The following is a 55,151-nucleotide window of genomic DNA, read 5'->3' as shown; positions in this document are numbered from 1 at the left end:
GGCGCGGTCCGCAGCGGGCCGGCCGGGCGGAGCAGCAGCTCGTGCTCGCCGTCGTCGAGCACGGTCCGAGCCGACCGCGCGAGTTGCGCCGGGTCGGTGAGCAGGGCGTGCACCAGCTCCGCCGCGTCGCGGGCCGGCCAGACCGCGTCGCAGAACGCCCGGACCTCGGGGCTGCGCGCGGCCCGGCGGGTCTCGGCGTCCGTCGGGCTGCCCCCGGCCTCCTCGGCCTGCCGGCGGGCGTCCTCGGCCAGGCCCATCGCCAGCCGGTCGCGGCCGGCGGCGTAGTGCACCGCGCGCTGGTCGTCGGCGGCCCGGCCGCGGCGGCGCAGGTCGTCGACGGCGCGCTTGAGCCGCTCGACCGGGACCCGGTACCGGCGCCCGGCCAGTGGCACCGCGACGTCGCCGGCCGGCTTGGCGATCGCGCCCCACAGCGCGCGGTGCAGCACCTCGGCCATGCGGGCGTCGCCCTTGAGGACGGCGGCCGCGGGCGGGTCCGCGGCCCGCACCGGCACCCGCGCGGTGAGCTCGGCGAGCGTCGTCTGGTCGACGTCGACCGCGCCGAGGGTGGGCAGCACCTGCTCGATGTAGCGCAGGAACGCCCGGTTCGGCCCGACGACGAGGACGCCGGTGCGGGCCAGCTGCCCGCCGTGCGTGTAGAGCAGGTACGCGGCCCGGTGCAGGCCGACGGCGGTCTTCCCGGTCCCCGGGGCGCCCTGCACGCAGATCGACTCGGCCAGCGGAGCCCGCACGATCGCGTCCTGGTCCGGCTGGATGGTGGCCACGATGTCGCGCATCGGCCCGCTGCGCGGCCGCTCGATCTCCTCCCGGAGCACCCGGCTCTCGCCGTGCGGCGAGCCCAGCAGCTCGTCCTCGTAGCCGGTGAGCTCGCCGTCGGAGAACCCGAACCGGCGGCGGCGGACCAGCCCCTGCGGATCGGCGGGGCCGGCCTGGTAGAACGGCCGGCTCATCGGTGCCCGCCAGTCGATGACGACCGGCCGGCCGGACTCGTCCCGGACGTGCCGGCGGCCGATGTGGAAGGTCTCCGTGCCGGTGTCGGTGCGGCCGAAGAACGGCGGCACCCCGGGATCGGCGGCCAGCGCGCGCAGCCGCTCCGCGCGGGCGGCGCCGAGTCGCTCGGCGGACCAGGGGTCGACGCCGGCGTCGTCGACCGCGCGGGTGGCGGCGCGCATGGCGGTCAGGCAGTCGGCCGCGTGCGCCAGGTGGGCGCGCTCGGCGGTGAGGACGGGATCGGGGGCGGGAGTCGTCTCGCTCGCTGCGGAGGACACGGTCGGAGGACGTTACGCCGTTCTGTCGCCGGGCTCCACGATGTGCACCTGCACCGCCCGGAACTGCTCGGGGGTGGCCAGGAGCACTGCCTTGGTCGGCTCCCCGACGTCCAGCGCCGGCTCCTGGCGCCGCGTGGCCAGGGCCCGCAACCGGGGGTCGGCAAGGACGGCGTCGACCAGCCCGCGGTCGCCGCCGGTGAACAGCGCCGCCACCTCCGCGGCGTGCGGGAGGAGCACGCGGACCGCGGTCTCGACGGCGGCGGTCACGACGGCATCGGTCTGGTGCCCGCGGCGGCGGGCGAACCGCTGCTGGCTCCACCCGCCCGCGGCGGTGCGGCCCTGGACCAGGCGGGCGTCGACCTTGGAGACGACCAGGTCGGCGCCGTCGAAGACACCGACCGCCCACCGCCCGCGGCGGACGAGCAGGACCGCCGCTCGGCGCGGGTGCCGGGCGGCCGCGGTGAACGACGTGAGCAGCGCCGGACCCGGCCGCCAGTCGAACGGCGCGCGCAGGGTCACCGTGGTGGTGTCCGCGCACACGAGCCGGACGGCGCCGTCGTCGGCCGCGACCCCGGTGAACGCCCCGTGCCGGTCGGCCACGCCGTCCAGCCAGCGGCCGAGCCGCTCGGGCGGCACCCCCAACAGGCGGCCGCCGCCGGCAGCTGGTCGGGGGCGGGTCACCGGCGGATCGTAGGCCGGGCCGGGGGTGGCCCGGGGCCGCCCGGGCCCGGCACGCTGGCGGGGTGACGACGCCCCGCCCGCTGCCCGACGTCCCCACCCGCATCGTCGCCGCCCCCATGGCCGGCGGCCCGTCGACCGTCGCCCTGGCCGAGGCGGTCGGGTCGGCCGGCGGGCTGGGCTTCCTGGCCGCCGGCTACCGCAGCCCCGAGCAGGTGGTCGGGGAGGTCGAGGCGCTGAGGGAGCGCAGCCGGGCGCCGTTCGGCGTCAACGTCTTCGCCCCCGTGCCCGAGCGGCCGGAGGAGGTGGCGCGGCTGGGCGCGTACGCCGAGCGGATCGCGGCCCGCGGCGCGCGGTTCGGCGTCCGGCCGGGCGCCCCCGAGCACTCCGACGACGCCTTCGCCGCGAAGGTGGAGCTGCTCGCCCGGTGGCGCCCGGCCGTCGTCTCCTTCGTCTTCGGCCTGCCTCCGGAGGCCGCGGTCGCCGCGCTGCACGACGCCGGCGTCCCGGTGTGGGTGACGGTCACCTCGCCGGAGGACGCCGCGGCGGCCACGAGCGCCGGTGCCGACGCGCTCGTCGTCCAGGGGTGGGAGGCCGGGGGGCACCGTGGCGGGTTCTCCGACGAGGAGCCGGCGCAGCTCGGCCTGCTGCCGCTGCTCGCGCGGGTCCGGCGGGTGAGCCCGCTGCCGCTGGTGGCGGCCGGCGGCATCGCCGACGGCGCGGGCGTCGCCGCCGTCCTGGCGGCGGGCGCCGCACTGGCCCAGCTCGGCACCGCCTTCCTGCGGACGCCGGAGGCCGGCACGTCGCCGGTGCACTCCGCCGCACTGGCCGAGCAGCGCCCGACCACGGTCACCCGCGCGTTCACCGGCCGCCGGGCCCGGGCCCTGGTGAACGACGCCGTCCGGGAGCTGGAGGGCGACGCGCCCGCCGCCTATCCGGAGGTGCACCTGCTCACCCTGCCGGTGCGGGCGGCGGCCCGCGCCGCCGGCGACCCCGAGGACGTCCACCTCTGGGCCGGCCAGAGCGCCGCCCTCGCCGAGGAGGTGCCGGCCGGCGAGCTGGTGCGGCGGCTGGCCGCCGAGGCCCGGGCGGCGCTGGACGCGGCGCCGCGGCCGCGCTGAGCTCAGTCCCGCGTGGTGGGCAGGCCGGCCGCCCGCCAGGCCTGGTAGCCGCCGACGACGTCGGTGGCGCGGTGCAGGCCGAGGGACCGCAGCGAGTCGGCGGCGAGGCTGGAGGAGTAGCCCTCGTTGCAGAGCACGATCACCTCGACGTCGTAGTCCGTCGCCTCCGGCAGCTTCGCGTCGCTGGCCGGGTCGAACCGCCACTCGATGTGGTTGCGCTCCACGATGAGCGCGCCGGGCACCTCCCCGTCGGCGTCCCGCTGGAACGCCGGGCGGGTGTCGACGAGGACGGCGCCGTCGGCCACGTGCGCGGCGGCCTCGGCCGGCTCCAGCCGGTGCAGGCGGGCGCGGGCCTCGGCGAGGACCTCGTCGATCGTCCTGGCGCCGGGCGGGCGCTCGGTGCTCATCGGGCCATCGCCGGCTCGGCGGCGTGCTCGGCCGGCACGTGCAGCACCCGCTGGTAGGCGCAGACGACGACGGCGGCGACCGCGGCGGCGACCGTGGCCACCAGGAAGGAGGCGTTGGCCCCGACCGAGTCGACGACCTTGCCCGCGATCGAGGTGCCGACCGCCACCCCGACGGCCAGCGAGGTGCCGAGCCAGGTGAACGCCTCCGTGGTCGCCGACCGGGGGACCAGCAGCTCGGCGAGGGTGAACGAGCTGATCAGCGACGGCGAGACGGCGACCCCGGCGATGATCACGAACGGGATCATGACCCACACGTCCTGGACGAGCAGGAGCGGGATGCTCAGCACGGTCATCAGGATCAGCACGACGGCCAGCCGGACCCGCAGCGGCGAGTGCCAGTGCACCGTGCCCCACCCGATGCCGCTGGCCATCGACCCGACGGCGAGGGCGGCGATCAGGACGCCGGACAGCGACTTCGCCCCCACTTCGTCGGCGAACGCGACCAGGGCGATCTCCAGCGTGCCGAGGATGGCGCCGACCGCCGCACCGACGACGAACAGCACCCGGATGCCGGCGGAGCGGATCGCCGAGGGGCCGGTGCGGGCGGCGTGCCCGTGCGGCGGCGGCTCGGTGCGGCCCTGGGCGGCGAACAGCAGGCTGCCGACCACGGCGAGGGTGAAGGCGGTGACCACACCGGACGTGGAGTGCCCGGTGGTCGAGAGGAAGGTGACCAGCACCGGGCCGACGATGAAGACGAACTCGTCGACCACCGACTCCATGGCCAGGGCGGCCGGCAACCGGTGGGTGCCGCGCAGCAGGTGGGTCCAGCGGACGCGGATCATCGAGGAGACCGGCGGGATGCACGCGCCGGCCACCCCGGCCGAGACGAAGACGATCCACAGCGGCCAGTCCTGCTTGACCGCCGGGAGGAACACGCAGCCGGCGGCCACGAACACGGCCACGACCGGGAGCAGCGTGCGGCGCTGCCCGTGGGTGTCGGCCCAGCGCCCGATGAGCGGACCGGAGATGGCGGTGGTCACCGCGCCGGTCGCGGCCACCACGCCGCCGAGGCCGTAGGACCCGGTCTCCGAGGCGATCAGCAGCACCGAGCCCAGGCCGACCATCGACAACGGCAGCCGGCCGACGAACGCGGCCAGCACCATCGGCACCGCGTGCGGGGTGCGCAGCACGTGCAGGTACGGATTGGGCACGGGGAGGGGCCTGTCGTCTCAGGAGGCGGTACGTCCGATCACGCTAACGGACCTGCCGCGCCGCGGCCGGTCGGCGCACGAACGCTCCGCCCGGCGCCGCTTCTGCGCGCCGACGGTGGCCCGGACAGCACGAGGCCCCGCTCCGGTCGCCGTTGACCGGAGCGGGGCCTCGTCAGGCCGGCTCTAGGCGAGCCGGTGCTCCAGGATGGCGAGCTCGTCCCACATCGTGCTGGGGAGCTTGTCGCCGAACTTCTCGAACCACTCGGTGATCTGCGGGACCTCGGCGCGCCACTCGTCCTTGTCGACGGCGAGCGCCTTCTCCACCTGCTCCAGGGTCATGTCCAGGCCGGAGATGTCGAGGGCGTCGGCGGTCGGCACGTGGCCGACCGGCGTCTCGACGGCGGCCGCGGTGCCCTCGAGCCGCTCGACGACCCACTTGAGGACCCGGCTGTTCTCGCCGAAGCCCGGCCACAGGAAGCCGCCGTCGGAGTCCCGGCGGAACCAGTTCACGTAGAAGATCTTCGGCAGCTTGGCGGCGTCGTGCGCCTTGCCGGTCTCCACCCAGTGCCGGAAGTAGTCACCGGCGTTGTAGCCGATGAACGGCAGCATCGCGAACGGGTCGCGGCGGACGACGCCGACCGCACCGGTGGCCGCCGCGGTCGTCTCGGAGGAGAGCGTGGCCCCCATGAAGACGCCGTGGTTCCAGTCGCGGGCCTCGGTGACCAGCGGGATCGTCGTCTTGCGGCGGCCGCCGAAGAGGATCGCCGAGATCGGCACGCCCTTCGGGTCCGGGTACTCCGGCGCCAGGATCGGGCACTGGGTGATCGGGGTGCAGAACCGGCTGTTCGGGTGGCTGGAGGGCTCGTCGCTCTCCGGCGTCCAGTCCCGGCCCTTCCAGTCGGTGAGGTGGGCCGGCGCGTCGTCGGTCATGCCCTCCCACCAGATGTCGCCGTCGTCGGTCAGGGCGACGTTGGTGAAGACCGAGTTGCCCTGCGCGATGGTGCGCATCGCGTTGGGGTTGGTGTCCCAGCCGGTGCCCGGCGCGACGCCGAACAGGCCGTACTCCGGGTTGAGGGCGTAGAGCCGGCCGTCCTCGCCGAAGCGCATCCAGGCGATGTCGTCGCCGAGGGTCTCGACCTTCCAGCCGGGGATGGTCGGCTCGAGCATCGCCAGGTTGGTCTTGCCGCAGGCCGACGGGAAGGCGGCGGCGACGTAGTAGGTCTTCTGCTGGGGGCTGGTCAGCTTGAGGATCAGCATGTGCTCGGCGAGCCAGCCCTCGTCGCGGGCCATGACCGAGGCGATCCGCAGCGAGTAGCACTTCTTGCCCAGCAGGGCGTTGCCGCCGTAGCCCGAGCCGTAGGACCAGATGGCCCGCTCCTCGGGGAAGTGCACGATGTACTTGGTGTCGCTGCAGGGCCAGGGGACGTCCTGCTGCCCCTCGGCGAGCGGGGCGCCCAGGGAGTGCATGGCCGGCACGAACGGGCGGTCGGTGCCCAGGGCCTGGAGGACGGTGCTGCCGATGCGGGCCATGACCCGCATGGAGACGACGACGTACTCCGAGTCGGTGAGCTCGACGCCGAACATCGGGTTCTCGGCCTCGACCGGGCCCATGCAGAACGGGATGACGTACATCGTCCGGCCGCGCATGCACCCGCGGTACAGCTCGGTCATGACCGACTTCATCTCGTCGGGGGCCATCCAGTTGTTGGTCGGCCCGGCGTCGGCCTCGTCGACCGAGCAGATGTAGGTGCGGTCCTCGACCCGGGCGACGTCACTGGGGTCGGAGGCGCACCAGAACGAGTTGGGCTTCTTCTCCAGGCGGGTGAACGTGCCGGCGTCCACGAGCTTCTGGGTGAGGCGCTCCCACTCCTCGTCCGTCCCGTCCACCCAGACGACCTGGTCGGGGGTCGTCAGCTCGGCCATCTCCTGCACCCACGCGAGCAGGCGGGCGTGCGTGGTGGGTGCGGAGTCGAGACCGGGGGTGGCCACGGAAGTCAACGGCGTCTCCATCCTCTGGGGAGCGACGGGCGGGAACCCGACAGGGGGTTGGTGCGGGTGACGGTCGGCCGGTCCGCCACGCCTCGCGCGGCGACCAGGACCTGGTGCGTCGAGGTTAGCGGCGCGACACCGGCCTGTAACCGTGAGAGATGTTACGTATAGGACGTCTACCCGATGGGCCCTAGGTCCCTGGTGTTCGCCCGGTCGTGTTCCCCGGGGCCCTACGGTGGGCGCCATGGCGCACCGGAGGGCGCTCGTCGCCGTCTCAGCGGTCCAGCTCGCGGCCGGCCTCGTCGGCCAGGTCCTCGCCCTGCGGCGGCGCCGCGCGTACGACGTCCCGTTCATGCACGGCGACCCGGCCCACGTCGGCCGGGACTCGCTGTGGTTCGGCACGTCCTACAGCGCGCCCTCGTACATGCTCGCCGCGCAGGCGTGGGCCGTCGCCCGCCTGGCCGCCGGACCGCACGAGCCGGCCCGGCAGGCGCTCCGGGTGCTCGGCACCGGGATGATCTCGGGCTACCTCATGGAGCGGTTCAACCGGCGGCTGCTGACCCCCGCGGGGCTCGACCCGGTCGAGACACCGATCGTGGTGGTCGGGCTGGCGGGCGCGGTCGCGATGGCCGTGCTGGGCCGGCCGGTCAGCCGGTGACGTCCCGACCGTAGCCCGGCCCGACCTCGGCCCAGAACGGCTCCCACGGCCCCGGCCCGTCCGCGCCGGTGATCTCGGCGTCGAGCATGTCGAGGTACCAGTGCCAACCGCCCGCGACGTCGGCGACGTCGGTCTCGGGGGCGAACCGCTGGCGGAACACCAGCACCGTGCGGCCGCCCTCCTCCGCCAGGTCCAGCTCGAGCCGCCAGGTCTCCCCCGGCCCCGCCGTGTCGACGACGAGACGCCGCGGTGGCGCGCACTCGACGATCGTCGCCGGCGAGCCGTCGGGCTCATCGACGCCTTCGTGGGTCATGAAGAAGAGGCCCTGCCCACCGGGCCCGCGCTCGCCCTCGTACCGGCCGATCCACCGGGCGAGCCGCTCGGGCTCGGTGACGGCGGCCCAGACGTCGTCGATCGGATCCGGCCAGGACCTGCGGAACTCCAGCAGCTGGCGGCCGTCGGCCTCCGCCGTCACCGTGCCCCGACGGTCACCGGCGGTCGCGTGCTCGCTCATGGGCGCTCTCCGTTCCTTCGTGCCCGCCGGCCGCGGGCGATCTCGGTGTCCAGTGCGTCCAGCCGCTGGGCCCACAGGTCCCGGTAGGGCTCCAGCCACTCGTCGAGCTCCCGCAGCGGGCTCGGATCGAGCCCGTAGAGGCGGCGGCGACCCTCGACCCGGCTGTGCACCAGCCCCGCCTCCCGCAGCACCCGCAGGTGTCGGCTGATCGCCGGGCGGCTCACCGGGAACCGGTCGGCGAGCTCGCCGGCGGCCAGCTCACCCCGCGCGAGCAGGGCCAGCAGCTCCCGGCGGGTCGGGTCGGCAATGGCCGCCAGCGCCTCCACGGGTTGATGGGTAACACGTTTGTTACGCGTTGGCCAGCGGTTGGCGTGCCGGGCCCTGGGGCACGGGCCGGGCATGACCGTCACCGACCCGGACGTCCCGGACCCGCTCAACGACCCCCGCACCCTGCAGGCCGACCCGGGCGCCTACGGCGAGGGCGAGGACCTCGCCTCCGCCCAGGACGACCCCGTCGCCAGCGGGGAGGAGGAGCTGGCCGCCGGGCGCGCGGACGCCGACGACGCCGGTGGGCGGGACGTTCCCGGCGAAGCCGCGTCGTCCGCCTGAGACGGATCGGTCCGTTTCACACCGCTCGGTCGGGGAATGTGAGCCGCACCACATCCCCTGAGACGAGGAGGTCATGATGGCTACCGGTGAGACCGGGTTCGAGGACGTCGCGTACGACCTGATCTCAGTCCAGTACCACTCGCTCAAGGCAGGGCACGACTACGGCCAGTACGTCCGGGACGCGGACAACGCCGGGCTGAAGGACATCGCGGACTTCTTCCGCGAGGTCATGGAGCAGGACTCGGCGCGCGCGAAGCGGTGCCACGAGTTCCTGCGGAAGATCTCCGGCACCGACCAGGGCGGCCCCGCCACCCGGTAACAGGAGCAGGACCCCTCCAGGGCCCCCTCGGGGTGCCCCTGGAGGGGCGCTACCGGGCGCAGCTGTCGTCGGTGCAGCCGTCGGCGGCGGGCACCGTCTGCAGCGGGTTCGCCTCAGCCCACGCGCGCTCGAGCAGCTGTAGCAGCAGCTCCGCCGGCTGGGCGCCGGCCGCGCCGTACTTCCGGTCGACGACGAAGAAGGGGACGCCGGTCGCGCCGAGGGCCTGCGCCGTCCGGGCGTCCTGGCCGACGGCGTGCCGGTACCGGCGGTCGGCCAGCGCCGCGCGCACCTCGGCCTCGTCCAGGCCCACCTCGACGGCGAGCGGAACGAGCGCGTCGACGTCGAACACCGACCGCCGCTCCTCGAAGTGGGCGTGCAGCAGCCGCTCCTTCATCGCGCCCTGCAGCCCGTGCTCCGCAGCGAGGTGGATGAGCTCGTGCGCGAGCAGGGTGTTCCCGCTCAGCCCCTCGGCCAGGTCGTAGTCGAGGCCCTCCGCGGCGGCGATCTCCTCGACGCGCTGCTGCATGTCCCGCATCTCCTCGACGCTGCGCCCGTACTTGGCGGCCAACGCCGGCAGTGTCGGGTGCGTCTGGCCCTCGGGCACCGTGGGGTCCAGCTGGTAGGAGCGCCAGACGACCTCGACCGCGTCGCGGTGCGGGAACCGCGCCAGGGCGGTCTCCAGCCGGCGCTTGCCGATGAAGCACCACGGGCAGACGACGTCGGACCACACCTCGATGCGCACGGAAGCAGCCAACCCGGCGCCCGCGCGGGTCATTCCGGGCCTGCTCGTCAGCGCACCCCGACGAGGTCGACGACGAAGACCAGCGTCGCGCCGGGCTTGATGACCCCGCCCGCGCCGCGGTCGCCGTAGGCCTTGTGCGCCGGGATGGTCAGCCGCCGGCGGCCGCCCACGCGCATGCCGGCGATGCCCTCGTCCCAGCCCTGGATGACCATGCCGACCCCCAGCCGGAACTCCAGCGGGTCCCCGCGGTCCCAGGAGGCGTCGAACTGCTCGCCGCCCTCGTGGGTGACGCCGACGTAGTGCGCGCTCACCAGGTCACCGGCCTTCGCCTCGGCCCCCTCACCGACGACGAGGTCCTCGATCACCAGGTCGGCGGGCGCGGGGCCGGTCGGCGGCTCGACGTCGGGGCGGGTGAGCTCGGCCATCGGTTCTCTCCTCGGGTGGCGCTCGAACGGACCCGCCCATCCAAACAGCGGTTCCCGCGGGCCGCCGTCCGGGCTACCTTCCGGCGGCGTGATCGACCACCTGGGACTGCAGGTCGCGGACGTCGCCGTCGCCGCGGCGTTCTACACGAGGGTCTTCGGACCGATCGGCCTGCGCGAGGCGATGCGCCACGAGACGCCGAACGGCGCGGTCGTGGGGTTCTGCGGCCCCGACGGGCACCCGCAGCTGTGGCTGAGCCTGCTGGCCGAGGGCGCCGACCGCCCGGTGCACCTCGCGCTGACGGCGCCGTCGCGGGCGGCGGTCGACGAGGTGTTCGCCCTCGCGCGGGAGGCCGGCGCGGAGGTGCTGCACGAGCCGCGGATCTGGCCGGAGTACCACCCCGGCTACTACGGCGCGTTCTTCCGCGACCCGGACGGCAACAACGTCGAGGCGGTGCACCACACCCTGCCGCCGGGACCGCCGCCGCAGGACTGACGGCGTGCGGCACCCCGCCCGCCGTGCTGGGCTGGGGCCGTGCCCGAGCAGCCCCCGTGGTGGACCCGCGCCGTCGTCTACCAGATCTACCCGCGCTCGTTCATGGACTCCGACGGCGACGGGATCGGTGACCTCGGCGGCGTGCTCCAGCGCCTGGACCACCTGGCCGACCTGGGCGTCGACGTGGTCTGGCTCTCCCCGGTCTACCCGTCGCCGCAGGCCGACAACGGCTACGACATCAGCGACTACCAGGACGTCGATCCGCTGTTCGGCAGCCTGGCGCAGCTCGACGAGCTGATCGCCGCGCTGCACGGGCGCGGGATGAAGCTGGTGATGGACCTCGTGGTCAACCACACCAGCGACGCGCACGCCTGGTTCGTCGAGGCGCGGTCGTCGGTGGACTCGCCCAAGCGGGACTGGTACTGGTGGCGGCCGCCGCGCGCCGGCATGGCGGCCGGGGCGCCGGGGGCGGAGCCGACCAACTGGCACTCGTTCTTCTCCGGCCCCACGTGGACGCTCGACGAGGCCAGCGGCGAGTACTACCTGCACCTGTTCGACCGCCGGCAGCCCGACCTCAACTGGGAGAACCCGGAGGTCCGGCAGGCGGTCCACGCGATGATGCGGTGGTGGCTCGACCGCGGGGTCGACGGGTTCCGCATGGACGTCATCAACCTGATCAGCAAGGACGTCGGCCCGGACGGCGAGCTGCACGACGGTCCCCCGCTGCCGGGGCTGCCGTACGGCGACGCGACGGCGTCGGTGGTGTGCGGCCCGCGGATCCACGAGTTCCTGCAGGAGATGCACCGCGAGGTCTTCGCCGGCCATCCCGAGCAGCTGCTGCTGGTCGGCGAGATGCCCGGGGTGACCGTGGAGGAGGCCCGGCTGTTCACCGACCCGGCGCGCGCCGAGGTGGACATGGTCTTCCAGTTCGAGCACGTGGGGCTGGACTTCGACGGCAGCAAGTTCTCCCCCCGGCCGCTGCGGCTGACCGACCTCAAGGCGTCGTTCGGCCGCTGGCAGGCCGGGCTGGCCGACGTCGGCTGGAACTCGCTCTACTGGGACAACCACGACCAACCGCGGGCGGTCTCCCGGTTCGGCGACGACTCGCCCCGGTACCGGCGCGACTCGGCCACCTGCCTGGCCACCCTGCTGCACCTGCACCGGGGGACGCCGTACGTCTACCAGGGCGAGGAGATCGGGATGGCCAACGCCCCGTTCCCCTCGCTGGACGGCTTCCGGGACGTCGAGTCGCTCAACCACTTCGCGCAGGCCGTCGCGCACGGGGCGGACCCGGAGACCGTGCTGGCCGCGATGCGGCGCATGGGCCGGGACAACGCCCGGACCCCGGTGCAGTGGGACGGCACGCCGTCGGCCGGCTTCAGCACCGGCACGCCGTGGATCGCGGTCAACCCCGACCACGCGGAGTGGAACGCGGCGGCGCAGCGCGGCGACCCGCACTCGGTGTTCGCCCACCACCGGCGGCTGATCGAGCTGCGGCACGAGTCGGCGGTGGTCGCGCTCGGCGACTTCACCATGCTGCTGCCGGAGCACGAGTCGGTGTACGCGTTCACCCGCTCCCTGGACGGCGAGACGCTGCTGGTCGCCTGCAACGTGAGCGGGCACGAGCACCGGCTCGCCGAGCTGCTCCCGCAGGCGGTGGACGGGCTCCTGGTGCTGGGCAACCTGCCGGACGACGACCCCGCCGTCCTCCGCCCCTGGGAGGCCCGGGTGCTTCGGGTCAGCTGAAGCGCTGCTGCAGGTGCACGGCGGCGGACGGGTGGCCGTCGATCGTGCCGCCGACCTGCCTCACGCCGGCGGGCCTCGCGCCGGTGGGCCTCGCGCCGGCGGGCTTCATCCCGGCGTGCCGACCTCCTCGGCCGGGCGCCGGTCGAGGGGATGGGCTAGCTCGTCGGCGGGCAGCCGGGCGGCGAGGACCGCGATCGCGGCGAGCACGGGGGGCACGAGCCCGGCGACGAGGAAGGTCGCGGTGAGCTCGATCAGCTCGCTGACCGGCCCGGCCAGCGCCATCGACAGCGGCATGAACGCCGTGCTCACGAAGAAGTCGAGGCTGGAGACGCGGCCGAGCAGCGCCGGCGGCACCCGGCGCTGCAGCAGCGTGCCCCAGATGACCATGCCGGCCTGCATGGTGGCGCCGGTGACCAGCCCGGCGCCGATCATGACGGCCAGCTCGGTGGTGAGGCCGAAGACCACCAGCGGGACGCAGCCGAGGCCCCACAGCAGGTTCATCACCGTGAGGTAGCGCCGCGGCAGCCGCAGCGAGGCGACGGTCAGCGACCCGGCCGCGCCGCCGGCGCCGAACGCCGCCAGCACCAGCGCGTGCTCGAACGGGCCGCCGCCCGCGCGGTCCCGGATCGCGAACGGGGTCAGGACCTCGAACGGGCCGATCATCACCAGCAGCATCAGCGAGGCGAACAGCAGCGTGGCCAGCAGCCAGGGCGTGCGCACCATGTAGCGGAAACCCTCGGCCATGTCGGTGACGAGCCCGCGCACCGGGTGACCGCCTCCCCGTTCGCGGCGAACCTCCGTCGCGGGGAGCAGCGCCACGCACCCGGCCGCGCCGAGCGCCGCCGCCCCGCTGAGGGCGAGGGCGACGCCGGGGCCGGTCGCGGCGATGAGCGCGCCGGCGACGGCCGGGCCGGTGGCCTGGTACAGCACCGGGCGCATCGTGCCCTCGAGCCCGTTGGCCGCGAGCAGCTGGTCCTCGGGCAGCAGCGCCGGGACGAGCGCGGAGTAGGCGGGGTAGTAGACGCCGTTGGCCAGCCCGCAGGCGAGCGCGACAGCGGCCAGCTGCCACAGCGCCAGCAGGCCGGTCAGCGACAGCGTCGCGACCAGGGCGGTGCCGAGGGTCTGGACCAGCGCCACGGCCAGCAGGATGTGCCGCTGGGGAAGGCGGTCGGCGAGCGCGCCGCCGAGCAGCGTGCTGGCCAGCATGCCGCCGGCGCTCAGCGCGCTGACCAGCGAGAGCTCGGCCGGACCGCCGTCCAGCGCGACCACCTGCCAGATGGTCGCGACCGCGAAGGTGCTGTTGGTGAGCAGGCTGAAGCCGAGGGACGCGGCCAGCAGCCGGTACCGGGGGTGGCGCAGCGGGGCGAGCGCGCGGGGCAACCCGGCCATCGCCCTCCCCCGTCGTCCGTGCGTGCCGCCGTCGCGATCGGCTGCTCGATCGCGCTGCTGCCCTCGACCGTCGTCGCCGGCCGGGCGCCCTACCAGTGTGGCCCGGTGGTGCAGCCGTTCCCGCCGTGCGGTTGCGTGCCGACGCGAGCCGCCACCCCTCCCCGGCTCTGCCTGTCCCCATGGCCCGATGCGGCCTACGGTCGACCCGCACGCGCTGGCCGGGCCGGCTCCGGCGCCGGCCGGCACCCCGTCGCGGCGGAGGGCTGGGGGATGGCCACGTTCGTGCTGGTGCACCCCGCCTGGCTCGGGGGCTGGTGCTGGCGGAAGCTCACCCCGCTGCTGCGCGGACGAGGGCACGAGGTGCTCACGCCGACGCTCACCGGGCTCGGCGAGCGGGCGCACCTGCTCGACCACGGGATCGACCTGCTGACCCACGTCGAGGACGTCGTCAGCGTGCTGACCTACGAGGACCTCGACCGGGTCGTGCTGGTCGCCAGCAGCTCCGGGGGCGCGGTGGCCACCGGGGTCGCCGATCGGGTGCCGGAGCGCGTGGCCGAGGTCGTCTACCTGGACGCCTTCGTGCCGGAGGACGGCCAGTGCGTGTTCGACCTGGTCGCTCCGGAGCGGCGCGCGGCGATGGAGGAGCTCGTGGCCACCGAGGGCGACGGCTGGCTGCTGCCCCGGTTCGCGCCGCCGCCGTGGCCGGAGGTCCTGTCCCGGCTCTGGGGGATCACCGCCCCCGAGGACATCGCGTGGGCGGAGCCGCGGCTGCGGGCCACCCCCGTCGGTCACTTCACCCGCCCGCTGCACCTGGGCGACGCCGTCTCGGACCTGCCGCGGTCCTACGTGCGGTGCACCCGCTTCCCGCACGCGGGGTTCGACCGGAGGGCGCAGCGGGCGGCGGGGACGCCGGGGTGGCGGCACCGCAGCCTCGACTGCGGGCACATCGCCTACGTCTCCCGGCCCGACACGGTCGCCGCAGTCCTGCTCGACCTGGTCGGCAGCGACCGGTGACCGCGCCGGGTGCTCAGCGGGGGCCGCGCTCCTGCGCCAGCCGGACGTAGTGCTCGACGGCGGCCGGGTCGTCGACCGCGCCGACGTTGAGCGCCTTCTCCGGGTCGACGCCCTGGAACAGCCGCTTGAGCGGCACCTCCAGCCGCTTGCCGGTGCGGGTGTGCGGGACGCCGGGGGTGGCGATGACCTCGTCGGGCACGTGCCGCGGGCTGGCGTGCGCGCGGATCTCGCCCTTGATCCGGGCGACCAGCTCGTCGGTCAGCTCCGTCCCCGGCGCCAGCTTGACGAACAGCGGCATCCAGTAGCCGCCGTCCCGCTGCTCGACGCCCAGGACGACGCAGTCCACGACCTCGGGGATCGCCTCGACGGCGGCGTAGATGTCCGCCGTCCCCATGCGGACGCCGCCACGGTTGAGGGTGGAGTCCGAGCGGCCGGTGATCAGGCAGGTGCCGCGCTCGGTGATCTCCATCCAGTCGCCGTGCCGCCAGACCCCGGGCCACGGTTCGAAGTAGGACTCGCGGTAGCGGGCACCGCCGGGGTCGTTCCAGAAGTACAGCGGCATCGACGGCATGGGCTCGGTGATCACGAGCTCACCGAGCTCGCCGACGACCGGCTCCCCCTGCTCGTCCCACGCGGCGGCGGCGACCCCGAGCATCGGCCGCTGCAGCTCCCCGGCGGTCACCGGGAGGTGCAGCGTGCTGCCGACGAACCCGGTGGCGACGTCGGTGCCGCCGGAGAGGGAGCCGAGGAAGACGTCCGGGCGGACCGCGTCGTAGACCCAGTGGAACGCGGCGGCCGGCAGGGGCGACCCGGTCGAGCCGATGAACCGCAGCGCGGAGAGGTCGTGCGTCTCCCCCGGCCGGATGCCGGCCTTCTCGCAGGCGGTGAGGTACCCGGCGCTGGTGCCGAGGTAGGTGAGCCCCGTCTGTGCGGCGATGGCGAACTGGGCGTCGACCGACGGATGGGCCGGGGCGCCGTCGTGGACGACCACCGTGGCGCCGCAGAGCAGCGCCGACGTGGCGATGTTCCACATGATCCAGGCGGTGGAGGCGTACCAGTAGAACCGGTCCCCCGGCCCGACGTCGCCGTGCAGGGACAGCTGCTTGCGCTGCTCGAGGGTGATCCCACCGTGGCCGTGCACGATGCCCTTGGGCAGCCCCGTGGTGCCCGACGAGTAGACGATCCAGAGCGGGTGGTCGAAGGGCACCTGCTCGAACTCCGGCTCCCGCTCCTCCGCCACGGCCTCGGCCCACGGCACGGCGCTCATCGGCACCTCGTCGGGGAAGAGCCGGGGGACGGCGATGGTCGTCCGCACGCCGGGCAGGGCGCTGCGGAGCTCGGTGACGACGTCGCGGCGGTCGTACTCCTTGCCGTTGAAGCGGTAGCCGTCGACGGCGACCAGCACGGTGGGCTCGATCTGGGCGAACCGGTCGAGGACGGCGCGGGTGCCGAAATCGGGCGCGCACGAGGACCAGACGGCGCCGACGGCCGCCGTCCCGAGGAAGGCGACGACCGCCTCCGGGACGTTGGGCAGGTACCCGGCGACCCGGTCGCCGCGTTGGACGCCGAGCCGGCGGAGGGTCGCGGCGAAGGCGCCGACCCGGCCGCGCAGCGTCGCCCAGGCGAGCTCGACGGGCTCCCGGTCCTCGGCGACGGCGATCAGCGCCGGGGAGTCGGCGGGCACGGTGCCGTCGTCGCCCGCTCGCAGCGCCTGCTCGGCGTAGTTGAGGGTGACGCCGGGGAACCAGACCGCACCGGGCATCTCGCGGTGGGGGATGACCTGGTCGTCCGGCACGTCGGGCAGCACCCCGGTCCACCCGGCGACGTCGGCCCAGAACTGGTCGAGGTGCTCGACCGACCAGCGCCAGATGGCGTCGTAGTCCGGCGGATCGCCGAAGTCGAGCCCGCGCCGCTGGGCGACCCAGCGGGCGAACTCGGCGAGCCGGGTCGCCCGCATCGACTCCGGCGTCGGGCGCCACAGGACGGCAGGCTCGCCAGGCGTGTTCCCAGTCACACCTGCACCCTGCCATTCCGGTTCTCCGGCGGCCCGTGCGCGCACGCGGGTGCCGCCCTCGAGCAGGGCGGACGGGGACGGGATGCGTTCGATCACGGGTTCGATCATGCGACCGCCGGAACGGCCCTCACCAGCGGAGACGCCACCTGTGGACGACGGGCGGGGGTGTGGAGCGAGCGGGTCCACGACCAGCGGTCACGGCGTGGACACAGCATCATGGGCAGCGATGACCGAACCCGCGCCGGACGAGCACAACGTCCTCGGTGGACCGCTGGAGCCGTGCGGCACCGAGCCGATGACCGGCTTCTACCGGACCGGCGTGTGCAGCAGCGGCCCGGAGGACGTGGGCAGCCACACCGTCTGCACGGTCGTCTCGGCCGAGTTCCTGGAGCTGCAGCAGAGCCTCGGCAACGACCTGATCACCCCCCGCCCGGAGTACGGGTTCCCGGGTCTGCGCCCGGGCGACCGCTGGTGCGTCGTCGCCGTACGGTGGCTGCAGGCCTACCAGGCGGGCGCGGCGGCCGGGGTCGTCCTGGCGGCGACGAACGCGCGGGCCCTGGAGATCGTCCCCATCGAGGCGCTGCGCCAGCACGCGGTCGACGTCCCGGACGACATCAGCGGCCTCGACTGACCGACGGAAAGAGGAGAGACATGAGCGACCTGCTGGACCTGCCCCTCACGACGCTCCAGGGCGAGGAGACGACCGTCGGTGCCCTGACCGGCGGCGGTGCGGCGCTCGTCGTCAACGTGGCCAGCCGCTGCGGTCTCACGCCGCAGTACACGCAGCTCGAGGCGCTGCAGCGGGAGTACGGCCCGCGCGGGTTCACCGTCGTCGGCGTCCCGTGCAACCAGTTCGCCGGGCAGGAGCCGGGCACGAGCGAGGAGATCGCCGGGTTCTGCTCGACCACGTACGGCGTCACCTTCCCGATGACCGAGAAGGTGGAGGTCAACGGGCCGGACGCGCACCCGCTCTTCCAGCGGCTGACCGGAGCCCCGGATCCCGCGGGGACCGCCGGCGACGTGCAGTGGAACTTCGAGAAGTGGCTGCTGGACGGTGACGGGGAGGTGGTCGCCCGGTTCCGGCCGACCACGCAGCCCGACGCCCCGGAGGTGCGGCAGGCGATCGAAGCCGTGCTCGACCGGTGAGCAGCCCGGGCGCCGACCTGCACTTCTGGTTCGACCCCGTGTGTCCCTTCGCGTGGCTGACCAGCAGGTGGGTGCGCACCGTCGCCGCGCGGCGCGACTACACCGTCGAGTGGCGGCTCATCTCGCTGCGGCTGCTCAACCGGCACGTCGACTACACCGCCCGGTTCCCGCCCGAGTACGAGGCCGGGCACACCGCCGGGCTCCGGCTGCTGCGCGTCGCAGCCCGCGCCCGGGCCGAGCACGGACCCGCCGTCCTCGGCCCCCTGTACGCCGCGATGGGTGCGCGGATCTTCGAGTCCGACCACGTCCCGGACGAGGCCGAGCGGGGGCGTGCCGCGCTCGTCGAGCCGGTGCTCGCCGACGCCGGCCTCCCGGCCGACCTGGCCGACGCGCTCGACGACGACCGCTACGACGCGGAGATCCAGGCCGACACCGACGAGGCGCTGCGGCTCACCGGCGAGGACGTCGGGACGCCGATCCTGCACTTCCAGCCCCCCGACGGCGCCGCGTTCTTCGGCCCGGTCATCAGCCGGCTGCCGGACGAGGACGCCGCCGAGGAGCTGTGGGACCACGTCGTGGGCCTGGCCCGCTTCCCCGGGTTCGCCGAGCTGAAGCGGAGCCTGCGCGAACGGCCCCAGCTGCCCGCGTTCGGCGTCCGGCCGGGCGAGGTGGGGATCCAGGAGGACTGGCACGGCGGCAGCCGCCGCCCGCACGGGTAGCCGCCGGCACCGCTGGCGACCACGTCCGGGGCACTCGCCCGACCGTCAGCTCCCGCGCGCGGCCTCCGGCAGCTAAGGTGAGGCTAACCTCGCCGTCTGCCCGTCCCTGGAGCCGCTCGTGTCCTCGACGACCGACGCCGCTCCTCGCAGCGCCGGGACGGCGGCGACCGGCCGGCAGCGCGGTCTCCTGGAGGCCCGCAGCGCCCGGCTGACCGGCGTGCTCCTGCTCGCGGTCCTCGTCGTCGTCGCCGCCGCCCTCAGCATCGCGGTCGGCACCCACGGCATCGGCCTCGGCACGGTGTGGCAGGCCCTCACCGACTCCGGGCTGACCAGCGAGGAGGCGGTGATCGTGCGCGAGCTGCGGATGCCGCGCACCGCGCTCGGGCTCCTCGTCGGGCTCTCCCTCGGCGTCGCGGGCGCCCTCACCCAGGGCCACACCCGCAACCCGCTGGGCGACCCCGGCCTGCTGGGTGTCACCGCGGGCGCCTCCCTCGGCGTCGTCCTCGCCATCTGGCTGTTCGGCGTCGGCACCCCGGCCGGCTACGTCTGGTTCGGCTTCATCGGCGCGCTGCTCGGCACGGTGGCCGTCTTCGCCCTCGGGTCGGTCGGCCGCGGCGGCGGCACCCCGGTCACCCTGGCGCTGGCCGGCGCGGCGCTCACCGCGCTCCTGTACGCCCTGGTCCGCGCCATCCTGGTCACCGACACCAACAGCCTCGACAGCTTCCGCTTCTGGGTGGTCGGCGCGCTCGCCGGCCGCGGCGCTGACGTGGCCTGGCAGGTCGCGCCGTTCATCGCCGCCGGCCTGGTGCTCGCCCTGGTCAACGCCCCCGCGCTCGACCTGCTCGGCCTCGGCGAGGACGTCGCCCGCGGCCTGGGCCAGCGGGTCTGGCTCGCCCGGCTCGTCGGCCTCGGTGCGGTCACCCTGCTGTGCGGCGCGGCCACCGCCGCCTGCGGGCCGATCGCCTTCGTCGGGCTGGTCGTCCCGCACGTCGTCCGCGCCTTCACCGGCCCCTCGCACCGCTGGCTGGTCCCCTGCTCCGGACTGCTGGGCGCCGCCTTCCTGCTGCTCGCCGACGTCGTGGGACGGGTGGTCGTCCGCCCGGGCGAGCTGCAGGTCGGCATCGTGCTGGCCCTGGCCGGTGCGCCGTTCTTCATCGCGCTGATCCGCCGCCGCCGGCTGGCCGGCCCGTGACCGCCACCGCGGAGCGGGTCGCCCAGCCCGGGGAGACCGTCGTCCGCGTCGGACCCGTCTCCGGCCGGGTCCGGTGGCGGCAGCTGGTCGTGCCGGCCGGCGCGGCGGCGGTCGTCGTCGTCCTGGGCGCGACCAGCCTCGGCCGGGGTGACTTCCCGATCGGCGTCGGCGACGTACTCGCGACCCTCGTGGGCCTCGGCGAGGCGAGCCAGCGGTTCATCGTCCTGGAGCTGCGGGCGCCGCGGATCGTCGTCGGGGCGCTGGTCGGCCTGGCCTTCGGGGTCGCCGGCGCCCTCTTCCAGACCTTCGCCCGCAACCCGCTGGCCTCCCCCGACATCCTCGGGATCACCCAGGGCGCGTCGGTCGGCGCGGTGGCGGCGATCGTCCTGGGCGGGACGTCGGGCGCCGCCGGCCTGCTCGGCGGCCTCGGCATCCCGCTGGCCGCCCTGGTCGGCGCGCTGCTCACCGGGCTGCTGCTGTTCGTGCTGGCCTGGCGGCGCGGGGTGGACGGCTACCGGCTCGTGCTCGTCGGCATCGCGCTGTGGGCGGTCGCCTCCGCGCTCACCGACTGGCTGCTCACCCGCGCCGAGATCTACGACGCCGCCTCCGCCTACGTCTGGATCACCGGCTCGCTCAACTCCCGCACCTGGGACCAGGCCCTCCCCCTCGCGCTGTCCCTCGCCGTCCTGCTCCCCCTCGCGCTGGGCTGCAGCCGGGCCCTCGGGGTGTTGCAGTTCGGCGACGACACCGCGCGCGGGCTCGGCGTCCGGCTCGGCCCCACCCAGGCCGCGGTCGTCCTCGTGGCCGTCGGGCTCACCGCCTCCGCCGTCGCCGCCGCGGGACCGATCTCCTACGTCGCGCTCGTCGTCCCGCAGATCGCCGTCCGCCTCACCGGCGGCTCGCGGCCGCCGCTGCTGGCCTCCGGCCTGCTCGGCGCGGCCCTGGTCGTCGGCGCGGACCTGCTGACCCGCACCGTCCTGCCCGAGGCGCTGCCCGTCGGCATCCTGACCGCCGTCGTCGGCGCGCCGTACCTGCTCTGGCTCCTCATCCGCGGAAGGAGGCGATCCACGCTGTGACCAGCACCCTGCCCGAGACGCCGACCACGGGAACCGGGAGGGTCCGTCTCGCCGCCGAGTCGGTCAGCCTCGCCTACGACGAGCGCGTCGTCGTCCACGACCTGGACCTGCAGCTGACCGACGGGTCGTTCACCGCGATCGTCGGCCCCAACGGCTGCGGCAAGTCCACGCTGCTGCGCGCGCTGGGCCGGCTGCTCCGGCCGGCCGGCGGCCAGGTGCTGCTCGACGGCCAGGCCATCCAGAAGACGCCGACCCGCGAGGTGGCCAAGGTGCTCGGGCTGCTCCCGCAGACGCCGGTGGCGCCCGAGGGACTCACCGTCGGCGACCTGGTCGCCCGCGGCCGGCACCCGCACCAGTCGTGGCTCGAGCAGTGGTCGCGGGGGGACGAGGCCGCCGTCGCCGAGGCGCTGGCCTGGACCGACATGTCCGACCTCGCCGACCGCCCCGTCGACGCGCTCTCCGGCGGCCAGCGGCAGCGGGCCTGGATCTCGATGGCGCTGGCCCAGGGCACCGACCTGCTGCTGCTCGACGAGCCGACCACCTACCTGGACCTGTCCCACCAGATCGACGTGCTGGAGCTGGTCGAGCGCCTGCACACCGAGCGGGGCCGGACCGTCGTCGTGGTCCTGCACGACCTCAATCTCGCGGCCCGCTACGCGCAGCGGCTGGTGGCCATGAAGGACGGCGTCCTGGTCGCCTCCGGCACGCCGGGCGAGGTGCTCACCGAGCAGCTGCTGGCCGACGTCTTCGACCTCGAGGCCCGCGTCGTGCCCGACCCGGTCGCCGGGACCCCGATGGTCGTCCCGGTCCGCCGGCTGCGGTGAACGCCGGCGCGCGCCCTAGGAGGCGACGCCCTCTCGCCAGTAGCCCATGAACGCCACCGCGCCGCGGGGCACCCCGAGGTCGCCCACGAGGTGCCGGCGCAGCTGCTTGACCACGCCCGCCTCGCCGGCCAGCCAGGCGTAGCAGCCGGCGGCGGCGTCGCCCTCGGAGACCTCCCAGAGCGGCTCGGTGTCGACGTCGACGTCCTCCGGAGCCGCGGCCGGCGCGGCCACCACCCCCAGCTCGCTCAGCGTGGCCCGCACCGCCGGCACCAGCAGCGACCCGCGCGCGGCGTCCTCCCGGGCGAGCCAGCGCACGCTCACCCCGGGGGGCAGCACGAGGTCCACCGCATCGCCGGTCTCGGGCACCTCGAGCAGCGCGATCACCGCCCGGGGGCCGGCCGCCAGCGACTCGAGGATCGCGCAGACCGCCGGGACGGCGGTCTCGTCGCCGGCCAGGAGCAGGGTCCGCGCCCGGGCGGGCGGGGACCACTCGACGCCCCACATCCGCCCGCGGCCGGGCCGGTCGGGGCCCAGCACGACGACGCGGTCGCCCGGGACCGCCGTCGCCGCCCACCGGGCCGCCGGCCCGGCGTGCCCGTCCGCCACCCCGTGCAGGACCAGGTCGACGTCGATCTCGGCCAGGTCGGGGCGGGCCGCCCGCACGGTGTAGGTGCGGATGTGCGGTCGCTCGTCCTCGGCCATCGCGCAGTACTCGGGGTACCAGGCCGAGCCGTGCGCGATGAGCCGGCGCAGCGCGGCCGCGTCGCCGCCCAGGACCAGCTTGAACCGCTGGTCGTCACCGGCGAGGCCGAAGCCGGTCAGCTCCGGGCCGGTCAGCGTGACGCGCACGAAGCTCGGGCCCAGCCGGCGGACGGCGGCGACCCTGACGTCGAAGAACTGCCACTCGGGGGCGGTCGCGACCTGCGACTGCGCGGTGAGCGTCACGCGGAGGCTCCGATCTCGCGGCAGGACAGCCCCTTGCGCCATCCAGGTAAGGCAAGGCTAACCTGACACGCCGGTCCAGGGGAACACCCCTGCGCCCCCGACGAGCGAGGAGATCCCGTTGCACCGCATGTCGCGCCGCCTGATCGGCGCCTCCCTCACCCTGGCCGCGGTGCTCGCGGCCGCCGGCTGCGCCGGCGCGGCCGGCACCAGCGCCTCGGGAGAGGGTGGCTGGGAGTTCACCGACGACATGGGCACCACCGTCGAGCTGGACGAGACGCCGACGCGGATCGCCGGGCTCAACGACGTCGTCGCCTCGCTCTGGAACTACGGCATCGAGCCGGTCGCCGCCTTCGGCCAGACCTCGGCGCAGGACGACGTCGCCTTCGAGGGCAGGGACCTCGGCGACCTGGAGATCCTCGGCGAGAACTATGGCCAGATCGACCTCGAGCAGCTGGCCGCGGCCGACCCCGACATCATCGTCACCTCGGTCTACCCGACCGACGCCTCCGGCACCCTGGACGAGACCCAGCCGCTCTACGGCTTCGAGTCCCTCGAGCAGCAGGAGCAGGTCGCCCGGATCGCCCCGGTCGTCGCGATCGCCTACCGCGGCTCGGCGGCCGACGTGATCGAGCGGACCGTCGAGTTCGCCGAGTCCCTCGGCGCCGACGGCGGGGTGATCGACGCGGCCCGGGAGGACTTCGACGCGGCGTCGCAGACCCTCACCGAGGCGGCCGCGAGCGGGGTGACCGTGCTGCCGGTGTACGCCACCGTCGCCGACGGCTGGTGGATGAACAAGGCCGCCGACGACCCCTCGCTGCACCTCTACCAGGACCTCGGTGTCCAGTTCGTCGACCCGGGCGGCGACGGCTACTTCTGGGAGTCGGTCGGCTGGGAGGAGGTCCCCCGGTACCCGAGCGACGTCCTGCTCTACTCGCTGCGGTTCAGCATGACGCCGGAGGAGATCGCGGCGCAGCCGACCGCGACCCTGCTCCCGGCGGTGCAGGCCGGCCAGCTGTACCCGTGGAAGTACATCGGGATGGACCACGTCGCCCAGGCCGCCTACATGGAGGATCTGGCCGGCTACCTCACCGAGGCGCAGAAGGTCACCTGAGCGACGGGACGGCGTCGCGCGGGGAGGCTGCCCCTCCCCGCGCGGCGCCGCTCAGGAGGGCGCGACGGCCTGGGGCACCGCCGCCCGGACGGCCGTCGCCCGCGCGGTCTGGGCCAGCCCGATCCCCACGAGGACGACGAAGCCGCCGAGCACCTGCCAGCCACTGAGCACCTGCTCGACCCACAGCCAGGCCACGACCGACGCGAGCACCGGCTCCACGGTCGCCACCAGGCCGGCCGTCGTCGGCGACAGGTGCCGCAGCGCCGCGATCGACAGCCAGAACGGCACCATCGCCCCGAGGACGACGATCCAGGCGACCAGCGCCCACAGCGGCAGCTCGAGCGCGCCGATCGACAGCGGCACCGGCTCCGCCAGCAGCCCGGCGTCGAACTCCCACCACGGTGCCGCGATCGACCAGAACAGTCCGGCGGCGACGAAGCTCCAGCAGGTCAGGGCCACGGGGTCGCGGTTCACCGTGCCGCGCTCGCCCATCAGGTAGTACGTGGCCAGGCAGACCGCGGCGGCCAGCGCGGCGACCACGCCGAGCGGGTCCAGCGAGCCGCCGCCCCGCCAGACCTCGGCCACGAAGACCAGCCCGGACAGGGACAGCAGCAGCGCCGCCCACAGCCGGCTGCGCACCCGCTCGCCGCGCACCAGCCACACGTAGAGCGCGATCAGCACCGGCGCGGTCATCTCGAAGACCAGCGCGATGCCGACCGGCAGCCGGCCGATCGACACGTAGTAGAGGAACTGGGTGAGCGCGACGCCGACCACCCCGAAGACGGCGAGGAACGGCACCTCGCGCCGGGTGAGGCGCAGCCGCCGCGGCGCGGCGACCGCCAGGACGACGAGCAGCCCGACCGCCGCCCCGACGCAGCGCAGCGCGGTCAGCCGGGTCGGCGGCAGACCGGCCTGCAGCACCAGCGTCGACACCGTGCCGTTGACGGCGAAGAACCACGCGGCGGCGACGGTGGCGGCGTATCCGAGGGCGGGCCGGGGCACGTGGAGCAAAGTAGTCCCCGTATCCCCTCGTGCCCCCTACCGGCCGTCGGTGGCGCCGCCGCGTGCGTCCGGCCGACGCGGATCAGTCGATGCGCTGGGCCAGGTTCACGATGAACCCCTCGGGTCCGCGCACGGACGCCATGCGCCAGACGCCCTCGTACTGACCGACCCCGCCGACCAGGCGGTAGCCGTCCCCGGCGAGCCGGTCGAGGATCGCCTGGAGGTCGTCCACCTCGAACGTCACGTTGCGCAACCCCAGTTCATTCGGCACGGGGTCCGGCGAACCCGGTTCGGGGTCCGGCCGGATGAAGCTCGACAGTTCCAGCCCGGTTCCTCCGTCGGGCGGCCGCAGCACGACGACCTCGGTACGGGAGTCAGGGATGCCGATGACCGTGTCCAGGAACTCCCCTTCCAGCACCGTCCGGCCCTCGATCTCGAAGCCCAGCCCGACGAAGAAGTCCGTCACCGTGTCGAGATCTCTGACGGTGATGCCGACGTGATCGAAGCTCCGGATGGGCGACATGGGTGCGACCTCCTGTGTTCTTCCGCCAGGTCAGGTTCTCATCGGTGCGCTCGTCCGCGCCCCGCAACGGCCGCTCCCGTCGTCCGGAGGTCCCGGGCGGCCCTCTCGCAGCATGGACGCGGCCGGCGGCCGGAACTCATCGGCGCCCGTGTGCCCCTCCGGGGCACCGGGCACAGTCGGCTCGTGTCCCAGGAGTTCGATGCCCGGCCCCCCTGGTCGACCCGCCGCCGGCGCCTGCTCGCCGGGCTGGCGGGCGGCGTCGTCCTCGGCCTGCTCGGGTCCTGGGCGCTGCCGGGCGAGTACGGGGTGACGGCGCTCTTCCTCGCCGGCCTCTGCGGCTTCCTGCTGGTCGTGGCCCTGGTGGTGTTCGTCGCGATCCCCGGGCCGGACACGCTCGCCGAGCTGCTGCGCACGCCGCCGCTGGCCGGCGCCGTGCTGGTCGTCTCGGTGCTGCTCGTGCTCGCCAACCCCGCCGGCTCGCTGCGCTGGCTGTGGATCGTCGCCGCCGTGGCGGCGGCGGCGTGGACCGCCTTCGCCGTCTGGGCCACCCGCCACTCCTGAGCGGGGCGGCGGCAGACTGCCCGGCATGGACCTCCCCGCGGCGCTCTACGAGCCGGTGGACGGCGGCTACCGGGCCACCGCCCTGACGATCGGTCCCTGGGACCCCGGGCTGCAGCACGCCGGCCCGCCCGCCGCCCTGCTGGCCCGCGAGGCCGAGCGGGTGAGCGGCATCGACGGCGGGCAGACCGTTCGCCTGGCCTACGACATCCTGGGGCCGGTGCCGGTGGGCCCGGTGCAGGTGGCCGCCCGCCTGCTGCGGCCGGGGCGCCGCATCGAGCTGGTCGAGAGCACCCTCACCGCCGGCGGCGACCGGCCGCTCATGCGGCTGACCGCCTGGCGGGTGCGCACCGGGGAGACCGCGGGCACGCCGGAGCCGGGCGTGCCGCTGCCCGGGCCGGAGGGGAGCCGGCCGGAGACGGCGGACTTCTTCACCACCGACGTCGCCTACCACCGGGCGCTGGACTGGCGGTTCGCGCACGGCACCTTCAACGGCCCCGGCCCCGCGGCCGCCTGGACCCGGGCGCGGTGCACCCTGGTGGACGGCGAGCCGATGACCCCGCTGCAGCACCTGCTGGTCATGACCGACGCGGCCAGCGGGATCTCCGCCGTCCTGGACTGGACCCGCGCCACCTTCGCCAACGTCGACCTCTCCGTCGCGCTGGTCCGGCCGCCGTCCGGCGAGTGGGTCGGGATGGACGCCGTCACCACGATCGGGCCGGCCGGCGCCGGCCAGTGCTTCGCCGACCTCTACGACGTGACGGGGCGTGTCGGCCGGTCGAGCCAGTCGCTGTTCGTCGAGACCCGCTGACCGGGGCGGGTTGGCACCGTCGCGGGCGCGCGGGGAGGCTGGGGCGCGATGGAAGCGCTGAGAACACTCCTCGACTGGCTGGCCGGGCGGGGACTGGAGGTCGTCCTCATCGTCCTGGGCTCGGTCCTGCTGGCCCGGTTCGTCGCCTGGACCGGCACCCGGATCACCGATCGGATCGACGCCCAGTCCACCGGCGGGGACGCCCTGGTCCGCTCCGAGGCGGCCAAGCACCGGCACTCGCTGACCCAGGTGATCACCTGGACGCTGATCGTGCTGATCTACGCCATCGCGGTCTTCTTCGTCCTCGACCGCGCCGGCATCCCCATCGGCGGGCTGGTCGCGCCGGCGACCGTGCTCGGCGTCGGCCTCGGCTTCGGCGCGCAGCGGATCGTCGGTGACGTGCTGGCCGGGTTCTTCATCATCACCGAGCGGCAGTACGGCTTCGGTGACGTCGTCGCCATCCAGGTGGTCGGCGGCGGCGACGAGGCCAGCGGGACGATCGAGGACGTCACGCTGCGGGTCACCCGGCTGCGCTCGCCCAACGGCGAGGTGATCACCCTCCCGAACGGGCAGATCGTCAAGGTCACCAACCTCTCCCGCGACTGGGCCCGCGCCGTCGTCGACGTCCCGGTGCCGACGACGATCGACGTCAACCGGGTCAACGAGGTCCTGCGCGAGGTCGGGGCCGAGGCCTTCCGCGACCCGCTCATGCGGCCGTTGCTGCTCGACCCGCCCAGCGTGATGGGCGTGGAGACCCTCGACCTCGAGCAGGTCAACGTCCGCCTGGTGGCCCGCACGCTGCCCGGCAAGCAGTTCGAGGTGGGCCGTGACCTGCGCGCCCGGATCGTCCTGGCGCTGCACCGCGAGGGCATGAACCTGCCGACGCCGACGTCCCCCCTGCCCCCTGAGGACGCCCGGACCGGCTCCGGGGACGGCGCCCGGTGACGCGGCCCGACGACGGCCGGCCGACGCCACCACCCCCGCCCACGTCCACGTCCACGCCGACGCCGACGACCCCGGCGGCGAACACGCCCTCGGTGAGGACCTCGCCACCGGCCGGCGGGACGCGGCGCTGGTGGTCGTTCGTCCCCCACCACCTGGGCCGCGCCCGCACCTCGACCCTCGTGCTGGGCCTGCTCTTCATCGCCTTCCTCGCGCTCTACCTCTCCGTGCGGCCGGAGGTCACCGCCGCCGGCACGAGCGCCCCGGTCGACAGCTCCACGCCGGCGCCGCAGGCCCCGGTCCCGGCCGAGCCCACGGAGCCGGCGGAGACGACCGCTCCCGCCGAGACCACCGAGCCGACGCCGACCCCGACGACCGCACCGACCGGTCCGACGACGACCGAGGCACCGGCGGGCGGGACGACCGAAGTCCCTGCGGAGACGACCGGGCCGGGCACGACCCCGGCCGAGCCGACGACGGCGCCGGCCCCCTCGACCACGCCGCCGGCGGACGCCCCGACCCCGTGACGGTCGCCACCACCGCGCGAGGACCAGGCACCTCGGCGCGCCGGGCCCGCCCTCCGCAGGGCAAGATCAGCACCCCGCGTCTCGATCGTCGAGGTGCACCCGGAGGAGGAACACGCGTGGCCATCCGATCCCTGACCCGGCCCGGGCGGGCCGCCGTCGCGACCGCCGCCGTGCTGACCCTCGTGCTCGCCGGCTGCGGGGACGACTCCGGCGGGGACGGCGGCAGCGGTGGGGACGCCGGCGCCGGCCCCACCGGCGAGCCGCTGCCGAGCGTCGAGGCCGACGACGCGCTCGCCGCGCTCGTGCCGGCGGAGGTGGCCGAGGACGGCGTCCTGACCGTCGGCAGCGACACCAGCTACGCGCCCAGCGAGTTCATCGCCGAGGACGGCGAGACGATCGTCGGCTTCGACGTCGACCTGTTCAGCCTGGTCGCGCAGAAGCTCGGGCTGGAGGCACGGTTCGAGACCGCCGACTTCGGCTCGATCATCGCCGGCGTGGGCTCGGGCCGGTACGAGGTGGGCGTCTCCTCGTTCACGATCAACCCCGAGCGGCTGCAGCAGGCCACCATGATCAGTTACTACTCGGCCGGCACCCAGTGGGCCACCAAGGCCGGCAACCCCGAGGGCGTCGACCCCGACAACGCCTGCGGGCTGACCATCGCGGTGCAGCGGGCCACCGTGCAGGTCGACGACATCACCGCCCGCTCGGAGGCGTGCGAGGCGGCCGGCGAGGAGCCGATCACGATCAACCAGTACGACCTGCAGAGCGACGCCACCGCGGCGATCGTCTCCGGTGCCGCCGTCGCCGGGCTGGCCGACTCCCCGGTCATGGCCTACGCCGTCCAGCAGACCGGCGGCCAGCTGGAGCTGCTCGGCGACATCTACGAGGCCGCGCCGTACGGGTACGTCGTCCCGCTGGAGGCGACGGAGTTCGCGCAGGCGATCGCCGACGCTCTCAGCGCCCTGATCGAGGACGGCACCTACACCGAGGTCCTCGAGCGCTGGGCCGTGGAGGACGGCGCCATCGACGCCCCGACGGTGAACCCCGCCGTCGGCTGACGAGGGCACCACACCCATGGCCGCCGAGGCCCCCGGCACCACCCGGCCGGCGCCGCCCGGACGCATCGAGGCGGTGCCGGTCCGGCACCCCGGACGGTGGATCGCCACCGCCGTCATCGCGGTGCTGGTGGCGATGTTCGTCCACATGCTGGCCACCAACCCGGTGTTCCAGTGGGACTTCATGCTCGACAACATGTTCAGCCCGCCGGTGCTGCGGGGGGCCCGGACGACGCTGATCATGACCGTCCTGGCGATGGTGCTGGGCGTGCTGCTCGGCATCGTCCTCGCGGTGATGCGGCTGTCGCCCAACCCCGTCGTCTCGGGCGCGGCGTGGACCTACATCTGGCTCTTCCGGGCGGTCCCCCGGATCGTCCTGCTCTTCTTCGTCGCGAACCTCGGCGCCCTCTACGCCACCTACGAGTTCGGGTTCCCCTTCGACCGGCAGCTCATGGACCTGTTCGGGTTCGACGCGGACCTGCGCCTGTTCGGCCTGAACGGCAACCAGATCTTCGCCGGGTTCACCGCGGGCCTGATCGGCCTCGTGCTCTCCGAGGGCGCCTACATGGCCGAGATCGTGCGGGCCGGGATCCAGTCGGTCGACCCGGGCCAGAACGAGGCCGCCTCCGCCCTGGGGATGAGCCGCGGCAAGACCATGCGCCGGATCGTGCTGCCGCAGGCGATGCGCGTCATCATCCCGCCGACCGGCAACGAGACGATCGCGATGCTCAAGGACACCTCGCTGCTCATCGCCGTCCCGGTGACGACGGAGCTCAACTTCCAGCTGCGGGCGATCGGCAGCCGGACCTTCCAGATCATCCCGATGGCCGTGGCCTCGATCCTCTGGTACGTGGCGCTGGCCAGCCTGCTGATGATCGGCCAGTACTTCCTGGAGCGGCGGTTCAACCGGGGCTTCGGCAGCCGGGAGACGCGGGCGCAGCGGGCCGCCCGCGAGGCCCGCGAGGTCGGGGGCCAGAAGTGACCGGGGACGGACAGCCGATGGTCCGGGCCGAGGGCGTGCGCAAGTCCTTCGGTCAGGTCGAGGTGCTCAAGGGCATCGACCTGGAGGTCGCCGCCGGCGAGGTGGTCTGCGTGATCGGCCCCTCCGGCTCGGGGAAGTCGACGTTCCTGCGCTGCATCAACCACCTGGAGAAGATCGACGCCGGCCGGCTGTGGGTGAACGGGCACCTGGTCGGCTACCGCGAGCACGGCGGCAAGCTGCACGAGCTGCCCGACCGGCAGGTCGCTGCCCAGCGCCGCGACATCGGCATGGTCTTCCAGCGGTTCAACCTCTTCCCGCACATGACGGCGCTGGAGAACGTCGTCGAGGCACCCACCCAGGTGAAGGGCGTGCGCAAGGCGGAGGCCCGCCGGCGGGGCGTCGAGCTGCTGGAGCGGGTGGGCCTCGGCGACCGGGTGCACAACTACCCGAACCAGCTCTCCGGCGGCCAGCAGCAGCGGGTGGCGATCGCCCGGGCCCTGGCGATGGAGCCGCAGCTCATGCTCTTCGACGAGCCGACGTCCGCGCTGGACCCGGAGCTCGTCGGCGAGGTCCTCGACGTCATGCGGGGGCTCGCCGGGTCGGGGATGACGATGGTCGTCGTCACCCACGAGATGGGCTTCGCCCGCGAGGTCGGCGACTCCCTGGTCTTCATGGACGACGGCGTGGTCGTCGAGGCCGGCGACCCGCGGCGCGTGCTCGGCGACCCCCAGCACGCCCGCACCCGGGCGTTCCTCTCCAAGGTGCTCTAGGGCCGGCCTCCGCCGCCTGACCGGCCCCGATGCGCCTGGGGCCCCTGTGCCGGGTGTGCTCCCGTCTGCATAAGATCGCGTCTGGCTCACGAGAGGCAGTGCGAAGCACCTGGCTGGCTGCCCGGCAACCTCGACTCCGTCCGAGGTGCTCCAGGGGAAGAGCCGGCCGGTCGGCGCCCGCCGTCCGGCAAGGACGGAGGTCCTCGCGCGCCGCGGGGTCTCCCGATGAGAGGAGACCGGCGCATGCCCGACCCCCAGAGCTGGAGCTTCGAGACCCGGCAGATCCACGCCGGCACGAGCCCCGACCCGACCACCGGGGCCCGTGCCCTGCCGATCTACGCCACCACCGCCTACCAGTTCCGCGACGCCCAGCACGCCGCGGACCTGTTCGCGCTGGCCGAGATGGGCAACATCTACACCCGGATCATGAACCCGACGCAGGACGCGCTGGAGCAGCGCGTGGCCTCGCTGGAGGGCGGCGTCGCGGCGCTGGCGGTGTCGAGCGGGCAGTCCGCCACGACCCTGGCGCTGCTCAACATCGCCGAGTCCGGCGACCACGTCGTCGCGTCCGCCTCGCTCTACGGCGGCACGTACAACCTGCTGCACCACTCGCTGCCCAAGCTCGGCGTCACCGTCTCCTTCGTCGAGGACCCCGACGACCCGGAGAACTGGCAGTCGCTGGTCCAGGAGAACACCAAGGCCTTCTTCGGCGAGACGATCGGCAACCCCAAGGGCGACATCCTCGACATCAGCGCGGTGTCGGAGGTGGCGCACCGCAACGGCGTCCCGCTGATCGTCGACAACACGATCGCCACCCCGTTCCTCATCCGGCCGATCGAGTTCGGTGCCGACGTCGTCGTGCACTCGGCGACCAAGTACCTGGGCGGGCACGGCACGGTGATCGCCGGGCTGATCGTCGACGCCGGCAACTTCACCTGGACCGGCGGGAAGTTCCCCGGCTTCACCGAGCCCGACCCGACCTATCACGGCGTCGTCTACGCCGACCTCGGCGCGCCGGCGTACGCGCTCAAGGCACGGGTGCAGCTGCTGCGGGACCTCGGCCCGGCGATCTCGCCGTTCAACGCCTTCCTCGTCGTGCAGGGGATCGAGACGCTGTCGCTGCGCATGGAGCGGCACGTGGCCAACACCCAGCGGGTCGCGGAGTTCCTCGAGGCGCACGACTCCGTCGACCGGGTCAACTACCCGGGGCTGGCGTCGTCCCCGTGGCACGCCGCGCAGCGGAAGTACGCGCCGCGCGGCGCCGGCGCCGTCCTCACCTTCGAGCTGCACGGCGGGGTCGAGGCCGGCAAGCGGTTCGTCGACGCGCTGGAGCTGCACAGCCACGTGGCCAACATCGGCGACGTGCGCAGCCTGGTCATCCACCCGGCGTCGACGACGCACTCGCAGCTGACCGCCGAGGAGCAGCTGACCACCGGCGTCACCCCCGGCCTGGTGCGGCTGGCGGTCGGCCTGGAGGGGATCGACGACATCCTCGCCGACCTGGAGGCCGGCTTCCGCGCCGCGAAGTCCGCCGAGTGAGAAGGACGTCCTGACGTGAGCGGGGCCCGGGTCGCCCCCTGGGCCCCGCCGCGCCCGGGCGGCTGGCGCGAGGGGGACCCGGTCGGCGACCGGCGCTTCCTCGACCTGCCCGGTCCGCTCGGGCTGGACCGCGGCGGGTCGCTGCCGGCGGTCCGGGTGGCCTACGAGACGTGGGGGACGCTCGCGCCCGGCGGGGGCAACGCCGTCCTGGTCGAGCACGCGCTCACCGGCGACAGCCACGTCGTGGGCCCGCCCGGCCCGGGCCACCCGACGCCGGGCTGGTGGGACGGGCTCGTCGGGCCCGGGGCGCCGCTGGACACCGACCGGCTGTTCGTCGTCTGCGCCAACGTCCTCGGCGGCTGCCAGGGGACGACCGGCCCCTCGTCCCCGGCCCCGGACGGCGCCCCGTGGGGCGCGCGCTTCCCCGCCGTCACCGTGGGCGACCAGGTGCGGGTGGAGGCCGCGCTGGCCGACGCCCTCGGCATCGACCGGTGGACGGCGGTGCTCGGTGGCTCGATGGGTGGCATGCGGGCGCTGGAGTGGGCGGTCGGGCTGCCCGACCGGGTCGGAGCGCTGTTCTTCCTCGCCTCCGGTGCCGCCGCGACCGCCGACCAGATCGGCACCCAGACCACCCAGCAGGCCGCCGTCCGTGCCGACCCGGCCTGGGCCGGCGGGGACTACCTGCCCGGCCCCGGACCGGTCGACGGGCTCGGCGTCGCCCGGCGGATCGCGCACCTGACCTACCGCAGCGGCGGGGAGCTGGAGGAGCGCTTCGGCACCGCGGTGCAGGGCGACGGCCGGTACGCGGTCGCCTCCTACCTGGACCACCACGCCGGCAAGCTCGCCGCCCGGTTCGACGCCGGCAGCTACGTGGTGCTGACCGAGGCGATGAACTCCTGGGACGTCGGCCGCGACCGGGGCGGGGTCGAGGCGGCGCTGTCCCGGGTCACCGCGCGGGCGGTGGTGGCCGGCGTGGACAGCGACCGGCTGTACCCGCTCGCGCTCCAGCAGCTGGTCGCCGACGGCCTCGGCGTCCCGCTGCGGGTGCTCTCCTCGCCGTACGGCCACGACGGGTTCCTCATCGAGATCGACGCCGTGGGTGCGCTGGTGCGGGAGCTGCTGGCCGGCTGAGCTGCGCGGCTCAGTCCATGGCGTCGCCGGGCACCTGGCCGGCCGGGGGCAGCTTGTGGCGGACCACCGGCCGGACCCGCCGCGCCGAGGCCAGCCGCGAGGTGTAGCTCTCGGCGTTGCCCCGGATGTGGGCGAGGTCGTCGTCGGTCGTCTGCCGGAGCACCTTGGCCGGCACGCCGCCGACGAGGGAGCCCGGCGGGACCTCGGTGCCCTGGGTGACGACGGCGCCGGCGGCGACGATCGACCCCGAGCCGATGTGGGCGCCGTTCATCACGACGCTGCCCATGCCGACCAGGACGTCGTCGTCCACCCGGGCGCCGTGCAGCACCACGTTGTGCCCCACGGTGACCCCCCGGCCGAGGACGAGGGGGAAGCCCGGGTCGGAGTGCAGCGTGCAGCCGTCCTGCACGTTGGTCCCCTCGCCGATCTCGATGACCTCGTGGTCGGCGCGGGCGACCGCGCCGTACCAGATGCTCGAGTGCGGCCCCATGGTCACCGCACCGACCACGATCGCCGTCGGCGCGACGAAGGCCTCGTCGTCGATCTTCGGCGCGCCGAACTCCAGTTCCGCGATGTAGTTGTCCGCCACGGTGCACACCCCAGCACAGTGCCGCCCGCAATGCACCTGTCGGGCACACTCGCCGCATGCCCGCACCGCTGCCGCCGCTGCCCACCTCCGTCGTCGGGAGCCTCCCGCAGCCCGGTTGGCTGCTCGACCACGACAAGCTGGCCCACCAGACCCCGCCCCGCGTGCGGGCCCGCGAGCTGTGGCGGGTGGCGCCGGAGCAGCTCGAGGAGGCGCAGGACGACGCCACGCTGCTCGCCGTCCGCGCGCAGGAGGCCGCGGGGTTGGACATCCTCACCGACGGCGAGCAGCGCCGGGAGTCCTACTCCAACCACTTCGCCACCGCGCTGGAGGGCGTGGACATCGACACCCCCGGGTCGGTCATCAACCGCTCGGGCCGGCCGATCCCGGTGCCGCGGGTGGTCGGGGAGATCCGGCGTCCGGCGCCGGTCCAGGCGCGCGACGTGGCGTTCCTCCGGGCCGCCACCGACCGCACCGTGAAGATCACCGTCCCCGGTCCGTTCACGATGGCCCAGCAGTCGCAGGACGAGCACTACGGCGACGACCGCGCCCTCGCCCTGGCGTACGCCGACGTCGTCCGCGCGGAGATCGCCGACCTGTTCGCCGCCGGCGCGGACATCGTGCAGATCGACGAGCCGTGGCTGCAGGCCCGCCCCGAGGTGGCCCGCCGGTACGGGGCCGAGGCGGTGACCCGGGCCGTGGAGGGCGCGGCCGGGCCGGTCCACCTGCACCTGTGCTTCGGCTACGCCGCGATGGTGTCCGAGCGGCCGGAGGGCTACTCCTTCCTGCCGGAGCTGGCCGACACCCCCGTCGCCGCGGTGTCGGTCGAGACGGCGCAGTCGCACCTGGACCCGGCGCAGCTGCGGCCGCTGCGCGGCAAGGGCATCGCGCTGGGCGTGCTGGACCTGTCGACCCCGGAGGTGGAGACGCCCGAGGTGATCGCCGACCGGGTGCGCCGCGCGCTGGACGACGTCGACGTCGAGAAGCTCGTGCTCTCCAGCGACTGCGGCCTCAAGTACCTGCCGCGGGCCGCCGCCGAGGGCAAGATGCGCTCCCTGGCCCTGGCCGCGGAGGTGCTGCGCCGGGAGGTCTAGGCCCGCTCGCGCCACTCCGCGAGGAACGTCCCGGCGTCGCTGGTCTCGAGCTGCTCCCGGACGAAGCGGAGCAGGTCGCCGGGCGTGGTGGTGTCCACCGCCGGCACCCGCACGACCTCGGACCGGTCGCTGCGCCGCCGGACGACGACGTCGAACAGGGCGGGCGCGGGGAGCAGCCCGAGGGCCAGCTCCGCGGTGAAGGCGGCGAGCAGGCGGGCGGCGCGCACGAGCCGACCGCCCGGCCGCGGCTCGAGATCGGCGACGAGGACCTGCACCGCCGGGACGTCGCTGCCGGGTCGGCTCATGCCGGCAGCCTGCCGCACGGTCCCTCAGACCAGGCCGTGCGCGTGCACCGCCTCGGCCACCTCCAGGAAGCCCGCCACGTTGGCCCCGAGCACGAGGTCGCCGGGTGAGCCGTACTCGTCGGCGGTGGCGTGGCAGCGGGCGTGGATGCCGCGCATGATCTCCTCCAGCCGCTCCTCGGTGTGCTCGAACGTCCACCGGTCGCGCGAGGCGTTCTGCTGCATCTCCAGCGCCGAGGTGGCCACCCCGCCGGCGTTGGCCGCCTTGCCGGGGGCGAACGCGATGCCGGCGTCCCGGAAGACCCGCACCGCCTCCGGGGTGGCCGGCATGTTGGCGCCCTCGACGACGTACCGGCAGCCGTTGCGGGCCAGGACGGCGGCCGCGTCGCCGTCCAGCTCGTTCTGCGTGGCGCTGGGGATCGCGACGTCGCAGGGGACGTCCCAGATGCTGCCGCCGGGGACGAAGCTCGCCGTCCCCACGCGGTCGGCGTAGTCGCCGATCCGGCCCCGCTCGACCTCCTTGACCTGCTTGAGGACGTCGAGGTCGATGCCCTTCTCGTCGACGACGTACCCGCTGGAGTCCGAGGCGGCCACCACCGTTCCGCCGAGCCGGTGCACCTTCTCGATGCCGTGGACGGCGACGTTGCCCGAGCCGCTCACGGCGACCCGCTTGCCGTCGAAGGACTCCCCCGCGGCCTCCATCATCGCCTCGGCGAAGAAGGCGGCGCCGTAGCCGGTGGCCTCCGTGCGGACCAGGGCGCCGCCCCAGCCCAGCCCCTTGCCGGTGATGACCCCGGACTCGTAGCGGTTGGTGATCCGCTTGTACTGGCCGAAGAGGTAGCCGATCTCCCGGGCGCCCACGCCGATGTCACCGGCCGGCACGTCGGTGTACTCCCCGAGGTGCCGGTAGAGCTCGGTCATGAACGACTGGCAGAACCGCATGACCTCGGCGTCCGAGCGGCCCTTGGGGTCGAAGTCCGAGCCGCCCTTGCCGCCGCCGATGGGCATGCCGGTCAGGGCGTTCTTGAAGACCTGCTCGAAGCCGAGGAACTTGACGATCCCCAGGTCGACCGAGGGGTGGAAGCGCAGCCCGCCCTTGTAGGGCCCCAGCGCGGAGTTGAACTCGACGCGGAAGCCGCGGTTGATGTGCACCTCGCCGCGGTCGTCCTGCCACGGGACGCGGAAGATGATCTGCCGCTCGGGCTCGCAGATGCGCTGGACGGTCTTCATCTCGGCGTACTCGCTGTGCCGGTCGAGCACGACGGCGAGGGACTCGAGCACCTCGCGCACCGCCTGGTGGAACTCCGTCTCGCCGCGGTTGCGTCGCAGCACCTCGTCGTAGATGCCCTGCACCGTCGCGGGAACCTCGCCGCCCACCCTGGCCCTCCTCCGGTCACGGTCCGACCAGGGAACGCTACGGAACGGCTCCGGCACCCCTGGACGCGGGGCCGACCTCCGGGACACCATGCCCGCCGTGACGCTCCCGACCGACCTGCCGGTGCGAGCCTTCCCCGACCAGGCGGCGCTGGAGGAGTGGCTGGACGCCGAGCACGCCACCGCCCCCGGGTTGTACGTGAAGCTGGCCAAGAAGGGCGCCGGGGTGCCGTCGGTGACCTACGCCGAGCTGGTGGAGTCCGTGCTCTGCTTCGGCTGGATCGACGGCCGGTCCAACCGGCTCGACGATGCCTGGTACCTGCAGCGGATCACCCCGCGCCGGGCCCGCAGCATCTGGTCCCAGAAGAACGTGGCGGCCGTCGAGGCGCTCACCGCGGCCGGCCGGATGCGGCCGGCGGGCCTGGCCGCGGTCGAGGCGGCCCGGGCCGACGGTCGCTGGGAGCGGGCCTACGCGGGGCCGGCGTCCGCCACCGTGCCGGACGACCTGACCGCCGCCCTCGCCGCGGTCCCCGCCGCGCAGCAGCAGTTCGAGGCGCTGGACGGCCGCAACCGCTACGCCGTCCTCCACCGGGTCACGACGGCGGCCACCGCGACGGCGCGCGCGAAGCGGATCGCCGCGCTGGTGCAGCTGCTGGCCGAGGGCGGCCGGCTCTACTGACCGAGGACGCGGCGGGCGCCGGAGTAGTCGCCCTGGTCGACGCTGGTCACCGCGACGGGCTGCCGGAACGTGCGCGCGTGCACCATCATCCCGTTCCCGACGTAGATGCCCACGTGGTACACCGGCGACCCGAAGAACACCAGGTCACCGGGCTGCAGGTCGGCGCGCGAGACGGCCACGCCCATCCGGGACTGGGCCTGGCTCGAGTGCGGCAGCGCGACGCCGGCCGCGGCGTAGGCGAAGCTGGTGAGGCCGGAGCAGTCGAACCCGTCGGGCCCGGTCCCGCCCCAGACGTAGGCGTCGCCGACCTGCGCCAGCGCCTTCTCCAGCACGGCCGCGACCTGGTCGCCCGCGGCCGCGGCCACGACGGCGGCGGTGGACGGCGCGGCCAGCGCCGGCCCGGCGAGCCGGGTGGTGACGGCGGACTGCTCGGCGGCGCTGAGCCGGTCGAAGTCGGCCTCGTAGTCCGCCACCAGGGCGGCCACCTCGGCCTGCTGGCGCTGGAGCTCGGCGAGCCCGGCCGCGGCCTGGGCGGCCGCCGCGTCGGCCGCGGTCCGGGCCTCCTCGGCGGTCCGCTTCGCGACCGACACCTCGGCCAGCAGCCCCTCGGTGTGGCTGGCGATGAGGTCCAGGGTGGTCATCTGCTGGACGATGTCGTCGGCCGAGTCGCCGGTGAGGAAGGCCGCCATCCGGGACTGGGTCGTGTGCGCGCCCTGCGCGATGGCCGCCAGCTGCGGGGCGTACGCGGCGAGCTGGGCCTCGGCGGCGGCGGCGGTCTGCGCGGCGGCGACCGCGGCCTGCTGCTGCTCGGTGACGGTGACCTGCGCCGCGTGCACCTGCTCGTCGAGCGCGGACAGCCGCTGGCCGGACTCGGCGACCAGCCGGGCGGCGTCGGCGGCCGTCGCGGGCTCGGCGCTCGCGGTCGCCGGGGTGAACAGCACGGCGACGGTGGCGGCGACCGCCAGCGTGGCGCCGGACCAGCGTCGGCTCGTCGTCCGGTTCCGCTGCATGGTCGGCCTCCCCTCACCGCGCCCCGCCGGTGTGGGCGGTGTTCCGAGCGCGTCCGTACGCACGGTAGGGAGACGGTGCCGACGAGTAGGCAGCGGCGCGCGGGGCCACGGACGGCGGCGTGACCCCGTCCGTCACAGGAGCCCCACCAGGCTCCGGTGTCCCGACCGGCGGCCGGGAACGTCGTAACCGTCGGACAGGGGGCTGACTGCAACTGGTTGAAGGCTGCTGGCTGCCGACGATGGCGTCGGTGCCGACGGTCTACCCGCGGCGGGGCGGGGCGGACCCGGACGGCGTCCGGTCGGCCGCGAGGGGCACCAGCGCGTCGGCCACCGCGCCGGTGACGAAGGAGTACAGGGCCTTGCCGGCGACGTCGACGACGCGGTCGCGCCGGGACCACGTCCACGGCGGGGCGCCGGTGCCGGTGGCGTTCTCGAGGGTCTGGTCGGTGGCCAGCCGGACCGAGGTGTGCCAGGCCGAGGCGTGCCAGCCGCGCAGCCCGCTGGCGGCCCAGACGCCGCGCAGGGCACCGACGAGCGCGCCGGTGCCCCAGTGCATCAGGTGGTTGCGCACGGGCGGGCGCGCCGACTCGGGCAGCCGGCGGCGGGTCGCCAGCGCCGTCAGGGTGCGCCCGGGGACGTAGGAGTCCGGCCGGTGCGTCACCGACTGCTCGAGTTTCTCGCCGAGCGTCATGGCGGCGGTACCGGCCAGCCCGGCCACGGCACCGCGGAGGGCGGCTCGTCCCAGCATGACCGACCCCTACCCGGGCCGGTCCCGGGAAACCGCGGTTCAGCCGGCGAGCGGTTCCTGCGCCTGGAGGCCGGCGACCATGTCCAGGTCACGGACGATCGCGCTCAGCTCGTCGGCGGTCCACGGCTCGCAGCAGCTGCAGTCGTCGTCGGCGTAGCTGACCAGCCCGAGCAGGCCCCGCGCCTGGTCCTCGGCGATGGAGAGGTTGCCGCCGCCGGGGTGCCGGTGGCAGGTGCAGGCCGCGGCGCACAGCCCCAGCCCCCACCCGGACACCACGACCGCATCCCCGTCGTCCCAGATCTGGCCGATCTGGAAGACCGACGGCTTCGTGTTCCTGGTCATGGGACCTCCCCCTCACCTGCCCCGTGTGTGGTCGGGGCCCCTCTGTGGCCAGGGCGCGAGGTTCCGCCCGGTCCACGTCTCGGCTGTTGCTCGGGGGGGTCCAGGCGGGTGTTGCGTTCCGCGTGGCCATCCCGGCAGAACTCACGGTATTGGCCCGTTCGCAGAACGTCACGGGAAGCAAATGACAACGATGTGACGAACCGGTTGTCACACCGCCACCGACGGTTGGGTTACATCGGCGCGTCGCGCCGCCGACGGCCTCCGATCTGGTCAGCTGGCCGGTGAGACGCTGCTCATGTTGAAGTCCGGCACCCGCACCGCCGGCATCGCCGCCCGGGTGAACCAGTCGTTCCACTCCCGCGGCAGCGTGCGCTCGGTGCGACCGGCCTGGGTGATGCGGGCCAGGAGGTCGACCGGGGACTCGTTGAACCGGAAGTTGTTCACCGCGCCGGTGACCTCGCCGCCCTCCACGAGGAAGACGCCGTCCCGGGTGAGCCCGGTGAGCAGCAGCGTCTGGGGATCGACCTCGCGGATGTACCAGAGCGTGGTGAGCAGCAGGCCGCGGTCGGTGGCGGCCACCATCTCGTCCTGGGTCACCGTCGCGCCGGGCAGCTCGAGCACCAGGTTGTCGACGGCGGCCGTCGCCGGTGCCGTCGTCTTCAGCGCCCAGGCGCGCGGCCGGATGAGGTTGGTCAGGACCCCGCCGGAGATCCAGTCCACCGCCGGCGTCGCCATCCCGTTGTCGAACACCGACGCCGAACCGGAGGAGCCGCTGACCACCTGGAACGGACAGGCCTCCAGGCCGGGCTCGAACGGGTCGCTGCGCAGGGTCAGCGGGAGCGCGGCCAGGCGCTCGCCCACCCGGTTCCCACCGCCGGCCTTGGCGTAGACGTTGCGGCCCTCGTCGGCGTCGCGCGCCTCCATCGTCCAGTAGACGTAGATCATCAGGTCACTGACCGCCGACGGCGGCAGCAGCGTCTCGTACCGCCCGGCGGGGAGCTCCACGCGGCGCCGCGCCCAGCCGAGCTTGCGGGCCACCTCGCCGGCGAGCGCCTCCACCGAGACGTCGGCGAAGTTCCGGGTCCCGGTGCCGGCCCACACCGACCGGCTCATGTCGGTGCTCTTGCCGTTGAGCTCCACCCGGCCGCTGGGCTGGTCGTGCCGCAGCCGCAGGCCGGTCGACGTGCCGAGGTAGGTGGTCTCCATCGAGTGCTCGGCATAGCCGAACAGCAGCTCGTCGCGGCCGCGGGCCTCGCCGAAGGCCTGCCCGAGGGCGGGCGCGAAGTCGGCGAAGACGCCGATCGAGGTCTCCGCGGGGTCGGCGTCCCAGTCGCCCGAGCCGGACGGCGTCTCGGCGACCAGCGGCATCGCGTCCTCGGCCGGGCCGGCGTCGCGGGCGGCCTGCTCGCTGGCGGCCACCAGCTCGTCGATGTCCGGGCTGCCGGTGCGGGCCACCGTGCCGGCCGCCATCCCGGTGCCGCCGTCGATGAAGGACACCACCACGACCTGCCGGGAGCGCATGGAACCGTTCGTCGTCAGGCTGTTGGAGGCCCAGCGGAGGTTGGCCTCCGAGCTCTCGACGACGAAGGCGACCTGGCCGTCCGCGGTGGAGGCGGCCAGCGCCTTCTCGACGACGTCCTGCGGGGTCGGCTGACTCATCGCTCCGCTCCTCGCTCGCTGGCGCTCGCTGCGATGGTCACGACCCGCTCGCCGGCGCTCGCACCGCTCATCGCCCGCCCTCCTGCACCGTGTTGAGGATGTTGACGTTCTCGAACAGGGCCACCGGGCACCCGTGGCTGACCGGGGCGACCTGACCGGGCTGCCCCTTGCCGCAGTTGAAGGCCCCGCCCAGCACGTAGGTCTGCGGGCCGCCGACGGCCGCGAGCGAGCCCCAGAACTCCGTCGTCGTCGCCTGGTAGGCCACGTCGCGCAGCTGGCCGGCGAGACGACCGCCCTCGATCCGGTAGAACCGCTGCCCGGTGAACTGGAAGTTGTAGCGCTGCATGTCGATCGACCAGCTCTTGTCCCCGACGACGTAGACGCCGTGCTCGACGCCGGCGATGACCTCCTCGGTCGAGGGGCCGTCGGGTGCCGGCCGCAGGGACACGTTGGCCATCCGCTGCACCGGGACGTGCCGGGGCGAGTCCGCGAAGGCGCACCCGTTGGACCGCGCCATCCCGCCCAGCCGGGCGGTGTTCCGGTCGACCTGGTAGCCGACCAGGACGCCTTCCCTGACGATGTCCCACTGCTGCCCGGCGACGCCCTCGTCGTCCCAGCCGATGGTGGACAGTCCGTGCGGGGCGGTGCGGTCACCGGTGACGTCCATCAGCGCCGAGCCGTACCGCAGGGTGCCGAGCTTGTCGACGGTGGCGAAGGAGGTGCCCGCGTAGGCGGCCTCGTAGCCCAGCGCCCGGTCGAGCTCGGTGGCGTGGCCGATCGACTCGTGGATGGTCAGCCACAGGTTCGACGGGTCGACGACGAGGTCGTAGCGGCCGGCCTGCACCGACGGCGCCTTGGTCTTCTCCCGCAGCAGCTCGGGGATCTCGGCCAGCTCGCCGCGCCAGTCCCAGCCCGTGCCGGTGAGGTACTCCCAGCCGCGACCGGCCGGCGGGGCCAGGCTGCGCATGCTCTCGAACGCGCCGGTGGTGCGGTCGACGGTGAGCGCGGTGACGTCGGGGTTGGTGCGGACCCGCTGCTGCCGTGTCCGGGTGCCGGCCGTGTCGGCGTAGTACTTCTGCTCCTTGACCAGCGCACAGCTGGCCTGCACGTGCTCGACGCCGTCGGCGGCCAGCAGCTGCTCGGAGAAGTCGGTGAGCAGGCCGGCCTTCTCCGCGTCGGGCACCGTGAACGGGTCGACGTCGTAGTCGGAGACCCACGCCGCGTCGCGGTACACCGGCTCGGACGCCAGCTGGACGCGGTCGCTGTTCACCGCCGCGGACACCTTCGCGACCGCGACCGCCTCCTCGGCCAGCCGGACCGCCTCGGCCGCGGTGAGGACGACACCAGCGGCGAACCCCCAGGTGCCCTCGTGCACCACACGGACGGCGAGCCCGAGGTCCTCGCCGTCGGCCAGGGCCTCCAGCCGGGCGTCGCGCAGGCTGATCGTCTGGGTGCGGATCCGCTCGACCCGCAGGTCGGCGTGCTCGCAGCCGAGGTCGATCGCGCGGGTGAGCGCCGCGTCGGTCAGCGCGGCGAGCGGGAGGGCGAGGAAGGACGCGTCCACGTCGCGGGAACCGGCCACCCGCCCTGTCTACCAGCCGGGCCCCTACGTCGGTTTCCGCGGAAACCGACGGGACCACGGCGGCGGTCCCCGCGGGGACCGGCGGTCGGCGTGGGCGCGGAGGGCGCCGGGTAGTCGCGGGGCATGGCCTCGCGCGCGCCGTCCGACGACGTCACCCTCACCTTCGGCGGGAACGCCACCACGCTGCTGCGGATCGGCGGCTTCACCCTGCTCACCGACCCCAACTTCCTGCGCCGCGGGCAGCGGGCCTACCTCGGCAAGGGGCTGTGGACCAAGCGGCTCACCGACCCGGCGCTGCTCCCCACCCAGCTGCCGGCGCTCGACGCGATCGTGCTGTCGCACCTGCACGCCGACCACTGGGACCGCATCGCCACCCGCACCCTCGACCGCGGCACCCCGGTGATCACCACCCCGGCAGCGGCCGGCGCGCTCGGCCGGCGCGGCTTCCGGGAGACCCTCGACCTCGCGCCCTGGCAGCGGCACGAGCTGACCCGGCCGGACGAGACGCTGCGGATCACCGCCGTCCCCGGCGTGCACGGCCCCGGCCCGCTGGCGAGGCTGCTGCCGCCGGTGATGGGCAGCGTCCTCGAGCTGCTGCGCGGCGGCGAGGTGAGCTGGCGGGGCTACATCAGCGGCGACACGCTCTACCGGCCCTGGCTCGGCGAGGTGCTGCAGCGCTGCGGTCCGCTGGACGTCCTCATCCCGCACCTCGGCGGCACCAAGGCGCTCGGGGTCACGGTGACCATGGACGGCCGGCAGGGCGCCGACCTCGTCGAGCTGCTGAAGCCGCCGGTGACGGTGCCGGTCCACTACGACGACTACGACCGCTTCGCCTCACCGCTGGGCGACTTCGTCCGGGAGGTGGCCGAGCGCCGGGCCCCCGGGGAGATCCGCGCGGTCGTGCGCGGCGAGACGATCTCGCTGCGCCCCTGACGGAGTGGATCCGCGAGGGTGACGCCCACGGATCCACTCCATCAACCGGTCGCGAGGCGGGCGGCCCGCGACGCGACGTCCGCTCGCAGCGCCTCGACGTCCACGGTGGTGCAGACGCCGTCACGCACCACGGGCCGGCCGCCGACCCAGGTGTCGCGCACCAGCCGCGAGGTCCCCGACCACACGAGGTGGGTGAGCACGTCCGGGGGGCTGAGCACCGGCTCGAACAGCAGGTCGGCCATGTCGACGTGCACCAGGTCCGCACGGCGGCCGACCGCCAGCTGCCCGAGGTCCGGGCGGCCGATCGCGTCGGCGGCACCGCCGGTGGCCAGCCAGAACGCCTCGGCGGCGGTCAGCGCGGTCGCCCGTCCCTCGCGCAGCCGGGCCAGCTGCGCGGCCAGCCGGACGTCGCCGAGCAGGTCCAGCCCGTCGTTGGACGCCGCCCCGTCGGTGCCCAGCCCGACCCGGAGGCCGCGGTCGAGCATCGCCCGTACCGGTGCGATCCCGCTGGCCAGCTTGGCGTTGCTGGCCGGGCAGTGCGCGACCGCGACCTCGTACTCCTGCCACAGCTCCAGGTCGGCGTCGTCGAGGTGCACGCAGTGCGCGGCGAGCACCCGGCCCCCCAGCACGTCGTGGGATGCGAGCAGTGCCGGCACCGACAGCCCGTGCGTGGCCAGGAGGTCGGCGTCCTCGGCGCGGGTCTCGGCCACGTGCAGGTGCAGGAGCAGCCCGTGCTCGCGGGCGGCCGCGGCGGCGTCGCGCAGGAGCGGCAGGGGCAGCGTGTACGCCGCGTGCGGCCCGATCCCGTACTCGACGGTGCCGTCGGCAGGCGCCCGGGTGGCCAAGGCGACCGCGTCGCGCAGCTGCTCGGCCAGCGGCGGCGTCCCCGGCAGCGGGATGAGCGGGGTGGCGATCACCGCCCGCGCGCCGGTCCGCCCGACCGCCGCGGCGACCCGCTCGGGGGCGAAGTACATCTCCACGCTCGTGGTCATCCCGCCGCAGAGCATCTCCGCCGAGGCCGCGGTCATCGCCGCCTCGACGTCGTCGGCGGTCAGCCGCCCCTCGCGCGGCCAGATCACCTCGCGCAGCCAGCGCTCCAGGGGCAGCCCCTCGGCCTGGCCGCGGAACAGCACCATCGGCCCGTGCGCGTGGGTGTTCACCAGCCCGGGCATCAGCAGGCCGGGCAGGGCGGTGACCTCGGCGTCCGCCGCCGGCGGGGCGTCGGCGGCGGCACCGACCCAGGCGATCTCGCCGTCGGCGACGTCGAGCACGGCGTCGGGTAGCACGGTGCCGGCCCGGTCGCCGACGACGACGGCCCGGGCGGTGTAGCGCTGGCGCATGTCCGGCGAAGCTACCCGCACGCCCGCAGAGCGCCGTTTACCGTGGGACGCATGTCGCTCCTCGCCGCCGCCGCATCCGACGAAGGCGGGATCACCGGCTTCCTGCTCGACATGGTGGAGAAGCTGGGGCCGGTGGGCGTGGGGCTGTCCATCCTGCTCGAGACCGTCGTGCCGCCCATCCCCAGCGAGGCCGTGCTCGGCGCCGCCGGCGTCCTCATCAACGAGGGCCGGATGTCGGTCGTCCCGGTGGTGCTCTTCGCCACGCTCGGCTCGATCCTGGGCGCGATCTTCTTCTACTACGTCGGCCGCGCGCTCGGACCCGAGCGCTCGCACGCCTTCCTCGACCGGCTGCCGCTGGTGGAGACCGAGGACGTCGACAGGACCTTCGCCTGGTTCGAGCGGCACGGGCGGTCGGCGGTGTTCTTCGGCCGCATGGTGCCGATCGTGCGCAGCTTCATCTCGGTGCCGGCCGGCGTCGTCCGCATGCCGTTCGGCCAGTTCCTCCTGTTCACCGCCGGTGGCAGCCTGATCTGGAACAGCGTGCTCATCGGGCTGGGCGTCGCCGCCGGTGACTTCGTGCGCGAGAACCTCAAGTACCTGGACTACGCCGTCGTCGCCGCCGCCGTCATCGGGGTCGGCTGGCTGGTCGTCAAGCGCGGCAAGGACGTCCGCCGGCACCGGCGCGAGCGCGCCGCCGAGCGGGGCCGGGGCGACGCCGACGCATGACAGTCGCCCGGCCCGCCGTCGTCGCCTTCGACGTCAACGAGACCCTGCTCGACCTCGCCCCCGTCCGGGCGGCGCTGGTGGAACTCGGGCAGCCGGCCGACCTGCTGCCCACGGTCTTCGTCCGCACCCTCCTGACCGGCTTCGCCACCGCCGCGGCCGGCACCTGGTGCCGGTTCCGGGACGCCTTCGACGCCGCCCTCGCGCAGGCAGTGGACCTCTCCGCCGCCGACCGCGGCCGGGTCGCCGACGCCTTCCTCGAGCTGGCGCCGCACCCGGACGTCGAGCCCGCGCTGCGCCGGCTCGCCGCGGCCGGCGTGCGGGTGGTGACCCTCACCCACGGCACCCCCGGCGTCGCCGAGGCCGGGCTGGAGCGCGGCGGGGTGCGCGCGCTGGTGGAGCGGTCGCTGTCCAGCGAGGTCATCCGCGCCTGGAAGCCGGCCCGCGCGGTGTACCTGTGGGCGGCCGGGGCCTGCGACGTCCCCCCGGAGCGGATGGCGATGGTCGCCGCGCACGCCTGGGACGTGCACGGAGCGGTGCAGGCCGGCCTCACCGGCGCCTGGTTCCCGCGCAGCGAGCGGGCCTACCCGGCCGTCTACGACCCCGCCGCGCTGGTCGCCGGCGACCTGGCCGGCGCGGTGGACGCCCTGCTGGCACGGCCGGCCGCATGACCGAGCTGCCCACCCCCCTGGGCCCGGCGCGGGTCACCAGCACGGAGCCGGCCGACGGCGCCACCGGGACGCTGGTGCTCGGGCACGGCGCGGGCGGCGGGATCGAGTCGGCCGACCTGCTCGCCGTCAGCACCGCGGCCGCCGCCGCGGGCTGGCGGGTGCTGCGCGTGGAGCAGCCCTGGCGGGTGGCGGGGAAGCGGATCGCGCCCGCGCCGCCCCGGCTCGACGAGGGCTGGGCCGCGGTGCTCGACGGGCTGCGGGACGGCGGCCGGCTGACCGGCCCAGTGGTGCTCGGCGGCCGCAGCGCGGGAGCCCGGGTGGCCTGCCGGTCCGCGGCCGCGCAGGGGGCGGCCGGGGTGCTGTGCCTGGCGTTCCCGCTGTACCCGCCGGGCCGGCCGGAGCGGTCGCGGGCACACGAGCTGACCGCGGTGCCCGTGCCGATCGGCGTCGTGCAGGGCGAGCGGGACGCGTTCGGCCGCCCGGAGGAGGTCGCCGCGGTGCTCGCCGGCCGAGCCGGGGCCTCGGTCTACGCCGTCCCCGGCGACCACGCACTCCGCCGCGACCTCGACGTGGTCGCCGCCGCGGCGCTGGACTGGCTGGGCGGGGTCGCCGGGTCGAGCCGGCCCGGCGACCCCGCCCCGGGACTCAGCGGCGGCGGCGCCGGCGCACGATCAGCGTGATCACCAGCAGCACCGCTGCCGCGCCGGCCAGCGGCGTGGCGTAGCGGGCCAGCGCCGCACCGCCGGCCACCTCCAGCAGGTCGATCGGCTCCGACTCGGCCGCCGCCGGCCGGGCCGAGGTGGACGCCGGGGTCGCCGCCGGGCCGGCCGGCGTCGTCGCGGTCGCAGCCGGCACCGGTGCCGGTGCCGGGGTCCCCGGCGCCGCCGGGGTGGACACCGGGGTGGCGGCGGGACCGGCGGGGGTCGTCGTCGACACCGTGTCGGTGGCGCCCGCCGCGGCCTCCTTGGCCGCGGCCGCGGTCGTGCGGGTCTTCGCGGCGGCCGCGCCGTCCCCCGGGACCTGCTCGACGGAGGCGGCGACCTCCTCGACCGCACCGGTGGCGGTGGCCGCCACCTTCTGGGTCGCGGTCTCGGCCGGCACCGGGGCCGCCACCTCCTGGTCACCGGCCCCGAGCTGGCTGGCCAGCTTGTCGGCGAACTGGCCGAGCAGCTTGTTGCCGACGTCGGTCATCACGCCGCGGCCGAACTGGGCCGGCCGGCCGGTGATGTTGAGGTCGGTGAGGACGTCGACCCGCGTGACGGCCCCCTCCTCCTTCAGCTTGGCGGTGACGACGGCGGCGGCGGTGCCGTTGCCCCGCTGGTCCTTGGCGCGGGCGTCGATGACCGCCTTGTGCGCGGCCTCGTCCTTCTCGATGAAGGACGCCTTGCCCGCGTAGGTGAGGTTGATCGGGCCGAGCTTGACCTTCACCTTGCCGGTGAAGTCGTCACCCGTGACCGAGTCGAGGCTGGCGCCGGGCATGCACGGGGCGATCCGCTCGATGTCCATCAGCACCCGCCAGGCCTCGTCGATGGGGACGGGGACGGTGAACGAGTTCTCCAACTGCACGGTGCGACCTCCTGGGAGTACGTGGCTCGGCCGGTCCACCCCCGGAGGGAGGCGGGCCGGCCGAGGGGAACGGGCGCGGTACCGGGGGCTGGTGACCGACGCTACAACCCGGCGGCCGCGGTCACCGCACGGCGAGTCAGCACTTGTGCCAGGTGCCGGCGGTAGTCGGCCTGGCCGTTGAGGTCGCTGCTCGGGCTGGTGCCCTCGGCCGCCGACCGCGCGGCCTGCGCGATCGCCTCGGCGCTGGCGTCGGCACCGGCCAGTGCGGCCTCGGTCGCCCGGGCGCGGATCGGCGTCGGGCCCATGTTGGTGAGCCCGATCCGCGCCTCGGCGATGTGGCCGTCCTCGCGGCGGACCACCGCGGCGACGGCCACGATCGACCAGGCCTGCGCCACCCGGTTGAACTTCTCGTAGTGCATGCCCCACTGGCCGGCCAGCTTGGGAACGCGGATCTCGACGAGCAGCTCCCCCTCCTCCAGCGCGGTGGTGAGGTAGTCGACGAAGAAGTCCGCCGCGGCCACCGTGCGCCGGCCGTTCGGCCCGACCACGACGAACTCGGCATCCAGGGCCAGCGCGACCGCCGGCAGGTCGCCGGCGGGGTCGGCGTGCGCGAGGGCGCCACCGAAGGTGCCCCGGGCGCGCACCTGCCGGTCGGCGACCGTCTCGGTCGCCTCGGCGATGAGCGGGGCGTGCTGCTGGACCAGCGGGTCGGTCATCACGTCGTGGTGCGTGGTCATCGCACCGATGACGATGGCGTCCCCGTCGTCCCGGACCCCGCGCAGCTCGCTGACCCGGCCGAGGTCGACGACGGTCTCCGGTGCCGCCAGGCGCAGGCGCATGACGGGGATCAGCGACTGGCCGCCGGCGAGGATCTTGACGTCCTCCCCGCCCGCGGCGATCGCCTGCAGCGCCTCGTCGATCGTCGTCGGCCGGGCGTACTCGAACGCGGCGGGGATCACCGGTCACCTCCGAGAGACGAGGCGTCGGTCGCCACACCGGCGGTGGACTCGGTCTGCGCCCCGCCGTAGGCGACGGTGCCGGCGGTCGCGCGGTCTCCGCCGTCACCGCCCTCCTGGAGCGCCCGCCAGACCCGTTCCGGTGTCAGGGGCATCCGGATGTCGGACACCCCGAGGTGGCGGACGGCGTCGAGTGCGGCGTTGACCACCGCCGGCGTGCTGGCGATGCAGCCGGCCTCGCCGACGCCCTTCGCGCCGATCGGGTTGCCCGGCGCCTCGTGGACGGTGTTGCCGGTGTCGAAGTGCGGCAGGTCCGCCGCCGAGGGGACCAGGTAGTCGACGAAGCTGCCGGTGGTGAGGTTGCCGTCGGCGTCGTAGACGGCCTCCTCGTACAGCGCCTGGGCGATGCCCTGGGCCAGGCCGCCGTGCACCTGGCCCTCGACGATCAGCGGGTTCACGATCGTGCCGACGTCGTCCACGCAGGCGTACTTGCGGATCTGCACCCTGCCGGTCTCGGTGTCGACCTCCATGGCGCAGATGTGCGTGCCGTGCGGGAAGGAGAAGTTCTCCGGGTCGAAGGTCGCGTCCGCGTCGATCGAGGGCTCCACGCCCTCGGGGAAGTTGTGCGCCGCGAACGTGGCCAGCGCGATCTCCTGGATGCCGACCTCCGAGCCGGGGGTGCCGCGGACGGCGAACTTCCCGCCGGCGAACTCCAGGTCCTCCTCGTTGGCCTCGAGCAGGTGGGCGGCCACCTTCCGGGCCTTCGCGATGACCTTGTCGGCCGCGTGGACCACCGCCGCGCCACCGACCACCAGCGAGCGGGACCCGTACGTGTCCAGCCCGCGGGGCGCGATCGAGGTGTCGCCGTGCAGCACCTCGATGTCCTCGAAGGGGACGCCGAGCCGGTCGGCGACCAGCTGGCTCCACGCCGTCTCGTGGCCCTGCCCGTGCGGCGTGGACCCGGTGACCACCTCGACCTTGCCGGTCGGCAGCATCCGGATCGCCGCGTGCTCCCAGCCGCCCGCGCCGTAGGACAGCGAGCCCAGCACGCGGGACGGCGCCAGGCCGCACATCTCGGTGAACGTGGAGAAGCCGATGCCCAGCTGCACCGGGTCGCCGGACTCCCGGCGGCGGCGCTGCTCCTCGCGCAGCTCGTCGTAGCCGAGCAGCTCCAGGGCCTTCTGCGTCGCGGTCTCGTAGTCGCCGCTGTCGTAGGTCATCCCCGCCACCGTGGTGAACGGGAACTCCTCGGCCTTGATCCAGTTCTTGCGGCGCAGCTCCAGCGGGTCCATGCCGAGCTCGACGGCGAGCTCGTCCATGATCCGCTCGACGGCGAACGTCGCCTCGGGCCGGCCGGCGCCGCGGTAGGCGTCGGTGGGCACCTTGTTGGTGAAGATGCCCTGGCACTCGAAGCGGTAGGCCGGGAACTTGTAGATGCCGTTGAACATGAACGCCCCGAGCACCGGGATACCGGGGCTGACCAGCCGCAGGTAGGCGCCCATGTCGGCGAGGATCCGGCAGCGCAGGCCCTTGACGTTGCCCTCGCGGTCGGCGGCGATGTCGATGTACTGGATCTGGTCGCGGCCGTGGTGCGCGGTCATCAGCGACTCGCTGCGGGTCTCGGTCCACTTGACCGGCTTTCCGATCCGGCGGGCCACCAGGAGGCTGATCACCTCCTCCGGCGTCACCTGGAGCTTGCCGCCGAAGCCGCCCCCGACGTCCGGGGCGATCACACGCAGCTTGTGCTCGGGCACCCCGGTGATCATGGCCAGCATCAGCCGGAGGATGTGCGGCACCTGGGTGGAGGACCACATCGTGTAGTTGTCGCCCTGCGGCTGGACGACGACCGAGCGGGGCTCCATGAACGCCGGGATCAGCCGCTGCTGCACGAACCTGCGGCTGACCACCACCTCGGCGTCCGCGAACGCCCGCTCGGTGTCGGTCCCCGTCTCGGCCTCACCGCCGTCGAACACGAAGTGGAAGCTCTGGTTGGAGTCGAGGTGGTCGTGGCAGAGGCTCGGGTCGGCCGCGATCGCCTGCTCCATGTCGAGCACCGCGGGCAGGGGCTCGTAGTCGACGTCGACGAGCTCGACGGCGTCCTGCGCGGCGGCCTTGCTCCGGGCGACGATCACCGCGACGGCCTCGCCGACGTGGTTCACCTCGTCGACGGCCACCGACGGGTGCCCGGGGTTGACCATGTCGGGGGTCACCGGCCAGGCGCAGGGGATCGAGCCCTGCTCCTCCTTGAAGTCCTGACCGGTGAAGACGGCGACGACGCCCGGCGACTCGGTCGCGGCGGTGACGTCGACGCCGCGGATCTTCGCGTGGGCCAGCGGGCTGCGGACCACGGCGAGGTGCAGCATCCCGGGGAGGACCATGTTGTCGGTCCACGTCGTGCGGCCGGTGATCAGCCGGGCGTCCTCCTTGCGGAGGCGGGCCTGGCCGACCTCGCGGGCCGGCGCCTCGGCGCCGGGTCGGTCCTGGGTGACGGTCATGCCTGCGCTCCCGTCGTCTCGGGGGCGGCGCCGGTGCCGGCCATCTCGCCGGCGGCCTGCTGCACCGCGCGGACGATGTTCTGGTAGCCGGTGCAGCGGCACAGGTTGCCCTCGATGCCCTCGCGGACCTCGGTCTCGCTCGGGTTCGGGTTCTCCTTGAGCAGGTCGATCGACGTCATGATCATCCCGGGGGTGCAGAACCCGCACTGCAGCCCGTGCATCTCGTGGAAGGCCTTCTGCACCGGGTGCAGGGTGCCGTTCTGCGCCAGCCCCTCGATCGTGGTGACCTCGCCGCCGTCGGCCTGGACGGCCAGGACCGTGCAGGACTTCACGGCCGCGCCGTCGAGGTGCACGGTGCAGGCCCCGCAGTTGCTGGTGTCGCAGCCGACGACGGTGCCGACCTTGCCCAGCGTCTCCCGCAGGTAGTGGACCAGCAGGGTCCGGGGCTCGACGTCGTCGCGGTAGGACACCCCGTCCACCCGCACGTTGATCTGTGTCACGGATCCTCCGCTTCGTTGCAGGGGTCGTGTGGCAGAGCCACCTGGCCGGAGTGTGTCAACGGGGGAGTGACTTAGGCCACGCTTACCCGACGCGCCGACCACCTCACCTCCGCACAGGAGGACTCTCCAGCCCTGCGTCTCCGCATCTGCGGAGCGCGCCGGGCTCGGCGCCCCCGGAGCCGCGCCCCCGGGCAACGTTGCAGCGCCGTTGCAGGCTCCGGCTCCGCGACCCCGGTGGCCCTCCGTCGTCCCGAGGGTGTTAGGTGAGCCTCACCTACCTGTCCCCGAGGAGCCCCGATGCGATCCCGTCCTGCCCTCCGCGGCGCCGCCCTGCTGGTCGTCGCCGTCCTCGCCACCGGCTGCGGCTCCGGCTCCGCCGTGGAGGAGGCCGGGGACGCTCCACCGAGCTCGGCCGCGGGCGCCTTCCCGGTGACCGTGGCGACGGCGTTCGGGGACGTCACGGTCGAGGAGGAGCCAGCGCGGGTCGTCGCCCTCGGCTGGTCGGACGCGGAGACGGCGCTGGCCCTCGGCGTCCAGCCGGTCGGGGCCAGCGACTGGCTGGGCTTCGGCGGCGCTGGCGTCGGCCCGTGGGCGGAGGGGCGCTACGACGAGGCGCCGGAGCTGATCGACACCCTCGAGCCCAGCCTGGAGGCGGTCGCCGCGCTGGAGCCCGACCTGATCCTCGACACCCGCTCCGACGGCACGCAGGAGCGCTACGACCTGCTGAGCCAGATCGCGCCCACCATCGGCCAGCCCGAGGGCGTCGGCCCGTACCAGACCACCTGGCAGCAGCAGCTGGAGCTGGTGGGCCAGGCGCTGGGCCGCGAGGACGAGGCGTCCGGGATCGCCGACAGCGTGGAGCAGCAGTTCGCCGACGCCCGGGAGGCCAACCCGCAGTTCGAGGGCACCGAGGTCGCCGTCGGCGCGTACACGTCGGAGGGCTTCGGGGCCTACGTCCGCGGTGACGCCCGGGTCGACTTCACGGAGGCGCTCGGCTTCACCAACAAGCCGGCCATCCAGGACCTCGCCGGCGAGAACTTCTTCGTCCCGGTCAGCGACGAGGAGCTGCGGCTGCTCGACGCCCCGCTGACCGTCGTCTTCCCGATCTTCGTGGAGGCCACCGAGATCACCGGCAACCCGCTCTGGCAGACGCTGCCCTCGGTCCAGCAGGGCCACGCCGTGGTGCTCGAGGACGAGACGCTGGTCAGCGCCTTCTCCAGCGGGTCCTCGCTGGGCATCGGGTACGCGCTGGAGAACGCCGTCCCGCTGTTCGCCGGCGCCCTGTAGCGGCCTCTGCCGACGATCATGAAGCTGCGGAAGCGACACACCTGCGGCAGGCGGCATGTCGCCTCCCGAACTTCATGATCGTCGGGGAGGGCTCAGTGCACGCGCAGCGGCCCGCGGGGGGCCCGGCGCAGATGGTGCAGGTGCGCGGCCACCCCGGGCCGGCTCGGCGCCCCGGGTGGCAGCCACTCCAGGCAGGTCTGCCAGACGGCGACGTCGTCCTGCGCCTCGGGCAGCCGGCTGTAACGCAGCAGCAGCTCCGGACGGCGGCTGGCGAGCACCGCCTGGCGCAGCAGCGCGGTGACCCGCGTGCGGGCCGTGACCACGCCGGGCGCGACCGAGCGCGGCAGCACCGCACCGGGGTAGCACTCGAGCGCCGGCCCCACGGCACCGCGGCCGAGCAGCCGGCGCACCCGGTCGAGGTCGGTGTCGAGCCGGCCGAGCAGCCGGTACGGGCGGGAGCCGACGAGGTCGGTGCCGACCAGCCGGCGCAGCCGGGACAGCTCCGCGCGGACGGTCACCGCGGCGGCATCGCCGGCGTGGCACTCGGCGGCCAGCTGCTCGGCGGTCCGGCCGTGTCCGGTGACGGCGGCCTCGGCGAGGAGCAGCAGCAGCTCGGAGTGCCGCAGCGACAGCTCGACCGGCCCGGCGGGGCGCACCAGGCGGGCCCGGTCGCGGCCCAGCACGTCCAGCCGCGGAGCGACCGGGCGGGGGCCCGGTGCGGCCGGACGCCGCCCGGAGGGCTGCTCGCGGTGCAGCCAGCGCAGCTCGGACTCGACGGCGGCCACGGTGGCCCGCACCAGGGTGAGCACGTGCGGGCTGGCCACGGAGTCGCCGCCGGTGACGTCGATGGCGCCGAGCAGGGCGCCGGTGACCGGGTGGTGGACCGGCGCCGCCGAGCAGCTCCAGTTCTGCACCGGGCGCCGGTAGTGCTCGCTCCCGTAGATCTGGACGGCGTGGTCGACCGCCAGGGCGGTGCCCGGGGCGTTGGTGCCGGCGACCTCCTCCGACCACCGCGCGCCCTCGACGAAGTTCATCGTCTCGGCGCGGGCGCGCAGCCGCCGGTCGCCCTCGACCCAGAGCATCCGGCCGGCCGCGTCCGTGACCGCGACGATCATCTGGTCGGCCTCGGCGTCCTCGACCAGCAGCCGGCGGATCACCGGCAGGACCGGCGCCAGCGGGTGCGCGGCGCGGTAGGCCAGCAGGTCGTCGTCGAGCAGGTCGACCGGCGAAGCGGTGCCGTCGGGGTCCACCCCGCTGCCGAGGCTGCGGCGCCAGGAGTCCCAGACGACCGCCCGCACCGAGTCGCGGCCGGCCGGGCCCCCGCGGGTGACCATCGCCTCGTGGGCGGCCCGCAGCCGGCGGGTGAGCGTGGGGTCGGGGCGCCCCTCGGGCAGCGCGAGCCAGGGGTTGACCGTCGTCATCGCGACGTCCGCGGGCTCGGGCTCATCGTGCGCCATCGTGGCCCCTCCCTCCCGTTTCCACCAGGCAGGCCGCCGCCTGGCCCAGGGGAGGAACGGCGGGAAGGGGAGGACCGATCGGCGGCGGTGCCGCGGGCAGCAGCGCGCGGGGGTCGCGGGCGCGCAGGGCGCCCCACCACAGGCCGGCCCCGTAGGCGACGTCCTCCAGCCGCCGGGCGACGGCGAACCGCAACGGCCCGACCGCGCGGCGGTGCGGCCACCACGCCAGGACGGCGTCGGCGACGGCGGCGACGCCCACCCAGCGGCGGGCCCGGCGGGACGCGGCCGCCGCGGCCAGTGCCAGCGGCCAGTGGTGCCGGGTGGCCGAGCGGGGCAGGGTGCGGCCGGCGGGGGGGCTCCGGCGCAGCACCAGGAGGGC

58 protein-coding genes, 1 pseudogene and 1 riboswitch (1 of these 60 running past the window's edge) are annotated in these 55,151 nt (G+C 74.6%); of the genes and pseudogenes, 30 read left to right on the top strand and 29 right to left on the bottom strand.

The features are described 5' to 3' along the window. A protein-coding gene (locus MY520_RS18815; RefSeq protein ID WP_436694091.1) for a HelD family protein crosses the window boundary here: on the bottom strand, positions 1-1,286 show its 5' portion. It extends 724 nt beyond the left edge of the window; 1,286 of the gene's 2,010 nt are visible here — the first part of the coding sequence; it begins with the start codon at positions 1,284-1,286; the stop codon falls past the left edge of the window. A 12-nt stretch (positions 1,287-1,298) separates the two neighbouring features. Further along, complete coding sequence (locus tag MY520_RS18810; protein WP_436694090.1) at positions 1,299-1,967, bottom strand: acVLRF1 family peptidyl-tRNA hydrolase; 669 nt, start codon at positions 1,965-1,967, stop codon at positions 1,299-1,301. 62 nt (positions 1,968-2,029) lie between these two features. Here MY520_RS18810 and MY520_RS18805 point away from each other — a divergent pair, with 62 nt between their 5' ends. Beyond that, on the top strand, positions 2,030-3,085 hold the full coding sequence (locus MY520_RS18805; RefSeq protein WP_436694089.1) for a nitronate monooxygenase: 1,056 nt from the start codon (positions 2,030-2,032) through the stop codon (positions 3,083-3,085). Positions 3,086-3,087: 2 nt separating this feature from the next. On the opposite strand, the gene MY520_RS18800 is transcribed toward MY520_RS18805, so the two are convergent. The 3 genes from MY520_RS18800 to MY520_RS18790 all read right to left on the bottom strand — a co-directional run bounded on the left by MY520_RS18800 (position 3,088) and on the right by MY520_RS18790 (position 6,692). Then, positions 3,088-3,492, bottom strand: coding sequence for a rhodanese-like domain-containing protein (locus MY520_RS18800; RefSeq protein WP_436694088.1), 405 nt, complete (start codon positions 3,490-3,492; stop codon positions 3,088-3,090). Further along, on the bottom strand, positions 3,489-4,703 hold the full coding sequence (locus tag MY520_RS18795) for an MFS transporter (RefSeq protein WP_436694087.1): 1,215 nt from the start codon (positions 4,701-4,703) through the stop codon (positions 3,489-3,491). Before MY520_RS18795 ends, MY520_RS18800 begins: the two co-directional genes overlap by 4 nt. A 183-nt stretch (positions 4,704-4,886) precedes the next feature. Then, on the bottom strand, positions 4,887-6,692 hold the full coding sequence (locus tag MY520_RS18790; RefSeq protein WP_436694104.1) for a phosphoenolpyruvate carboxykinase (GTP): 1,806 nt from the start codon (positions 6,690-6,692) through the stop codon (positions 4,887-4,889). A gap of 244 nt (positions 6,693-6,936) precedes the next feature. Here MY520_RS18790 and MY520_RS18785 point away from each other — a divergent pair, with 244 nt between their 5' ends. Then, on the top strand, positions 6,937-7,350 hold the full coding sequence (locus tag MY520_RS18785; RefSeq protein ID WP_436694086.1) for a hypothetical protein: 414 nt from the start codon (positions 6,937-6,939) through the stop codon (positions 7,348-7,350). Here the strand turns inward: MY520_RS18785 and MY520_RS18780 are convergent. Further along, the gene (locus MY520_RS18780) at positions 7,340-7,864 is read right to left on the bottom strand and encodes an SRPBCC family protein (protein ID WP_436694085.1); all 525 of its coding nucleotides are present in this window, start codon (positions 7,862-7,864) and stop codon (positions 7,340-7,342) included. The genes MY520_RS18785 and MY520_RS18780 overlap by 11 nt on opposite strands. Beyond that, positions 7,861-8,190 carry an ArsR/SmtB family transcription factor gene (locus tag MY520_RS18775; protein ID WP_436694084.1) on the bottom strand — a complete coding sequence of 110 codons (330 nt, stop codon included), beginning with the start codon at positions 8,188-8,190 and terminating at the stop codon, positions 7,861-7,863. Before MY520_RS18775 ends, MY520_RS18780 begins: the two co-directional genes overlap by 4 nt. Positions 8,191-8,263: 73 nt before the next feature. On the opposite strand from MY520_RS18775, the gene MY520_RS18770 reads away from it, so the two are divergent. Continuing rightward, a complete protein-coding gene (locus MY520_RS18770; RefSeq protein WP_436694083.1) occupies positions 8,264-8,473 on the top strand; it encodes a hypothetical protein in 210 nt (69 codons plus the stop codon). Positions 8,474-8,549: 76 nt separating this feature from the next. After that, positions 8,550-8,792, top strand: coding sequence for an acyl carrier protein (locus MY520_RS18765; protein ID WP_436694082.1), 243 nt, complete (start codon positions 8,550-8,552; stop codon positions 8,790-8,792). A 49-nt stretch (positions 8,793-8,841) separates the two neighbouring features. Here the strand turns inward: MY520_RS18765 and MY520_RS18760 are convergent, their stop codons facing one another. After that, positions 8,842-9,534 (bottom strand): DsbA family oxidoreductase, encoded by a 693-nt coding sequence (locus tag MY520_RS18760; RefSeq protein WP_436694081.1) that lies wholly within the window; start codon positions 9,532-9,534, stop codon positions 8,842-8,844. Between the two features lie 47 nt (positions 9,535-9,581). After that, positions 9,582-9,959 carry an FKBP-type peptidyl-prolyl cis-trans isomerase gene (locus MY520_RS18755; protein WP_436694080.1) on the bottom strand — a complete coding sequence of 126 codons (378 nt, stop codon included), beginning with the start codon at positions 9,957-9,959 and terminating at the stop codon, positions 9,582-9,584. A gap of 88 nt (positions 9,960-10,047) precedes the next feature. Here MY520_RS18755 and MY520_RS18750 point away from each other — a divergent pair, with 88 nt between their 5' ends. Both MY520_RS18750 and MY520_RS18745 read left to right on the top strand, forming a co-directional pair. Continuing rightward, a complete protein-coding gene (locus tag MY520_RS18750; RefSeq protein ID WP_436694079.1) occupies positions 10,048-10,452 on the top strand; it encodes a VOC family protein in 405 nt (134 codons plus the stop codon). A 39-nt stretch (positions 10,453-10,491) separates the two neighbouring features. Beyond that, positions 10,492-12,198 carry a glycoside hydrolase family 13 protein gene (locus tag MY520_RS18745; protein WP_436694078.1) on the top strand — a complete coding sequence of 569 codons (1,707 nt, stop codon included), beginning with the start codon at positions 10,492-10,494 and terminating at the stop codon, positions 12,196-12,198. Between the two features lie 105 nt (positions 12,199-12,303). On the opposite strand, the gene MY520_RS18740 is transcribed toward MY520_RS18745, so the two are convergent. Further along, positions 12,304-13,587 (bottom strand): MFS transporter, encoded by a 1,284-nt coding sequence (locus MY520_RS18740; RefSeq protein ID WP_436694077.1) that lies wholly within the window; start codon positions 13,585-13,587, stop codon positions 12,304-12,306. Between the two features lie 270 nt (positions 13,588-13,857). Here MY520_RS18740 and MY520_RS18735 point away from each other — a divergent pair, with 270 nt between their 5' ends. Further along, positions 13,858-14,601, top strand: a complete 744-nt coding sequence (locus MY520_RS18735) for an alpha/beta fold hydrolase (protein WP_436694076.1) — start codon at positions 13,858-13,860, stop codon at positions 14,599-14,601. Between the two features lie 13 nt (positions 14,602-14,614). Here MY520_RS18735 and MY520_RS18730 read toward each other — a convergent pair whose 3' ends face one another. Then, positions 14,615-16,615 carry an acetoacetate--CoA ligase gene (locus tag MY520_RS18730; RefSeq protein WP_436694075.1) on the bottom strand — a complete coding sequence of 667 codons (2,001 nt, stop codon included), beginning with the start codon at positions 16,613-16,615 and terminating at the stop codon, positions 14,615-14,617. A gap of 226 nt (positions 16,616-16,841) precedes the next feature. On the opposite strand from MY520_RS18730, the gene MY520_RS18725 reads away from it, so the two are divergent. The 6 genes from MY520_RS18725 to MY520_RS18700 all read left to right on the top strand — a co-directional run bounded on the left by MY520_RS18725 (position 16,842) and on the right by MY520_RS18700 (position 21,572). After that, positions 16,842-17,246 (top strand): DUF2237 family protein, encoded by a 405-nt coding sequence (locus MY520_RS18725; protein ID WP_436694074.1) that lies wholly within the window; start codon positions 16,842-16,844, stop codon positions 17,244-17,246. 20 nt (positions 17,247-17,266) lie between these two features. After that, on the top strand, positions 17,267-17,761 hold the full coding sequence (locus tag MY520_RS18720) for a glutathione peroxidase (RefSeq protein WP_436694073.1): 495 nt from the start codon (positions 17,267-17,269) through the stop codon (positions 17,759-17,761). After that, positions 17,758-18,480 carry a mycothiol-dependent nitroreductase Rv2466c family protein gene (locus MY520_RS18715; protein ID WP_436694072.1) on the top strand — a complete coding sequence of 241 codons (723 nt, stop codon included), beginning with the start codon at positions 17,758-17,760 and terminating at the stop codon, positions 18,478-18,480. The genes MY520_RS18720 and MY520_RS18715 overlap by 4 nt, the downstream gene beginning before the upstream one ends. Before the next feature lie 118 nt (positions 18,481-18,598). Continuing rightward, positions 18,599-19,672: a FecCD family ABC transporter permease gene (locus tag MY520_RS18710; protein ID WP_436694071.1), complete on the top strand. Its 1,074-nt coding sequence runs from the start codon at positions 18,599-18,601 to the stop codon at positions 19,670-19,672. Beyond that, positions 19,669-20,748, top strand: a complete 1,080-nt coding sequence (locus MY520_RS18705; RefSeq protein WP_436694070.1) for a FecCD family ABC transporter permease — start codon at positions 19,669-19,671, stop codon at positions 20,746-20,748. Before MY520_RS18710 ends, MY520_RS18705 begins: the two co-directional genes overlap by 4 nt. Continuing rightward, positions 20,745-21,572 (top strand): ABC transporter ATP-binding protein, encoded by an 828-nt coding sequence (locus MY520_RS18700; protein WP_436694069.1) that lies wholly within the window; start codon positions 20,745-20,747, stop codon positions 21,570-21,572. The genes MY520_RS18705 and MY520_RS18700 overlap by 4 nt, the downstream gene beginning before the upstream one ends. Before the next feature lie 15 nt (positions 21,573-21,587). On the opposite strand, the gene MY520_RS18695 is transcribed toward MY520_RS18700, so the two are convergent. Further along, entirely contained in the window at positions 21,588-22,517 is a 930-nt protein-coding gene (locus MY520_RS18695) for a siderophore-interacting protein (protein ID WP_436694068.1), read from the bottom strand. A gap of 127 nt (positions 22,518-22,644) precedes the next feature. Here MY520_RS18695 and MY520_RS18690 point away from each other — a divergent pair, with 127 nt between their 5' ends. Beyond that, positions 22,645-23,628 carry an ABC transporter substrate-binding protein gene (locus MY520_RS18690; protein ID WP_436694067.1) on the top strand — a complete coding sequence of 328 codons (984 nt, stop codon included), beginning with the start codon at positions 22,645-22,647 and terminating at the stop codon, positions 23,626-23,628. A 51-nt stretch (positions 23,629-23,679) separates the two neighbouring features. Here the strand turns inward: MY520_RS18690 and MY520_RS18685 are convergent, their stop codons facing one another. Both MY520_RS18685 and MY520_RS18680 read right to left on the bottom strand, forming a co-directional pair. Continuing rightward, positions 23,680-24,630, bottom strand: a complete 951-nt coding sequence (locus MY520_RS18685; protein ID WP_436694066.1) for an EamA family transporter — start codon at positions 24,628-24,630, stop codon at positions 23,680-23,682. A gap of 82 nt (positions 24,631-24,712) precedes the next feature. Beyond that, positions 24,713-25,153 (bottom strand): VOC family protein, encoded by a 441-nt coding sequence (locus tag MY520_RS18680; protein ID WP_436694065.1) that lies wholly within the window; start codon positions 25,151-25,153, stop codon positions 24,713-24,715. A 183-nt stretch (positions 25,154-25,336) separates the two neighbouring features. Here MY520_RS18680 and MY520_RS18675 point away from each other — a divergent pair, with 183 nt between their 5' ends. The 9 genes from MY520_RS18675 to metX all read left to right on the top strand — a co-directional run bounded on the left by MY520_RS18675 (position 25,337) and on the right by metX (position 33,468). Continuing rightward, positions 25,337-25,714: a hypothetical protein gene (locus MY520_RS18675; RefSeq protein WP_436694064.1), complete on the top strand. Its 378-nt coding sequence runs from the start codon at positions 25,337-25,339 to the stop codon at positions 25,712-25,714. Positions 25,715-25,739: 25 nt separating this feature from the next. Next, complete coding sequence (locus MY520_RS18670) at positions 25,740-26,522, top strand: thioesterase family protein (protein WP_436694063.1); 783 nt, start codon at positions 25,740-25,742, stop codon at positions 26,520-26,522. 48 nt (positions 26,523-26,570) lie between these two features. Next, positions 26,571-27,467 carry a mechanosensitive ion channel family protein gene (locus tag MY520_RS18665; protein WP_436694062.1) on the top strand — a complete coding sequence of 299 codons (897 nt, stop codon included), beginning with the start codon at positions 26,571-26,573 and terminating at the stop codon, positions 27,465-27,467. 92 nt (positions 27,468-27,559) lie between these two features. After that, a complete protein-coding gene (locus tag MY520_RS18660) occupies positions 27,560-27,991 on the top strand; it encodes a hypothetical protein (protein WP_436694061.1) in 432 nt (143 codons plus the stop codon). Positions 27,992-28,107: 116 nt separating this feature from the next. Then, the gene (locus MY520_RS18655) at positions 28,108-29,049 is read left to right on the top strand and encodes an ABC transporter substrate-binding protein (RefSeq protein WP_436694060.1); all 942 of its coding nucleotides are present in this window, start codon (positions 28,108-28,110) and stop codon (positions 29,047-29,049) included. Positions 29,050-29,065: 16 nt separating this feature from the next. Next, complete coding sequence (locus MY520_RS18650; protein WP_436694059.1) at positions 29,066-30,028, top strand: amino acid ABC transporter permease; 963 nt, start codon at positions 29,066-29,068, stop codon at positions 30,026-30,028. Beyond that, positions 30,025-30,798 carry an amino acid ABC transporter ATP-binding protein gene (locus MY520_RS18645; protein ID WP_436694058.1) on the top strand — a complete coding sequence of 258 codons (774 nt, stop codon included), beginning with the start codon at positions 30,025-30,027 and terminating at the stop codon, positions 30,796-30,798. The genes MY520_RS18650 and MY520_RS18645 overlap by 4 nt, the downstream gene beginning before the upstream one ends. An 84-nt stretch (positions 30,799-30,882) precedes the next feature. Continuing rightward, a riboswitch (SAM riboswitch) is annotated at positions 30,883-30,998 on the top strand. Between the two features lie 43 nt (positions 30,999-31,041). Next, positions 31,042-32,337, top strand: coding sequence for a bifunctional o-acetylhomoserine/o-acetylserine sulfhydrylase (locus MY520_RS18640; RefSeq protein ID WP_436694057.1), 1,296 nt, complete (start codon positions 31,042-31,044; stop codon positions 32,335-32,337). A gap of 15 nt (positions 32,338-32,352) precedes the next feature. Further along, on the top strand, positions 32,353-33,468 hold the full coding sequence (gene metX / locus MY520_RS18635; protein ID WP_436694056.1) for a homoserine O-acetyltransferase MetX: 1,116 nt from the start codon (positions 32,353-32,355) through the stop codon (positions 33,466-33,468). Between the two features lie 10 nt (positions 33,469-33,478). Here metX and MY520_RS18630 read toward each other — a convergent pair whose 3' ends face one another. Continuing rightward, positions 33,479-34,066, bottom strand: coding sequence for a gamma carbonic anhydrase family protein (locus MY520_RS18630; protein ID WP_436694055.1), 588 nt, complete (start codon positions 34,064-34,066; stop codon positions 33,479-33,481). Between the two features lie 47 nt (positions 34,067-34,113). Between MY520_RS18630 and MY520_RS18625 the strand changes: the two genes are divergently transcribed. After that, the gene (locus MY520_RS18625; protein WP_436694054.1) at positions 34,114-35,148 is read left to right on the top strand and encodes a uroporphyrinogen decarboxylase family protein; all 1,035 of its coding nucleotides are present in this window, start codon (positions 34,114-34,116) and stop codon (positions 35,146-35,148) included. Here the strand turns inward: MY520_RS18625 and MY520_RS18620 are convergent. Together MY520_RS18620 and gdhA are read right to left on the bottom strand one after the other, a co-directional pair. Next, positions 35,145-35,453: a hypothetical protein gene (locus MY520_RS18620; protein ID WP_436694053.1), complete on the bottom strand. Its 309-nt coding sequence runs from the start codon at positions 35,451-35,453 to the stop codon at positions 35,145-35,147. The two genes, MY520_RS18625 and MY520_RS18620, sit on opposite strands and share 4 nt — an antisense overlap. 24 nt (positions 35,454-35,477) lie before the next feature. Beyond that, on the bottom strand, positions 35,478-36,827 hold the full coding sequence (gdhA, locus tag MY520_RS18615) for an NADP-specific glutamate dehydrogenase (protein WP_436694052.1): 1,350 nt from the start codon (positions 36,825-36,827) through the stop codon (positions 35,478-35,480). Between the two features lie 97 nt (positions 36,828-36,924). Between gdhA and MY520_RS18610 the strand changes: the two genes are divergently transcribed. Beyond that, positions 36,925-37,503, top strand: coding sequence for a YdeI/OmpD-associated family protein (locus MY520_RS18610; protein ID WP_436694051.1), 579 nt, complete (start codon positions 36,925-36,927; stop codon positions 37,501-37,503). On the opposite strand, the gene MY520_RS18605 is transcribed toward MY520_RS18610, so the two are convergent. From MY520_RS18605 to MY520_RS18585, 5 genes are all read right to left on the bottom strand, one after another. Further along, complete coding sequence (locus MY520_RS18605; protein ID WP_436694050.1) at positions 37,497-38,513, bottom strand: C40 family peptidase; 1,017 nt, start codon at positions 38,511-38,513, stop codon at positions 37,497-37,499. The genes MY520_RS18610 and MY520_RS18605 overlap by 7 nt on opposite strands. Positions 38,514-38,772: 259 nt before the next feature. Next, positions 38,773-39,261, bottom strand: coding sequence for a hypothetical protein (locus tag MY520_RS18600; protein WP_436694049.1), 489 nt, complete (start codon positions 39,259-39,261; stop codon positions 38,773-38,775). A gap of 39 nt (positions 39,262-39,300) precedes the next feature. Further along, the gene (locus tag MY520_RS18595; RefSeq protein ID WP_436694048.1) at positions 39,301-39,603 is read right to left on the bottom strand and encodes a hypothetical protein; all 303 of its coding nucleotides are present in this window, start codon (positions 39,601-39,603) and stop codon (positions 39,301-39,303) included. A gap of 270 nt (positions 39,604-39,873) precedes the next feature. After that, positions 39,874-41,262 (bottom strand): metallopeptidase TldD-related protein, encoded by a 1,389-nt coding sequence (locus tag MY520_RS18590; protein ID WP_436694047.1) that lies wholly within the window; start codon positions 41,260-41,262, stop codon positions 39,874-39,876. Positions 41,263-41,329: 67 nt separating this feature from the next. After that, a complete protein-coding gene (locus MY520_RS18585; protein ID WP_436694046.1) occupies positions 41,330-42,844 on the bottom strand; it encodes a TldD/PmbA family protein in 1,515 nt (504 codons plus the stop codon). Between the two features lie 123 nt (positions 42,845-42,967). Between MY520_RS18585 and MY520_RS18580 the strand changes: the two genes are divergently transcribed. Further along, positions 42,968-43,777 (top strand): MBL fold metallo-hydrolase, encoded by an 810-nt coding sequence (locus tag MY520_RS18580; RefSeq protein ID WP_436694045.1) that lies wholly within the window; start codon positions 42,968-42,970, stop codon positions 43,775-43,777. A 41-nt stretch (positions 43,778-43,818) separates the two neighbouring features. Here MY520_RS18580 and MY520_RS18575 read toward each other — a convergent pair whose 3' ends face one another. Next, positions 43,819-45,117 (bottom strand): amidohydrolase family protein, encoded by a 1,299-nt coding sequence (locus MY520_RS18575; RefSeq protein WP_436694044.1) that lies wholly within the window; start codon positions 45,115-45,117, stop codon positions 43,819-43,821. A gap of 51 nt (positions 45,118-45,168) precedes the next feature. On the opposite strand from MY520_RS18575, the gene MY520_RS18570 reads away from it, so the two are divergent. From MY520_RS18570 to MY520_RS18560, 3 genes are read left to right on the top strand one after another with little or no spacing between them, the layout of a single operon-like run. Then, positions 45,169-45,843 (top strand): DedA family protein, encoded by a 675-nt coding sequence (locus MY520_RS18570; protein ID WP_436694043.1) that lies wholly within the window; start codon positions 45,169-45,171, stop codon positions 45,841-45,843. After that, entirely contained in the window at positions 45,840-46,511 is a 672-nt protein-coding gene (locus tag MY520_RS18565; RefSeq protein ID WP_436694042.1) for an HAD-IA family hydrolase, read from the top strand. Before MY520_RS18570 ends, MY520_RS18565 begins: the two co-directional genes overlap by 4 nt. After that, on the top strand, positions 46,508-47,191 hold the full coding sequence (locus tag MY520_RS18560) for an alpha/beta hydrolase family protein (RefSeq protein ID WP_436694041.1): 684 nt from the start codon (positions 46,508-46,510) through the stop codon (positions 47,189-47,191). The genes MY520_RS18565 and MY520_RS18560 overlap by 4 nt, the downstream gene beginning before the upstream one ends. Here the strand turns inward: MY520_RS18560 and MY520_RS18555 are convergent. The 4 genes from MY520_RS18555 to MY520_RS18540 form a co-directional block, all read right to left on the bottom strand. Beyond that, positions 47,157-48,077, bottom strand: coding sequence for an SRPBCC family protein (locus MY520_RS18555; RefSeq protein WP_436694040.1), 921 nt, complete (start codon positions 48,075-48,077; stop codon positions 47,157-47,159). The two genes, MY520_RS18560 and MY520_RS18555, sit on opposite strands and share 35 nt — an antisense overlap. A 101-nt stretch (positions 48,078-48,178) precedes the next feature. Continuing rightward, a complete protein-coding gene (locus MY520_RS18550; RefSeq protein WP_436694039.1) occupies positions 48,179-49,036 on the bottom strand; it encodes an FAD binding domain-containing protein in 858 nt (285 codons plus the stop codon). Then, entirely contained in the window at positions 49,033-51,528 is a 2,496-nt protein-coding gene (locus tag MY520_RS18545; protein ID WP_436694038.1) for a xanthine dehydrogenase family protein molybdopterin-binding subunit, read from the bottom strand. Before MY520_RS18545 ends, MY520_RS18550 begins: the two co-directional genes overlap by 4 nt. Beyond that, entirely contained in the window at positions 51,525-52,028 is a 504-nt protein-coding gene (locus tag MY520_RS18540; protein WP_436694037.1) for a (2Fe-2S)-binding protein, read from the bottom strand. Before MY520_RS18540 ends, MY520_RS18545 begins: the two co-directional genes overlap by 4 nt. A 297-nt stretch (positions 52,029-52,325) precedes the next feature. Here MY520_RS18540 and MY520_RS18535 point away from each other — a divergent pair, with 297 nt between their 5' ends. Further along, positions 52,326-53,315, top strand: coding sequence for an iron-siderophore ABC transporter substrate-binding protein (locus MY520_RS18535; protein WP_436694036.1), 990 nt, complete (start codon positions 52,326-52,328; stop codon positions 53,313-53,315). 92 nt (positions 53,316-53,407) lie between these two features. Here MY520_RS18535 and MY520_RS18530 read toward each other — a convergent pair whose 3' ends face one another. Together MY520_RS18530 and MY520_RS18525 are read right to left on the bottom strand one after the other, a co-directional pair. After that, on the bottom strand, positions 53,408-54,772 hold the full coding sequence (locus tag MY520_RS18530) for a GAF domain-containing protein (RefSeq protein ID WP_436694035.1): 1,365 nt from the start codon (positions 54,770-54,772) through the stop codon (positions 53,408-53,410). Then, positions 54,759-55,151: pseudogene (locus tag MY520_RS18525) on the bottom strand (mycofactocin biosynthesis glycosyltransferase MftF); the annotation flags it as partial. The gene MY520_RS18530 and the pseudogene MY520_RS18525, both read right to left, overlap by 14 nt.

It is taken from the genome of Geodermatophilus sp. CPCC 205506, assembly GCF_051383635.1.
Taxonomy (GTDB): Bacteria; Actinomycetota; Actinomycetes; order Mycobacteriales; family Geodermatophilaceae; genus Geodermatophilus.
Note: the sequence above shows the minus strand (reverse complement) of the source record. Positions and strands in the feature narration are given on the sequence as shown.

Excerpts from the sequence above, each read along its gene's own strand:
- MY520_RS18770 (WP_436694083.1), top strand. The coding sequence starts at position 8,264 with ATGACCGTCACCGACCCGGACGTCCCGGACCCGCTCAACGACCCCCGC.
- MY520_RS18605 (WP_436694050.1), bottom strand. The coding sequence starts at position 38,513 with ATGCAGCGGAACCGGACGACGAGCCGACGCTGGTCCGGCGCCACGCTG.
- MY520_RS18690 (WP_436694067.1), top strand. The coding sequence starts at position 22,645 with ATGTCGCGCCGCCTGATCGGCGCCTCCCTCACCCTGGCCGCGGTGCTC.
- MY520_RS18800 (WP_436694088.1), bottom strand. The coding sequence starts at position 3,492 with ATGAGCACCGAGCGCCCGCCCGGCGCCAGGACGATCGACGAGGTCCTC.
- MY520_RS18720 (WP_436694073.1), top strand. The coding sequence starts at position 17,267 with ATGAGCGACCTGCTGGACCTGCCCCTCACGACGCTCCAGGGCGAGGAG.
- MY520_RS18665 (WP_436694062.1), top strand. The coding sequence starts at position 26,571 with ATGGAAGCGCTGAGAACACTCCTCGACTGGCTGGCCGGGCGGGGACTG.
- MY520_RS18735 (WP_436694076.1), top strand. The coding sequence starts at position 13,858 with ATGGCCACGTTCGTGCTGGTGCACCCCGCCTGGCTCGGGGGCTGGTGC.
- MY520_RS18725 (WP_436694074.1), top strand. The coding sequence starts at position 16,842 with ATGACCGAACCCGCGCCGGACGAGCACAACGTCCTCGGTGGACCGCTG.
- MY520_RS18580 (WP_436694045.1), top strand. The coding sequence starts at position 42,968 with ATGGCCTCGCGCGCGCCGTCCGACGACGTCACCCTCACCTTCGGCGGG.
- MY520_RS18755 (WP_436694080.1), bottom strand. The coding sequence starts at position 9,959 with ATGGCCGAGCTCACCCGCCCCGACGTCGAGCCGCCGACCGGCCCCGCG.
- MY520_RS18780 (WP_436694085.1), bottom strand. The coding sequence starts at position 7,864 with ATGAGCGAGCACGCGACCGCCGGTGACCGTCGGGGCACGGTGACGGCG.
- MY520_RS18680 (WP_436694065.1), bottom strand. The coding sequence starts at position 25,153 with ATGTCGCCCATCCGGAGCTTCGATCACGTCGGCATCACCGTCAGAGAT.
- MY520_RS18740 (WP_436694077.1), bottom strand. The coding sequence starts at position 13,587 with ATGGCCGGGTTGCCCCGCGCGCTCGCCCCGCTGCGCCACCCCCGGTAC.
- MY520_RS18575 (WP_436694044.1), bottom strand. The coding sequence starts at position 45,117 with ATGCGCCAGCGCTACACCGCCCGGGCCGTCGTCGTCGGCGACCGGGCC.
- MY520_RS18565 (WP_436694042.1), top strand. The coding sequence starts at position 45,840 with ATGACAGTCGCCCGGCCCGCCGTCGTCGCCTTCGACGTCAACGAGACC.
- MY520_RS18535 (WP_436694036.1), top strand. The coding sequence starts at position 52,326 with ATGCGATCCCGTCCTGCCCTCCGCGGCGCCGCCCTGCTGGTCGTCGCC.
- MY520_RS18530 (WP_436694035.1), bottom strand. The coding sequence starts at position 54,772 with ATGGCGCACGATGAGCCCGAGCCCGCGGACGTCGCGATGACGACGGTC.
- MY520_RS18560 (WP_436694041.1), top strand. The coding sequence starts at position 46,508 with ATGACCGAGCTGCCCACCCCCCTGGGCCCGGCGCGGGTCACCAGCACG.
- MY520_RS18600 (WP_436694049.1), bottom strand. The coding sequence starts at position 39,261 with ATGCTGGGACGAGCCGCCCTCCGCGGTGCCGTGGCCGGGCTGGCCGGT.
- MY520_RS18625 (WP_436694054.1), top strand. The coding sequence starts at position 34,114 with ATGCCCGCACCGCTGCCGCCGCTGCCCACCTCCGTCGTCGGGAGCCTC.
- MY520_RS18545 (WP_436694038.1), bottom strand. The coding sequence starts at position 51,528 with ATGACCGTCACCCAGGACCGACCCGGCGCCGAGGCGCCGGCCCGCGAG.
- MY520_RS18670 (WP_436694063.1), top strand. The coding sequence starts at position 25,740 with ATGGACCTCCCCGCGGCGCTCTACGAGCCGGTGGACGGCGGCTACCGG.
- MY520_RS18595 (WP_436694048.1), bottom strand. The coding sequence starts at position 39,603 with ATGACCAGGAACACGAAGCCGTCGGTCTTCCAGATCGGCCAGATCTGG.
- MY520_RS18785 (WP_436694086.1), top strand. The coding sequence starts at position 6,937 with ATGGCGCACCGGAGGGCGCTCGTCGCCGTCTCAGCGGTCCAGCTCGCG.
- MY520_RS18620 (WP_436694053.1), bottom strand. The coding sequence starts at position 35,453 with ATGAGCCGACCCGGCAGCGACGTCCCGGCGGTGCAGGTCCTCGTCGCC.
- MY520_RS18640 (WP_436694057.1), top strand. The coding sequence starts at position 31,042 with ATGCCCGACCCCCAGAGCTGGAGCTTCGAGACCCGGCAGATCCACGCC.
- MY520_RS18590 (WP_436694047.1), bottom strand. The coding sequence starts at position 41,262 with ATGAGTCAGCCGACCCCGCAGGACGTCGTCGAGAAGGCGCTGGCCGCC.
- MY520_RS18570 (WP_436694043.1), top strand. The coding sequence starts at position 45,169 with ATGTCGCTCCTCGCCGCCGCCGCATCCGACGAAGGCGGGATCACCGGC.
- MY520_RS18650 (WP_436694059.1), top strand. The coding sequence starts at position 29,066 with ATGGCCGCCGAGGCCCCCGGCACCACCCGGCCGGCGCCGCCCGGACGC.
- MY520_RS18765 (WP_436694082.1), top strand. The coding sequence starts at position 8,550 with ATGGCTACCGGTGAGACCGGGTTCGAGGACGTCGCGTACGACCTGATC.